Annotated in this window: 43 protein-coding genes and 1 tRNA gene; 27 read left to right on the plus strand and 17 right to left on the minus strand. The window is 59.5% G+C overall.

Annotated features, from left to right (window positions below; translation table 11 throughout):
• From kdpB to PMI32_RS19860, 4 genes are all read left to right on the plus strand, one after another.
• On the plus strand, window positions 1–1,316 hold a 1,316-nt coding region (kdpB, locus tag PMI32_RS19875), incomplete at its 5' end, for a potassium-transporting ATPase subunit KdpB (protein WP_008027286.1).
• Window positions 1,317–1,466: 150 nt separating this feature from the next.
• On the plus strand, window positions 1,467–2,012 hold the full coding sequence (kdpC, locus tag PMI32_RS19870) for a potassium-transporting ATPase subunit KdpC (RefSeq protein WP_008027289.1): 546 nt from the start codon (window positions 1,467–1,469) through the stop codon (window positions 2,010–2,012).
• A 131-nt stretch (window positions 2,013–2,143) separates the two neighbouring features.
• Entirely contained in the window at window positions 2,144–4,801 is a 2,658-nt protein-coding gene (locus tag PMI32_RS19865) for a DUF4118 domain-containing protein (protein WP_008027291.1), read from the plus strand.
• Window positions 4,802–4,857: 56 nt separating this feature from the next.
• Window positions 4,858–5,556 carry a response regulator gene (locus tag PMI32_RS19860; protein ID WP_032828669.1) on the plus strand — a complete coding sequence of 233 codons (699 nt, stop codon included), beginning with the start codon at window positions 4,858–4,860 and terminating at the stop codon, window positions 5,554–5,556.
• 144 nt (window positions 5,557–5,700) lie between these two features.
• On the opposite strand, the gene PMI32_RS19855 is transcribed toward PMI32_RS19860, so the two are convergent.
• Entirely contained in the window at window positions 5,701–6,741 is a 1,041-nt protein-coding gene (locus tag PMI32_RS19855; RefSeq protein ID WP_008027297.1) for a patatin-like phospholipase family protein, read from the minus strand.
• A gap of 222 nt (window positions 6,742–6,963) precedes the next feature.
• On the opposite strand from PMI32_RS19855, the gene PMI32_RS19850 reads away from it, so the two are divergent.
• From PMI32_RS19850 to PMI32_RS19840, 3 genes are all read left to right on the plus strand, one after another.
• Window positions 6,964–7,242 (plus strand): hypothetical protein, encoded by a 279-nt coding sequence (locus PMI32_RS19850; protein ID WP_008027298.1) that lies wholly within the window; start codon window positions 6,964–6,966, stop codon window positions 7,240–7,242.
• 95 nt (window positions 7,243–7,337) lie between these two features.
• Window positions 7,338–8,096 carry a CHAD domain-containing protein gene (locus PMI32_RS19845; protein WP_008027300.1) on the plus strand — a complete coding sequence of 253 codons (759 nt, stop codon included), beginning with the start codon at window positions 7,338–7,340 and terminating at the stop codon, window positions 8,094–8,096.
• Between the two features lie 237 nt (window positions 8,097–8,333).
• Complete coding sequence (locus PMI32_RS19840; protein ID WP_008027301.1) at window positions 8,334–9,131, plus strand: acyl-CoA thioesterase; 798 nt, start codon at window positions 8,334–8,336, stop codon at window positions 9,129–9,131.
• Here PMI32_RS19840 and PMI32_RS19835 read toward each other — a convergent pair whose 3' ends face one another.
• Both PMI32_RS19835 and PMI32_RS19830 read right to left on the minus strand, forming a co-directional pair.
• Window positions 9,132–9,497: an Mpo1-like protein gene (locus tag PMI32_RS19835; RefSeq protein WP_008027303.1), complete on the minus strand. Its 366-nt coding sequence runs from the start codon at window positions 9,495–9,497 to the stop codon at window positions 9,132–9,134. It lies immediately after the preceding gene.
• Between the two features lie 202 nt (window positions 9,498–9,699).
• Window positions 9,700–11,181 (minus strand): methyl-accepting chemotaxis protein, encoded by a 1,482-nt coding sequence (locus tag PMI32_RS19830; protein WP_008027306.1) that lies wholly within the window; start codon window positions 11,179–11,181, stop codon window positions 9,700–9,702.
• Window positions 11,182–11,360: 179 nt separating this feature from the next.
• Here PMI32_RS19830 and PMI32_RS19825 point away from each other — a divergent pair, with 179 nt between their 5' ends.
• The 8 genes from PMI32_RS19825 to PMI32_RS19795 all read left to right on the plus strand — a co-directional run bounded on the left by PMI32_RS19825 (window position 11,361) and on the right by PMI32_RS19795 (window position 18,021).
• The gene (locus PMI32_RS19825; RefSeq protein WP_008027307.1) at window positions 11,361–11,891 is read left to right on the plus strand and encodes a hypothetical protein; all 531 of its coding nucleotides are present in this window, start codon (window positions 11,361–11,363) and stop codon (window positions 11,889–11,891) included.
• Between the two features lie 67 nt (window positions 11,892–11,958).
• Complete coding sequence (locus PMI32_RS19820; RefSeq protein WP_008027309.1) at window positions 11,959–12,150, plus strand: PLDc N-terminal domain-containing protein; 192 nt, start codon at window positions 11,959–11,961, stop codon at window positions 12,148–12,150.
• A gap of 256 nt (window positions 12,151–12,406) precedes the next feature.
• Window positions 12,407–13,282 carry a polyamine aminopropyltransferase gene (gene speE / locus PMI32_RS19815; protein ID WP_008027310.1) on the plus strand — a complete coding sequence of 292 codons (876 nt, stop codon included), beginning with the start codon at window positions 12,407–12,409 and terminating at the stop codon, window positions 13,280–13,282.
• 218 nt (window positions 13,283–13,500) lie between these two features.
• Window positions 13,501–13,734 (plus strand): hypothetical protein, encoded by a 234-nt coding sequence (locus PMI32_RS0128745; RefSeq protein ID WP_008042188.1) that lies wholly within the window; start codon window positions 13,501–13,503, stop codon window positions 13,732–13,734.
• A gap of 219 nt (window positions 13,735–13,953) precedes the next feature.
• A complete protein-coding gene (locus PMI32_RS19810; RefSeq protein WP_008027314.1) occupies window positions 13,954–14,295 on the plus strand; it encodes a ribonuclease E inhibitor RraB in 342 nt (113 codons plus the stop codon).
• 553 nt (window positions 14,296–14,848) lie between these two features.
• Entirely contained in the window at window positions 14,849–16,258 is a 1,410-nt protein-coding gene (locus tag PMI32_RS19805; RefSeq protein WP_008027316.1) for a circularly permuted type 2 ATP-grasp protein, read from the plus strand.
• 12 nt (window positions 16,259–16,270) lie between these two features.
• Window positions 16,271–17,221, plus strand: a complete 951-nt coding sequence (locus PMI32_RS19800) for an alpha-E domain-containing protein (protein WP_008027318.1) — start codon at window positions 16,271–16,273, stop codon at window positions 17,219–17,221.
• Window positions 17,218–18,021 (plus strand): transglutaminase family protein, encoded by an 804-nt coding sequence (locus PMI32_RS19795; RefSeq protein ID WP_008027320.1) that lies wholly within the window; start codon window positions 17,218–17,220, stop codon window positions 18,019–18,021. The genes PMI32_RS19800 and PMI32_RS19795 overlap by 4 nt, the downstream gene beginning before the upstream one ends.
• A gap of 130 nt (window positions 18,022–18,151) precedes the next feature.
• Here PMI32_RS19795 and PMI32_RS19790 read toward each other — a convergent pair whose 3' ends face one another.
• Window positions 18,152–18,973 carry a c-type cytochrome gene (locus PMI32_RS19790; protein ID WP_008027321.1) on the minus strand — a complete coding sequence of 274 codons (822 nt, stop codon included), beginning with the start codon at window positions 18,971–18,973 and terminating at the stop codon, window positions 18,152–18,154.
• Window positions 18,974–19,565: 592 nt separating this feature from the next.
• Between PMI32_RS19790 and PMI32_RS19785 the strand changes: the two genes are divergently transcribed.
• The 3 genes from PMI32_RS19785 (at window position 19,566) to PMI32_RS19775 (ending at window position 23,759) form a co-directional block, all read left to right on the plus strand.
• Window positions 19,566–20,771, plus strand: coding sequence for an acetyl-CoA C-acetyltransferase (locus tag PMI32_RS19785; RefSeq protein ID WP_008027322.1), 1,206 nt, complete (start codon window positions 19,566–19,568; stop codon window positions 20,769–20,771).
• Between the two features lie 25 nt (window positions 20,772–20,796).
• On the plus strand, window positions 20,797–22,941 hold the full coding sequence (locus PMI32_RS19780) for a 3-hydroxyacyl-CoA dehydrogenase NAD-binding domain-containing protein (RefSeq protein ID WP_008027323.1): 2,145 nt from the start codon (window positions 20,797–20,799) through the stop codon (window positions 22,939–22,941).
• Between the two features lie 95 nt (window positions 22,942–23,036).
• Complete coding sequence (locus PMI32_RS19775) at window positions 23,037–23,759, plus strand: amidotransferase (RefSeq protein WP_008027324.1); 723 nt, start codon at window positions 23,037–23,039, stop codon at window positions 23,757–23,759.
• Window positions 23,760–23,843: 84 nt separating this feature from the next.
• Here PMI32_RS19775 and PMI32_RS19770 read toward each other — a convergent pair whose 3' ends face one another.
• The 3 genes from PMI32_RS19770 to PMI32_RS19760 all read right to left on the minus strand — a co-directional run bounded on the left by PMI32_RS19770 (window position 23,844) and on the right by PMI32_RS19760 (window position 26,578).
• Window positions 23,844–24,815, minus strand: coding sequence for a magnesium and cobalt transport protein CorA (locus PMI32_RS19770; protein WP_008027325.1), 972 nt, complete (start codon window positions 24,813–24,815; stop codon window positions 23,844–23,846).
• A gap of 137 nt (window positions 24,816–24,952) precedes the next feature.
• Window positions 24,953–25,675 (minus strand): 1-acylglycerol-3-phosphate O-acyltransferase, encoded by a 723-nt coding sequence (locus PMI32_RS19765; RefSeq protein WP_008027326.1) that lies wholly within the window; start codon window positions 25,673–25,675, stop codon window positions 24,953–24,955.
• Between the two features lie 213 nt (window positions 25,676–25,888).
• Window positions 25,889–26,578: a crotonase/enoyl-CoA hydratase family protein gene (locus PMI32_RS19760; RefSeq protein WP_008027327.1), complete on the minus strand. Its 690-nt coding sequence runs from the start codon at window positions 26,576–26,578 to the stop codon at window positions 25,889–25,891.
• A 309-nt stretch (window positions 26,579–26,887) separates the two neighbouring features.
• Between PMI32_RS19760 and PMI32_RS19755 the strand changes: the two genes are divergently transcribed.
• The 6 genes from PMI32_RS19755 (at window position 26,888) to PMI32_RS19735 (ending at window position 29,987) form a co-directional block, all read left to right on the plus strand.
• Window positions 26,888–26,977, plus strand: a tRNA-Ser gene (locus PMI32_RS19755).
• Between the two features lie 353 nt (window positions 26,978–27,330).
• Window positions 27,331–27,813, plus strand: coding sequence for a zinc ribbon domain-containing protein (locus tag PMI32_RS19750; RefSeq protein WP_008027328.1), 483 nt, complete (start codon window positions 27,331–27,333; stop codon window positions 27,811–27,813).
• Between the two features lie 189 nt (window positions 27,814–28,002).
• The gene (locus PMI32_RS19745; RefSeq protein ID WP_008027329.1) at window positions 28,003–28,323 is read left to right on the plus strand and encodes a YbjQ family protein; all 321 of its coding nucleotides are present in this window, start codon (window positions 28,003–28,005) and stop codon (window positions 28,321–28,323) included.
• Window positions 28,324–28,501: 178 nt separating this feature from the next.
• Window positions 28,502–28,690, plus strand: a complete 189-nt coding sequence (locus PMI32_RS0128755; RefSeq protein WP_032828671.1) for a hypothetical protein — start codon at window positions 28,502–28,504, stop codon at window positions 28,688–28,690.
• Window positions 28,691–29,002: 312 nt separating this feature from the next.
• Window positions 29,003–29,374 carry a hypothetical protein gene (locus PMI32_RS19740; RefSeq protein ID WP_008027331.1) on the plus strand — a complete coding sequence of 124 codons (372 nt, stop codon included), beginning with the start codon at window positions 29,003–29,005 and terminating at the stop codon, window positions 29,372–29,374.
• 190 nt (window positions 29,375–29,564) lie between these two features.
• A complete protein-coding gene (locus tag PMI32_RS19735) occupies window positions 29,565–29,987 on the plus strand; it encodes a glycine zipper domain-containing protein (protein ID WP_008027332.1) in 423 nt (140 codons plus the stop codon).
• Between the two features lie 362 nt (window positions 29,988–30,349).
• Here the strand turns inward: PMI32_RS19735 and PMI32_RS19730 are convergent, their stop codons facing one another.
• On the minus strand, window positions 30,350–30,742 hold the full coding sequence (locus tag PMI32_RS19730; RefSeq protein ID WP_008027333.1) for a hypothetical protein: 393 nt from the start codon (window positions 30,740–30,742) through the stop codon (window positions 30,350–30,352).
• The gene (locus PMI32_RS19725; RefSeq protein ID WP_008027334.1) at window positions 30,739–35,610 is read right to left on the minus strand and encodes an RHS repeat-associated core domain-containing protein; all 4,872 of its coding nucleotides are present in this window, start codon (window positions 35,608–35,610) and stop codon (window positions 30,739–30,741) included. Before PMI32_RS19725 ends, PMI32_RS19730 begins: the two co-directional genes overlap by 4 nt.
• A gap of 261 nt (window positions 35,611–35,871) precedes the next feature.
• Between PMI32_RS19725 and PMI32_RS19720 the strand changes: the two genes are divergently transcribed.
• Window positions 35,872–36,567 (plus strand): HAD-IA family hydrolase, encoded by a 696-nt coding sequence (locus PMI32_RS19720; RefSeq protein ID WP_008027335.1) that lies wholly within the window; start codon window positions 35,872–35,874, stop codon window positions 36,565–36,567.
• A gap of 144 nt (window positions 36,568–36,711) precedes the next feature.
• Here the strand turns inward: PMI32_RS19720 and PMI32_RS19715 are convergent, their stop codons facing one another.
• The gene (locus PMI32_RS19715) at window positions 36,712–37,458 is read right to left on the minus strand and encodes a 3-oxoacyl-ACP reductase family protein (protein WP_008027336.1); all 747 of its coding nucleotides are present in this window, start codon (window positions 37,456–37,458) and stop codon (window positions 36,712–36,714) included.
• A 126-nt stretch (window positions 37,459–37,584) separates the two neighbouring features.
• Between PMI32_RS19715 and PMI32_RS19710 the strand changes: the two genes are divergently transcribed.
• Window positions 37,585–38,508 (plus strand): LysR family transcriptional regulator, encoded by a 924-nt coding sequence (locus PMI32_RS19710; RefSeq protein ID WP_008027337.1) that lies wholly within the window; start codon window positions 37,585–37,587, stop codon window positions 38,506–38,508.
• Window positions 38,509–38,615: 107 nt separating this feature from the next.
• On the opposite strand, the gene PMI32_RS19705 is transcribed toward PMI32_RS19710, so the two are convergent.
• From PMI32_RS19705 to PMI32_RS19695, 3 genes are all read right to left on the minus strand, one after another.
• The gene (locus tag PMI32_RS19705; RefSeq protein ID WP_008027338.1) at window positions 38,616–39,344 is read right to left on the minus strand and encodes an aspartate/glutamate racemase family protein; all 729 of its coding nucleotides are present in this window, start codon (window positions 39,342–39,344) and stop codon (window positions 38,616–38,618) included.
• 57 nt (window positions 39,345–39,401) lie between these two features.
• Window positions 39,402–40,928 carry an NCS1 family nucleobase:cation symporter-1 gene (locus PMI32_RS19700; RefSeq protein WP_008027339.1) on the minus strand — a complete coding sequence of 509 codons (1,527 nt, stop codon included), beginning with the start codon at window positions 40,926–40,928 and terminating at the stop codon, window positions 39,402–39,404.
• Window positions 40,929–41,502: 574 nt separating this feature from the next.
• Entirely contained in the window at window positions 41,503–42,243 is a 741-nt protein-coding gene (locus PMI32_RS19695) for a phosphoadenylyl-sulfate reductase (protein WP_008027340.1), read from the minus strand.
• 173 nt (window positions 42,244–42,416) lie between these two features.
• On the opposite strand from PMI32_RS19695, the gene thrH reads away from it, so the two are divergent.
• Window positions 42,417–43,034 carry a bifunctional phosphoserine phosphatase/homoserine phosphotransferase ThrH gene (gene thrH / locus PMI32_RS19690; protein ID WP_008027341.1) on the plus strand — a complete coding sequence of 206 codons (618 nt, stop codon included), beginning with the start codon at window positions 42,417–42,419 and terminating at the stop codon, window positions 43,032–43,034.
• Between the two features lie 105 nt (window positions 43,035–43,139).
• Here thrH and pabB read toward each other — a convergent pair whose 3' ends face one another.
• From pabB to rloA, 4 genes are all read right to left on the minus strand, one after another.
• Window positions 43,140–44,477: an aminodeoxychorismate synthase component I gene (gene pabB, locus PMI32_RS19685; RefSeq protein WP_008027342.1), complete on the minus strand. Its 1,338-nt coding sequence runs from the start codon at window positions 44,475–44,477 to the stop codon at window positions 43,140–43,142.
• 191 nt (window positions 44,478–44,668) lie between these two features.
• The gene (locus PMI32_RS19680; protein ID WP_008027343.1) at window positions 44,669–45,655 is read right to left on the minus strand and encodes an alpha-L-glutamate ligase-like protein; all 987 of its coding nucleotides are present in this window, start codon (window positions 45,653–45,655) and stop codon (window positions 44,669–44,671) included.
• Window positions 45,655–47,190, minus strand: coding sequence for an osmotic stress tolerance membrane protein RloB (gene rloB, locus PMI32_RS19675; protein ID WP_008027344.1), 1,536 nt, complete (start codon window positions 47,188–47,190; stop codon window positions 45,655–45,657). The genes PMI32_RS19680 and rloB overlap by 1 nt, the downstream gene beginning before the upstream one ends.
• A gap of 5 nt (window positions 47,191–47,195) precedes the next feature.
• Entirely contained in the window at window positions 47,196–47,732 is a 537-nt protein-coding gene (gene rloA / locus PMI32_RS19670; RefSeq protein WP_008027345.1) for a retropepsin-like aspartic peptidase RloA, read from the minus strand.
• Window positions 47,733–48,026 lie beyond the last annotated feature (294 nt).

Below are 48,026 nucleotides of genomic sequence, written 5' to 3' on the forward strand. Positions count from 1 at the left end.
CCCACTTCGCCAACGGCAGCCTGCCGCTGGTGTTCCTGGTGGCGTTATTGGTCACGCTGATTCCGACCACCATCGGCGGTTTGCTCTCGGCCATCGGTATTGCCGGTATGGACCGTCTGGTACGCCTGAACGTGATCGCCAAGTCCGGGCGCGCCGTGGAAGCGGCGGGGGACGTGCACGTGTTGCTGCTGGACAAGACCGGCACCATCACTTTCGGTAATCGTCGTTGCACCGCGGTGTATGCCGCACCGGGTGTCAGCGCCAAGGAGCTGGCCGAGGGCGCGCTGTTCGCTTCGCTGGCCGATGACACCGCGGAAGGCAAGTCCATCGTCGAGTACCTGCGCGGCGTTCATCCACAACCCGAGCCTGCCACCGAAGTGCTGACGGCGGTGCCGTTCAGCGCCGAGACTCGCTTGTCCGGTGTCGACTATCAGGGCCGTGTGTATCGCAAGGGCGCGGTGGATTCGCTGCTGGCGTTCGTCGGCCTGAAACGCGCCGATCTCGCCCCGGCACTGTCTCGGGAAATCGACAAGATCGCCCAGAGCGGCGGCACACCTTTGCTGGTGTGCGCCGACGGTAAATTGCTCGGCGCGATTCACCTCAAGGACGTGGTCAAGCCAGGCATCCGCGAGCGTTTCGCCGAGCTGCGCAAGCTAGGGATTCGCACCGTCATGGTGACCGGCGACAACCCGCTGACCGCCGCGGCGATTGCGGCCGAAGCCGGTGTGGACGACGTGCTGGCTGAAGCTACGCCGGAGAAAAAACTGGCGCGTATTCGTCATGAACAGAACGACGGTCGTCTGGTTGCCATGTGCGGCGACGGCGCCAACGACGCCCCGGCACTGGCCCAGGCCGACGTCGGCATGGCGATGAACGACGGCACGCAAGCGGCGCGCGAAGCGGCCAACATGGTCGACCTCGACAGCGACCCGACCAAGCTGCTGGACGTGGTGCAGATCGGCAAGGAATTGCTGGTGACTCGCGGTGCGCTGACGACCTTTTCCATCGCCAACGACGTGGCCAAGTATTTCGCGATTCTGCCGGCGCTGTTCGCCTCGATCTACCCGCAACTGGGTGTGCTCAACGTCATGCAACTGAGCAGTCCGCAGAGCGCGATTCTGTCGGCAATCGTGTTCAACGCCTTGATCATTGTCGTACTGATTCCACTGGCCTTGCGTGGCGTGCGTGTGCAGGCGGCGAGTGCGGCGGCGTTGTTGCGCCGCAACCTGTTGATCTACGGACTGGGCGGGATTCTGGTGCCGTTCGTGGGCATCAAGGCGATCGACATGCTGTTGACGGCGTTGCATCTGGTTTGACCCTTGGCGAGCGCTTCGCGCTCGATCGCCGGCAAGCCGGCTCCTACAGGTGTGACACCGCCCTGTAGGAGCGAAGCTTGCTCGCGAAGAATGCACCACGGTTCATCTATATGAACACCGAATCTGTTCACCGAATTCGAGGATTTTGAAATGTCCACAATGATACGTCCGGCCCTGAGCCTGCTGGTCCTGATGACCCTGATCACCGGCGTCGCTTACCCGTTGGTGGTCACTGGCGTCGCGCAGGTCGCGTTCCCTGACCAGGCCAATGGCAGCCTCGTGCGTGACGCCGACGGCAAAGTCCGCGGCTCTTCGCTGATTGCCCAGGATTTCACCGGTGACGCGTGGTTCCATCCACGCCCGTCGGCCGGTGCTTTCGCCACGGTATCGAGCAGCGCCAGCAACCTGTCGCCAAGCAACCCGGCCCTGGCCACTCGGGTGATCGACGATGCCAATAAACTGCTGGTGCCAGGCCAGGGGCCGGTGCCGTTGGCGCTGCTGACCACTTCTGGCAGCGGGCTTGATCCGCACTTGCCACCAGCGGCGATTGCCTATCAACTGGCGCGTGTTGCGGCGACGCGGAATCTGCCGGTGTCTACGCTTCAGAATCTGCTGGCCGCGCACATCGAACAGCCGTTGGTAGGCCCGCCGGTGGTGAATGTGTTGGCGCTGAATATGGCGTTGGAAAAGTTGTAAATCGGTGGCGCCGCCAATCGCTAGCAGGCTAGCTCCCACATGAGAATGCGTACCCCTTGTGGGAGCTAGCCTGCTAGCGATGGCGATAGAACAATCACCACATCAACACCTGAAAAAAGAGAGCTTCAAACATGAGTGACTCCGGCCGCGCCGACGCGCTGTTAGCAGACCTGCCCCGCGATGGCCGTGGCCGGCTCAAGGTTTTTCTCGGTGCCGCGCCCGGTGTCGGCAAGACCTACGCCATGCTGCAAGCGGCCCACACTCAACTGCGCCAGGGCGTAAAAGTCATCGCCGGCGTGGTCGAAACCCACGGCCGTGCCGAAACCGAAGCGCTGCTCGGCGGCTTGCCGCAGCAACCGCTGGTGCGCTCGGAATACCGTGGCGTGATGCTCGAAGAAATGGACCTCGACGGCCTGCTCGCGGCCAAACCGAAACTGGTGCTGGTCGACGAACTGGCCCACAGCAACGCACCCGGCAGTCGTCACGCCAAGCGCTGGCAAGACATTCAGGAACTGCTCGCCGCCGGCATCGACGTGTTCACCACGGTCAACGTCCAGCACCTGGAAAGCCTCAACGACCAGGTGCGCGGCATCACCGGCGTGCAGGTCCGCGAAACCTTGCCGGACTGGGTGCTGCAAGAAGCCTATGAACTGCTGCTGATCGACTTGCCGCCACGCGAGCTGCTCGAACGACTGCGCGACGGCAAGGTCTACGTGCCGGAGCAGGCGCGGGCGGCCATCGATGCGTTTTTCACCCAGACCAACCTCACCGCCCTGCGCGAATTGGCGATGCAGACGGCGGCGGCCCAGGTCGATAACGATCTGGCGCAAGGGTATCGCCAGCTCGGCCAGGCGGCACCTGCGGTACGCGGTCGGCTGCTGGTTGGTGTCGATGGCGATGCCCAGGCCGAACGCCTGGTGCGTCACGCCAGTCGTGTCGCCCAGCGCCGGCATTTGCCGTGGAGCCTGGTGCACGTGGATAACGGCAGCGTGCGCGACGAGCAATCGCGCCTGCGTCTGCAAAGTGCCCAGCAACTGGCTGAACGTCTCGGTGGCGAAGTGGTGTTGTTGCGTGCCGGCGAAGTTGCGAAAACCCTGATCCAGCACGCCGCCGAACGCCGCGCCAGCCTGGTGTTGGTCGGTCAGTCCCGGCAGCGTTTGCGTCGGCGCTTGTTCGGCGGTGGTCTGGCCTCACGCTTGCTGCGCGATGCACGTGGACTGGAAATCAACGTCCTCGACAGCGATCACGAACAGCATCAGCCGCGCCAGCGTTCGGCGCAGTCACTGGTGTGGTTCGACTATGCGCTGGCGCTGGTTGCAACTGTGCTCGCCAGCGCACTGGCCTGGGCCGTGGCGAGTGTCTTGCCGCTGCCGAACATCTCGCTGGTGTTCCTCGCCGCCGTGTTGCTGGTGGCGGTGCGCAGCAGCCTCGGCCCGGCGCTGGCCTGTGCGGCGCTGTCGTTTCTGACCTACGATTTTCTGTTCATTCCGCCGAATTTTTCCTTCAGCATCCAGCGCGAAGAAGACGTACTGACGCTGCTGTTTTTCCTGCTGATGGCTGCGCTCACCGGCAACCTCGCCGCGCGCCAGCGCCGGCAATTGCAGGCGTTGCGCGATACGCAGGAAGAGACCACCGAACTGCTCGACCTGTCGCGCAAACTCACCGCCGCCACCGACCGCCAGGCCGTGGTCAGCGCCGCCGCGCAGCACCTCAACGGCTGGAAAGACGTGCAGCTGTGCCTGCTCAATCGCGATGGTCAGGCAGGCTGGAAAGTCGAAACCGGTGGCCCCCTGGAATTCACCGAAGCCGAACGCGCCGCCGCCGATTGGGCCTGGCAACACGATCAACCGGCGGGCGCGGGCACCGGCACGTTGCCGTTCGGGCGTTGGTGGTGGTGGCCGCTTTCGGTGGAAGACGGGCCGCTGGCGTTGCTCGGCGTCTGTGCCAAAGAAGGGCAGACCTTGAGCGGTCAGCGTCGTCGCTTGTTGACCGCGCTCAGTCAGCCGCTGGCCCAGGCGCTGGCACGCGCACAACTGGCCGAAGACCTGGAAGCGGCGCGGCTGCACGGCGAAACCGAGCAACTGCGCAGTGCCTTGCTGGCCTCGGTGTCCCACGATCTGCGCACGCCGCTGACCTCCATGCGCGGCAGCATCGACAGCCTGTTGGCGCTCGGCGAAGCCATCCCGCTGGAGGATCGCCGTGAACTGCTCGAAGGCACGCGCGATGAAGCCGAGCGCCTCGATCGCTACATTCAAAACCTGCTGGACATGACCCGCCTCGGTCACGGCGCGCTGAAGCTCGCGCGGGACTGGGTGTCACCGGCCGACATCGTTGGCAGTTCGCTCAATCGCCTGCGCGCGGTGTTGGCGCCGTTGCAGGTCAGCACCGATGTGCCCGCGCAACTGCCGCTGCTGTTCGTCCACGCCGCGCTGATCGAGCAGGCGCTGGTCAACGTGCTGGAAAACGCCGCACGGTTTTCACCGGTGCATGGGCGTTTGCAATTGCGCGCTGGCGTGGATGAAAGCGAACTGTTCTTCTCGGTCAGCGATGAAGGCCCGGGCATTCCGGAGGAGGAGCGGGCGAAGATTTTCGACATGTTCTACACCGCCGCACGCGGTGATCGTGGCGGGCAGGGGACCGGGCTGGGGCTGGCGATCTGTCAGGGCATGGTCGGCGCGCACGGCGGGCGCATCAGTGTCGGTGATGGCATCGACGGGCGCGGCACCTGCATCACCCTTCACTTGCCCTTGCAGGAACAACCTTCCTTTGAAATCGAGAGCGGACAGTGAGTACTGAAAGTGAAGCCTGATACCCTTTGGACATCTCCATGCCGCGACCGGAAACCATGAGCCAGACCGCGACCATTTTGGTCATCGACGACGAACCGCAGATCCGCAAGTTCCTGCGCATCAGCCTCGCCTCCCAAGGCTACAAGGTGCTGGAGGCCGGCACCGGCACCGAAGGCCTGGCGCAAGCCGCATTGAACAAACCCGATTTGCTGGTGCTCGACCTCGGCCTGCCGGACATGGACGGCCAGCAAGTGCTGCGCGAGTTTCGTGAGTGGTCGACGGTGCCGGTGCTGGTGCTGTCGGTGCGCGCCGGTGAAGGGCAGAAGGTCGAAGCGCTGGATGGCGGCGCCAATGACTACGTGACCAAGCCGTTCGGCATCCAGGAGTTTCTGGCGCGGGTGCGTGCCCTGTTGCGTCAGGCGCCGGTGGGCGAGGCGCAACAAGCGGCGTTGACGTTCGGCCCGTTGACCGTGGATCTGGCGTATCGCCGGGTGCTGCTCGAAGGCGTCGAAGTGGCGTTGACCCGCAAGGAATACGCAGTCCTGGCGCAACTGGCGCGGCATCCGGGAAGGGTCATCACTCAGCAGCAATTGCTCAAGGATATCTGGGGGCCGACCCATACCGAAGACAGTCACTATCTGCGGATTGTGGTGGGGCATTTGCGGCAGAAGCTGGCGGATGATCCGACGCAGCCACGGTTTATCGTGACCGAGGCGGGGGTTGGGTATCGGTTGTTGAGTGAGGGTGGGCTCTGATTTTTGCGCTGGATTTTCAGGCCCCATCGCGAGCAGGCTCGCTCCCACATTTGATTTTCAGTGGACGCAAAATCTGTGGTTCACCTCAATCCACTGTGGGAGCGAGCCTGCTCGCGATGAGGCCCTCGCATTCACCCGAGCCCCTCAGGAATCCCGCTCATTCTCATACCGATCCAAGGTGTCCCGCGCAATCTCGCGCCCCAGCGCGATCAACTCCGGCGCCTTGTAAAACTCGAAGAACCGGCACACCCGCTTCGGCACGTTGATCAGAATATCCGGCGGATAGCCGGCGATCTTGTACTGCGCCAACGACGTCTGCATCACCTCGAAACTCTGGTTGATCAAATCCAGCAAGGACGCCGGTCCCACGTTGTCGATGATGAATGAACCGGTGGCCGACTTCGGCGCGCCGTCGCGTTCAGGGGCGGCCGCCGGTTGCTGGGCTTCGGGCTCGGCGGACTCGACCCAGGGATTGATCTCGGCCGCCTCGGCCATCAACGCTTCCTTTTCCAGCAACAGCAATTGTTCTGCCTGTTTGCGGCGGAACGGCATTTTCGAACCCAGCGAGTTGATCAGGCTGTCGAACCGGGTCCTGAACGCGGCAGGGCGCTGGATCACCGGCAATTGATAGTGACGCTGGTTGGTGGAGTTGAGGTTGACCGCAATGATCAGGTCGCAATGGCTCGACACCACGGGCACGATCGGCAAAGGGTTGAGGATGCCGCCGTCCACCAGCATGCGATTGCCCTGCATCACCGGGGTGAACAGGCTCGGGATGGCCGCCGAGGCGCGCATCGCCTGGTGCAGGCAACCTTCCTGAAACCAGATTTCCTGCTGGTTGGTCAGGTCGGTGGCCACCGCCGTGTAGGGGATGCGCAAGTCTTCGATATTGATTTCGCCGACGATCTTGCGGATCTGCCCGAAGACCTTCTCGCCGCGAATCGCCCCCAGCCGAAAACTGACGTCCACCAGGCGCAACACGTCGAGGTAATCCAGGCTTTCGATCCAGTTGCGGTAATCATCCAGTTTGCCGGCGGCATAAATCCCGCCGACCACTGCACCCATCGAGCAGCCGGCAATGCAGGAGATGTCGTAGCCACGCCGTTCGATCTCTTCAATGACCCCGATATGGGCATATCCTCGGGCCCCACCTGAGCCCAGCACCAGTGCGACGCGCTTTTTCATGAATCGCCCTCGTCTGACAAGGTTCAACAATGCACCCATCGAGGGGCGCGCTTCAATCGTCAAGGTCGCTTGGCAGGGTGAAGGCGTCGTTTTTTCGACACTCCATGGCGGCAGATGGTTATTCTCCCGAGCGCTATAGTTTCGGCGGCGGGAGCAAGGCACTTTTCACGCGCCGGACCGTCTTACCTGCACGACTGTTTTCCTATTGTTGAGGTGTGAGTGATGAAAGCCTGGATCTGTGTGCCCTTGATTGCGCTGGCACTCGCCGGTTGTGCCGGCAAAACCGCTTACCGTGACAGCTGCGGCAACGGGCTCGATGCGGCGTGGCGTGAGCTGGACCTGGCCAAGGCCGAAGGTTTTGCCGGTACCGTCAGCTACTCCAAGGCCCTGTCGTTGCTGACCGGCGCCAAGACCCAGCAGCAATTCGAAGCGTTCGAAGGCTGCGCCAGGAAAGCCGAGAAGGCGCGCTTTTATATTCGTGAGTCACGCGCTGGCCGTTAAACAAGGCGCTAATCTGTAGGAGCCGGCTTGCTGGTGAAGGCGTCATCACGGCCGCCATCGCCAGCAAGCCGGCTCCTACAATTGGAGTCAATCACATGATTAATCGGTTGGTGGCTCAAGTTCTGGGCCTGGAAGTCCGTTTGCTGGCCTGTCAGGCCCGGTTGAATGCCCGCACCGACCCGGAAGCGTTGCACGATCTGCGCACCACGGTTCGCCGTTTGCGCAGCCTGCTGCGACCATTGCGTGGCTTGCCCGGTGTCGAGCAACTGGAAGCGGCAGCGTCGGCCGTGGGGCAGTTGACCACGCCGTTGCGCGATCGCGAAGTGCTGGCGGCGTACTTGCTCGAGCACGATCAACCCGAGGCGGCGCAACGGCGCATGGCGCAGATGGCCGAGGCTTACCCGGCGGTTGCGGCGAGCCCTGAGCTGTTGCAGTTGCTGATGATCCTTGACGCCTTTCCGCGCTTTTTACGCGCCTCGCAGCGTCAGGGTTTGCTCAAGGGCTTGCGTCAACGCATCGAGAAACGCCTGGCCAAACAATGGAAGAAACTCGATCAGGCGCTGCACGATCCCGCCCATGATCGCCATCGTCTGCGCTTGCTGATCAAGCGCGTGCGTTATGGCATCGAGGCGTATCCCGAGCTGGATCGCTTGCCGAAACCGGCGCTGCCCAGATTGAAGTCGGCCCAAGCTGCGTTGGGCGATTGGCACGACTGCTGGCAATGGCTGGCCCGGGCTGAGGAAGAAGCCGATTTGCAACCTTGCGTGGCGGTCTGGAAAACCACCATGGCCGAGGCCGAAGGCCGTGCGGACCGTGTGCTCGACAAACTCAGCGCCACCTGTTTCAAATCCTGAAACCCCTGTAGGAGCGAGCCTGCTCGCGATGGACTTAAAGGCGATGCATGTCTCCAGACGGCATGCGTTATCGTTCACGCCCATCGCGAGCAGGCTCGCTCCTACAGGGGATCACTGTTGAATCTGGAATCGATGTGCACACGGCCTATCTGTCAGTCTCTTTGGCCAGAATAGGCGCTGTGCCATCCTCGCAGGCTGGTTAACATCCCTTCATCCTTTTCTGCCCTTGAGGTTTCCATGCGCTTTTCCGATCTGCTCGACGCCGTCCGCAGCCAGCCGCTGGAGCTGTCTATTCCGGCCGAATGGGCGCAGGGTCGCGCCAGTTTTGGTGGCCTGGTGGCCGCCTTGCAATACGAAGCCATGCGCGCGAAGGTGCCGGCGGATCGTCCTGTGCGTTCGCTGGCGATCACCTTTGTCGGGCCGGTCGAGCCTGAAGTGCCGGTCAGTTTTGAAGTTGACGTCCTGCGCGAAGGCAAGGCGGTCAGCCAGGTACTGGGTCGGGCGATGCAGAAGGGCCAGGTGGTGACACTCATCCAGGGCAGCTTTGGCGCCTCGCGACCGTCCGAAGTGGCAGTAACCGCCACGCCTGCCCCCGAAATGAAGCACTGGGACGATTGTCAGGAGCTGCCATTTATCAAAGGCGTACTGCCGGAATTCATGCGCCATCTGGCGATGCGCTGGAGTGTTGGCGGCCTGCCGTTCACCGGCAATAAATCCCGCGAGATGGGCGGTTGGGTGCGCTTGCGTGGGGATGTGAAGGAAGAGGCGGTCAGTGAGGCGCATATTCTGGCGCTGGTGGACGCCTGGCCCCCATCCTTGATGCCGCACCTGACGAAACCGGCGATGGGCAGCACGCTGACTTGGACCATCGAATTCGTCCAGCCGGTGCTGGAATTGAGCACGCTGGACTGGTGCAAGTACCTCGTTGAAATCGAACATGCCGCTGACGGCTACGGTCACGCGGCGGCGCAGCTGTGGAACGCAGAAAATCAGTTGATTGCCATGAGCCGGCAGACGGTGACGGTTTTCGCCTGATCAGTGACGACGGTGGCGCTCACGCCAGGCGCGCCACCAACCGCCGCTGAGGAAAAACCGTGGAAAGGTCAGGAACTGCTCGACCAGCAGGCGCGACACCGCGTCTTTGCGATCACTGAACGGCTCGGAGGCTTGCGCCTCCAGGCTGTGACCGTGGCGTTGCAGGCCCAATGCCGCGAGCAGGCCGATGACGCCAATCGCGAAGTTCGCAAAGCTCAGGCTGAACACCCCGCAAACCAGCAGCAGAAACGCCACGATGAACAGCGGCACGGCAATCAGGTGCAACACCAGATTGGCCGGGTGCTGGTGATTGTCCGGGTAAGCGCGCCATTGCCAGGCGGGAAGGTTGGGGTGACGTTTGCCCATGATGCTGATCCTCGATCCATGTTGAACACATGATTGAAGAATAGGCGCGGCATGGGCGGGCGGCGAATCAAGGATGGCTATCGGAGTGATAGGTGTCATGGTCGAAATTGATATTGATTGAGCTGACGCCTTCGCGGGCAAGCCTCGCTCCTACGGGTCTGCGCCGACCTTGTAGGAGCGAGGCTTGCCCGCGAAGAGGCCCTTAAAGTTTCAACTGACCTATAGCCTTACTCAGTTCCCCGGCCAGCGCCGCCAACTCATTACTGGTCGTCGCCGAGTCCACGGTCTGCTTCACGGTGTTCTCGGTCACATCGCGAATACTCACCACCGCCCGATTCATCTCTTCCGCCACTTGGCTTTGCTGTTCCGCCGCCACGGCGATCTGGGTATTGCTTTCGCGCATCTGCGCCACTGCGCTGGTGATTTCGGCCAGTGCGGCGCCAGCCTCTTGCGCCTGCTGCACGCAGTCGTCCGCCTTGAACGAGCTTTCCTGCATGAAATCCACCGCGTCCCGCGTTCCGGCCTGCAACGCCGAAACCATGAGGGTGATCTCGTCGGTCGAGGTCTGCACGCTTTTGGCCAGGTTGCGTACTTCATCGGCGACCACGGCAAAACCACGACCCATTTCCCCGGCCCGTGCTGCTTCAATCGCCGCATTCAGCGCCAGCAGATTGGTTTGCTCGGCGATGCTGTGGATCACATTGACCACGCCGTTGATCTTCTGGCTGTCTTCGGCCAGACGCTGAATCATCTCGGCCGTCTGCTGGACGCCAGTGGACAACCCGGCAATCGACTTCTGCACGCGGCTGACCACTTCCTGGCCGCTGCCAGCCAGGGTGTCGGCGGTTTTCGAAAGGTCGCGGGTGGCACCGGCGTGCTGGGCGATGTGGTAGACGGTGGCGGTCATTTCGTTGATCGCCGTGGCGGCCTGATCGGTCTCGCTTTGCTGACCGAGCATGCCGTGGCGCACTTCGTTCATGCTCGATGCCAGCCGAGCGGCACCGTCATCCAGTTGTCGTGCGGTGCTGGCGACGGTGTTGACCACCCGCTGGTAACCGGCCTGCATCGCGTTGAACGCGCCGGCCATCTGCCCGACTTCGTCCGTGCAGGCCAGCGGCACACGGGCCGAGAGGTCGCCGGTTTTTTCGACGTGGAGCATGACGTCTTTCAACGTATTGAGCTGGCTGAGCAGAAAGCGGATCAACAATTGCGACGCACCGAGCATCGCCAGCATCAGGATGAACACCGCCACGGCGTAGTTGGCGAAACGTTCTTCGAACACCTGGCTCAGGCTCGGGCCATAGGCAATCACAGCGATGTGTTGGCCGTCGGCACGCGCGAACACTTCGGCGCCCATCAACGGGTTTTCGCCGAACAGCGGCATCGAGTTGATCTCGACCCAGCCGTTGCTGTCCGTCAGTTCCAGCACGGGTTGATCGTTGAGCAGCGGCGCGTGCCCGCGACTGAATGTCAGCAGGTTATCGGCCTTGGGCAGCGCTTGCCCGGCCGGCCAGGCGCCGAGCAGGCGTGCCTGTGCCTGGGCGGACACTTTGGATGCGTGACTGCGGGCCTGTTGTTCGAGCTGTACGGCATACAGCACCAACAACAGGGTCGTGACGAAGGCGACAGCATTGACCGCCCAGAATTTATATTTCAGCGAGATGTTGCTAAGCCAGGCACCCATGGAGGTCTTCTCTGATAGCGGAAACAGTATTGGCAAGGTGCCAGCATTGTGCCGCGGCCCCGTGCGCCGGATCTTGATATGGGTCAACATTCCCGGTCACGCTCGCGCACAGGAACTGCGGGACGTAATGCGCTATCCTTCGCGCCTTCAAAATTCCCTCGCTACAGGATTCCGCCCCCATGAAAGCCGCACTCGTCGAACTCATCAGCAAAATCAGCTCCGGGTGCATGAGCGAAGACGAAATCCTCAAAGTCGCCGACGAAGCGGCCCAGGCCTACGCCGATCCAGAGGCTTTTCTGACAGCCAATCCAGACATTAACTACGACGACACCTTCCCGATTCCGTTGGGCGAGTGGGTCGTCGTCGGCAGCCTGCCGGAAACCGTGCTGTTCCAGGCTGACACCTATGTGGACCTGTTCGCGCAGATTGTCGCTTCGTTTGGTCCGGGCGTGGATTTCAACATCAAACCCAAGCAACTGGCCAAGACCGAAGCGCTGACCGCGCTCAATCGCATCCAGGTGCAAATGGGCAGCATGAACAAGGAAAACGGCGGTTATACGCTGATGAATTTCAGCCAGTTACTCGACGACGAGCTGCAAGTGGTGCTGGTCTACGGCAACGACGTACCACGTGTGCTCGAGCTGTGCGCCGAGGTCGGCATTGCTGCCGCGCCTTCCCTGGAAGCCCTGAAAGTCGCCATCCACGTTTGATGGCATGAAACGAAACCCCTGGGGCCGACTATCCTGAGAGGGCACACAACGCTTAGGGAGCGACACCATGGGTTCCACGTTTAACGGCCTGGTGGGCCTGATCATCCTTGTCCTGGACATCTGGGCAATCATCAACGTGCTGAAAAGTGGCGCCGACACCGTGATGAAAATCATCTGGGTCCTGCTGATCCTGCTGCTGCCGGTCCTGGGCCTGATCATCTGGGCCATCGCCGGGCCACGGGGCAACGTGCGTATCTGACCCGTTTCCCGAAAACGACACAAAACCTGTAGGAGCGAGGCTTGCCCGCGAAGAACGATTACACGGTTTAACTGAATGACCGCGTTATCGTTCTTCGCGGGCAAGCCTCGCTCCTACAGGTATGTGGAGTCAGAAGGTTCGACCTGTCATCTTCCGCGACGTAGAATGCGCGCCTTTCCCGGGCAATCGAGCTGATCGATTGGCCATCATGGGCGGGTAACCGTCCGTTGCCACCGCATTCATCGGAGCACTTCCCATGAGCAACACTCCAACCAGCGATTACCTGGAAACCCTCTACGAAGGCTACGGCCAGCGTTTTCGCATGGAAAAACTGCTGCACGAAGTGCGCACCGAACACCAGCACCTGGTGATTTTCGAGAACCCGCGCATGGGCCGCGTCATGGCGCTGGACGGCGTGATCCAGACCACCGAAGCCGACGAATTCATCTACCACGAGATGCTCACCCACGTGCCGATCCTGGCGCACGGCAGCGCCAAGCGCGTGCTGATCATCGGCGGTGGCGACGGCGGCATGCTGCGTGAAGTGGCCAAACACCGTAACGTCGAGCACATCACCATGGTCGAGATCGACGGCACCGTGGTCGACATGTGCAAGGAGTTCCTGCCGAACCACTCCAAGGGTGCATTCGATGATCCGCGCCTGAACCTGGTGATCGACGACGGCATGCGTTTCGTCGCCACCACCACTGAAAAGTTCGACGTGATCATTTCCGACTCCACCGACCCGATCGGTCCGGGCGAAGTGTTGTTCTCGGAGAACTTCTACCAGGCCTGCCGTCGTTGCCTCAACGAAGGCGGCATCCTGGTGACCCAGAACGGCACGCCGTTCATGCAGATTGAAGAAGTCAAAACCACCGCCGGCCGCCTGCGCAGCCTGTTCCCGGACTGGCACTTCTACCAGGCCGCCGTGCCGACCTACATCGGTGGTTCGATGACCTTTGCCTGGGGCGCGACCAACACCGCTTATCGCAAATTGTCCCGCGAAACCCTGCAACAGCGCTTTGCCGGTAGCGGCATCGTCACCCGCTACTACAATCCGGAAATCCACATCGGCGCGTTCGCCTTGCCGCAATACGTGTTGCAGGCCGTGAACAAGCCAAGCAACGACTGAAGAAATACGCAAAACCCCTGTAGGAGCGAAGCTTGCTCGCGAAAGCGGTGTTTCAGTCGACATTTTTATTGACTGATATGCCGCCTTCGCGAGCAAGCTTCGCTCCTACAGGGACCGTGTTTTTCATGCTTGCACGGCGTAATCTGTTTGAACGATCGGTCTGGGTAAAAGTCCAGATGGATGTAAGCCCATTTACGGGTTTGTTCGAGGAGGCAGTGATGCAAAAGTGGAAAATCACTTTCGTGGATGATCACGGTGAAACAGCCAACGAAGTTTTTGAGTGCGACGAATGCCCGGACAACGAGCACGCCGCCAAACTGATCAAGGAACGTCTCCTTCCTGTCGTCGCCGAACTGGATCTGAACGATCTGGAAGGGCGAACTGCTGATGCAAGCGTCAAGAATCTTAAAGCCCAGAACAGCATCCAGATCCTCGGCATTACTCCCGTCTGATACCCCCTCTGGAACACTCGTGAAATAACCAGGCCTTGGCAGCGGCTCCGACTTGGGGCTACTCTGCAAGCGAGATCAGCGAATGGATCGCTAAGGTCTGGTCTTGTCAGCTACATGCTTGTTTCCCATCGGCAATTTGCTTGCCGCAGCGCTCGCACCCTTCGGTTGCCGGCGTCGGGAGTACGGAAAGTCTATCCATCGGTATCAGGAGGACGTTTCATGAGCACAGCCTATCAAGAAGACATCAGCAGCTCGGTTCTGCGCCGCATGAAAGAAGGCGGTTTCGACTTTTCACGTTTCCATCCCATCGAGTTCTACGCCATTTTCCCGGACGAGGAGCGGGCACGCAGGGCGGCAGGGCATTACTGCGGTGAATCCATGAATGCACAAATCAGCGTGCGCGACGACGGCGCCTGGTCCCTGGAACTGAGCAAAGTGATGTACGCCACCTATGACGGCATCGGCGACTTTGAGCAGGACTTCGAGGCGGTGGTCGAGCCTTTGGGTGGCATCATCGAAGGATGGGGCGTCAAGCAGGAGGTACGAGGGCTACTCGCATAACACTATGAACAGCGACAACATCCACTAACGGCTGACCTTCGGGTTGGCCGTTTTCGTTTGTGGCGATCAAGCCCCCTGTAGGAGCCAGCTTGCTGGCGATGGCGCCCTGCGAATCACCGCAGAATTTCAGGCCCCATCGCCGGCAAGCCGGCTCCTACAGAAAACCGGTATGCCGTATATCACCGCCGACCTGTAGGAGCCAGCTTGCTGGCGATGACGTCCTCCCCATCACCGCCAAACCATCGCCCACAAATCCCGAAACAAAAAAAGCCGCCTGAACAAGGCGGCTAAAAGGGAAGTTCGGTGAGCATTTCCAGCGAATGCGCGAATTATCCGCATCCCCCTCCGGGCAGTGAAATCAACTCTGACTATGCTGGTGATAGGCGACAGCATTGCTTCGCAATGAAGCGGGGGCGATCAGGTTGGGGCATTTGCCGCACAGGATTGGTGCGGTGTTAATCATGTGATTATCCAACCGATTGATATCAAAGCGTTTCTGCCGATGGCACGGGCCTTGCGAAGGCCTGGATGTCCGGGTGACAAGGAGTACGGCATGATCCGCACCTATTTTGATGAGATGTACGATGCCGGCGGCCAGGTCCGCCCGCATTATCGGGAGTTTGCCCGTTGGCTGGCCGAAACGCCTGACGAGCTTTTGGCACAACGGCGACGCGAGGCCGATCTGCTGTTTCATCGCGCCGGGATTACTTTCACGCTCTACGGGGACGAGCAGGGGACAGAGCGCCTGATTCCCTTCGACACCATTCCGCGCAGCATCCCCGCCAGTGAATGGCGGATCGTCGAGCGCGGCTGCATCCAGCGGGTCAAGGCGCTGAACATGTTCCTCGCCGACCTCTATCACGAGCAGCGCATCATCAAGGCCGGCATCATCCCGGCCGAACAAGTGCTGGCCAACGAGCAATACCAGTTGGCGATGCAGGGGCTGGATCTGCACCGGGATATCTATTCCCACATTTCCGGTGTCGACCTGGTGCGCGATGGCGACGGCACGTACTACGTGCTCGAAGACAACCTGCGTACACCCAGCGGCGTGAGCTACATGCTCGAAGACCGCAAGATGATGATGCGCCTGTTCCCCGAGTTGTTCTCGGCCCAGCGCATCGCCCCGATCGATCACTATCCGAACCTGTTGCTCGACACCCTGAAAAGCTCCAGCCACCTCGATAACCCGAGCGTGGTGGTACTGACGCCGGGTCGCTTCAACAGCGCGTTTTTCGAGCATGCGTTTCTCGCTCGGGAAATGGGCGTGGAGTTGGTGGAGGGCGCGGACCTGTTCGTACGTGACGACAAGGTGTTCATGCGCACCACGGACGGGCCGAAAGCCGTCGACGTGATCTACCGCCGTCTCGACGATGCATTCCTCGATCCGCTGGCGTTCAATCCGGACTCGATGCTTGGCGTTCCGGGGCTGCTGTCGTCGTACCGCTCGGGCAATGTGGTGCTGGCGAATGCCATCGGCACCGGGGTGGCGGACGATAAGTCGGTGTATCCGTTTGTCACCGACATGATCCGTTTCTACCTCGACGAAGAGCCGATCCTGAAGAACGTTCCGACGTTCCAGTGTCGTAATCCCTCCGAACTGTCCCACGTGCTGGCCAATCTTCCAGAACTGGTGGTCAAGGAAACCCAAGGCTCCGGCGGTTATGGAATGCTGGTGGGACCGGCGGCGACGGCGGCGGAAATCGAATCCTTCCGCGAGCGAATCAAGGCCAAGCCCCACGCGTATATCGCGCAACCGACGTTGTCCCTGTCGACCTGTCCGACCTTTGTCGAAAACGGCATCGCCCCACGCCATATCGACCTGCGTCCGTTTGTATTGTCTGGCCGCGAAACCCGGGTTGTGCCCGGCGGTTTGACCCGTGTCGCCCTGCGTGAAGGCTCCCTAGTGGTGAATTCCTCCCAGGGCGGCGGAACCAAGGACACCTGGGTGGTCGAGGATTGAAGGAAGCCTGCCATGTTAAGTAGAACTGCCTCGGATTTGTATTGGATGTCGCGTTACCTGGAGCGGGCGGAAAACCTCGCACGGATGCTCGACATCAGTTATTCGCTGTCGCTGATGCCGCAGGATGGCCGCGGTGACGGTCTGCACGAACTCGCCATGCCGCTGCTGATAACCGGCACCCTGGACGATTACCTCGAACGCCACGGCGAGTTGCATGCCGAACGGCTGCTGCACTTTTTTGCCCTGGACGCGGCCAACCCGGCGAGCATCTACAGCTGCCTCGGTTCGGCGCGGGCCAGCGCGCATGCCGTGCGGGGGCGAATCACCGCGGACATGTGGGAGAACATCAACGCCACCTGGCTGGAAATTCGCGGCATCGCCGATCAGGGCTTGAGTCGCTACGGCATGAGCCGTTTCTGCGAGTGGATCAAGGAACGTTCCCACCTGTTTCGTGGCGCGTCCTACGGCACGATCATGCGTAACGATGCGTTCCGGTTTATTCGTCTGGGCACTTTCATCGAAAGGGCGGACAACACCTTGCGCCTGCTCGATGCTCGCTACGAAATGGCGGGCGATCAGGCCGACGCGGTCAGCGACGGTACGGCTCACGCCTATTACCAGTGGAGTGCCTTGTTGCGGGCGTTGTCGTCGTTCGAGGCCTACACCGAGATCTACCGTGACGCGCCCGGCGCGCGGCATGTGGCCGAGTTGCTGTTGCTGCGCGCCGATGTCCCGCGATCCTTGCGCGCGTGCACCGAAGAAATCGACCAGATCCTCGCTCAACTGCCGGGGGCCAATGGTCGTCCTGCGCAACGTCTGGCCGCCGAGATGGACGCACGCCTGCGCTACACCGGCATCAACGAAATTCTCGACGAAGGCCTGCACGCCTGGCTGACCGAGTTCATCCCGCTGGTGCGCCAGTTGGGTAACGCCATACACAGTTCCTACCTGGAGGCTGCATGAGACTTTCCATTAGCCACGAGACCACCTATCACTACGAAGATCAGGTGCGGGCGAGCATCCAGTACCTGCGACTGACCCCTCACGACAGCGAGCGCCAGCACGTGCTCAGCTGGCAGCTCGACCTGCCGCGCCCGGTGCGCGCGCAACTCGATCCGTTTGGCAACATCCTGCACGTGCTGACCATGGACGAGCCGCATGAAGCGATCATCATCGGCGCCCGTGGCCAGGTCGACATCGACGAACTGCGTGAAGCCGAGCACGAGAGCCAGTCGGCGCTGCCGTTCCTGCGCTTCACGCGCCTGACCGAGGCCGACGAAGCCTTGCGTGAGTTCGCCGAGAAGGCGTGCAAAAAGCGCCGGGACCGCGCGGCATTGATCGACTTGATGCATGGCCTGAATTCGCACATGACCTACACGCCGGGCTCCACCGAAGTGGACACCAGCGCTGCGCAAGCCTTCGCCGGGCGTTCGGGTGTCTGTCAGGACCACACCCACGCGTTTCTCGCTTGCGCCCGCAGCCTGGGCATTGCGTCGCGTTATGTGTCGGGCTATTTGTACAGCGAGAACAGCGAGCATCTGGCCAGCCACGCGTGGGCGGAAGCCTGGCTGGATGACGCGTGGTACAGCTTTGACGTGACCAATGAACTGGCGCGACCGGAGCGCCATTTGAAACTGGCGGTGGGCCTGGATTACCTGGATGCCTGCCCGGTACGCGGGATGCGTCGGGGCGGCGGGTGCGAGCAGATGCACGCGAAGGTGTTTGTGTCGCCGACGCCGGTGATCTCAGTGCAGCAACAGTAATCCGCAACACCACGTCCCCCTGTAGGAGCTGGCTTGCCAGCGATGGAGTGTCAGTCAACATTGTTTTAGCTGACACTCCATCGCCGGCAAGCCAGCTCCTACAAGGGATCGCGTCAGGCTGGAAATAGCGTCAGGGTTTAACCTTGCGCCCGGCCATATGCTTCAAATACCCCACCAACATCTCCAAATCCCCATCCGGCAAAACCGCCGCCGAAAACCCCGGCATCTTCGCCTGCGGCCACTGCCGCAAACTCTGCGGATCACGGATGTAGCGCTTCAAAAAGTCCGCCCCGAAATACTCGGTCGGGTTAAACGGAATGTTCAGATCCGGCCCGAATTGCGCATCCCCGGCACCGTTCAATCGATGACACGCCAGACAGTTCTTCTGGAACAGCGCAAACCCCACATTCACCGGGTCGTCCGCCTTCAGCGCCGGATCCGGCAGCAGGGCAGGGAAGCGTTCGGCCACCGGCGCCATGCGTTTGATGTCAGCCACTTGAAAGGGCCATTGCTCGGGACTGATATTGCCCGCCTGCGGGTCCGTCCACACCAGATAAAACGGCCCGGCACTGGGCTTGTCTGCCGACAGCGCCGGCCACGGTTTTGTCGGGTCTTCAATCGCCAGCCACGCTCGCGCACCTTTGCTGTTGAGCAACGGCGCGGCAGCCAGTTCGGCGGCGAAACCATCCAGTGCCACAGCTTGCAGGTGATCGTCAGGCTTGATGCCGGTCAACAACGCCGCCAGGGGCACGGCGCGATAGCTCATGTCCCGTTTGTAGGAAACGTCGTTGGTAATGGTGATGGTCTGAACCAGAGGATGCTTGAGCAACTCCTCGGTCTGCCAGGTGCGGCTGTGTGCGCCCAGCTCCAGGTTCAGCTGTGCGGCATAAAGGGGCGAGCCGAACAGCAAGGCCCCGAGCAGAATGAGCGTTTTCAACAGATCGCCGTCCATGTCGTGGAAGTGCCGCAAAGGTTGGCACACCCACGCCGGCCCGGGTAGCGAGCCAGTCACATTTTTAAGAGGCGATGGAAACCTTGCGCCGATTTTTCTATTAAAGACTCAGCCGATCACCTTCGTCAGGTTCGGCAAAATCAACAGCAACGTAGTAGCGAAAAGAATGAGCCCGGCTTGACGTACTTTCGAATGTTTGAACATGGCTTGACCGCCTTTTTTGTTATTTCCTGATGCCTGCCTGCATATCTCCATGACGGCAGAGCGTTGCACTTCCTGTAAGGCGAGCGCCTCGGCAAAACCCGACGACAACTTCGCATATGTTCACCTTAGGGCCCGCGTCACTCGCGACTTAGATCCCTTTCGTATGGAGCGCGCACTTGTTGCTTTAAAAAAGGCATGAGGCCTATTGCCAGCTTCTTTGCCGCCCTTTTGCTAGACATCTCGGTGTCCTGAAACGATCAATCCGGTAGCACACTACCGTCCGTCTGAGCGTGTCCGTCAACGTCAGTGAGCATTGCGGTCATTGAATCGGCGGTGGCTCGGCATAAGGTGAGGGCTCAGTATTTTCACCGCCAGGTTCGAGGACGTCATGACCCAAGCTTTGATTTTCGACGCGTTACGCACGCCCCGTGGCAAGGGCAAGTCCGATGGTGCCTTGCACAGTGTCAAACCGGTGAACCTGGTGGCGGGGTTGCTCAAGGCGCTGCAACAGCGCACGGCGCTGGACACCAGTCAGGTCGACGACGTGGTGTTGGGCTGTGTGACGCCGGTCGGCGATCAAGGTGCGGACATCGCCAAAACGGCCGCACAGGTGGCCGATTGGGACGTCAGCGTCGCGGGCGTGCAGATCAACCGCTTCTGCGCATCAGGGCTGGAGGCCGTCAATCTCGGGGCGATGAAAGTGCGTTCCGGCTTCGAAGACCTGGTGGTGGTCGGTGGCGTCGAGTCGATGTCCCGGGTGCCGATGGGCAGCGATGGCGGCGCCTGGGCGCTGGACCCGGAAACCAATTTGCACAGCCATTTCACCCCGCAAGGCGTCGGCGCCGATCTGATCGCCACCCTCGAAGGCTTCAGCCGCCAGGACGTCGATGCCTACGCGCTGCACTCCCAGCAAAAAGCGGCGCGTGCCAGGGCCGACGGTTCGTTCAGCAAATCGCTGGTGCCGGTACAGGATCAGAACGGCATCATTCTGCTCGATCACGATGAGTTCATCCGCGCCGACTCCACCCTGGAAGGCCTGGGCAAACTCAAGCCGAGCTTCGAGATGATGGGGCAAATGGGCTTCGACGCCACGGCATTGCGGGTCTACAGCCACGTGGAGCGGATCAGCCACGTGCACACGCCGGGCAACAGTTCCGGGATCGTCGATGGTGCGGCGTTGATGCTGATCGGCTCCGAAGCCAAGGGGCGTGCGCTCGGCTTGCAGCCACGGGCGCGAATCGTCGCCACGGCGGTCACCAGCACCGACCCGACGATCATGCTCACCGGCCCGGCACCGGCCACCCGCAAAGCGCTGGCCAAGGCCGGGCTGCGGGTCGAAGACATCGACCTGTTCGAGGTCAACGAGGCGTTTGCCTCCGTCGTGTTGAAATTCATCAAGGACATGGCCATCGACCCGGACAAGGTCAACGTCAATGGCGGCTCCATCGCCATGGGCCATCCGCTGGGCGCTACAGGCTGCGCAATCCTCGGCACGCTGCTCGATGAACTGGAAACCCGGCGCCTGCGCTTTGGCCTCGCGACCCTGTGCGTCGGCGGCGGCATGGGCATTGCCACCATCATCGAACGCCTCTGAGCCACGATTTCAAGGAATTCACTTCATGACTGAAGCCATTCGTTACGAAAAAGGGCAGGACCAGATCGTCGTCCTGACCATCGACATGCCGGGCCAGAGCGCCAACACCATGAACGCGGTCTACCGCGAGGCCATGGCCGCTTGCGTCGCCCGACTGGTTGCCGAGAAAGACGGCATCGTCGGCGTGATCATCACCTCGGCGAAGAAGACCTTCTTCGCCGGCGGCGACCTCAATGAACTGATCAAGGTCGGCAAGCCTGAAGCCAAAGCGTTCTACGACATGGTGCTGACGCTGAAGGGCCAATTACGCACCCTGGAAACCCTGGGTAAACCGGTGGTCGCCGCAATCAACGGCGCGGCGCTGGGGGGTGGTTGGGAAATCTGCCTGGCCTGTCATCACCGCGTGGCGCTGGACAATTCATCGGTGCAGCTCGGCTTGCCGGAAGTCACCCTCGGCCTGTTGCCGGGCGGTGGCGGGGTAGTGCGCATGGTGCGCATGCTCGGTCTGGAGAAGGCGCTGCCGTATCTGCTTGAAGGCAAGAAAGTCCGTGCGCAACAAGCCTTGCAGGCGGGCTTGATCGATGAGTTGGCGGTGGATCACGATGAACTGCTGAGCAAGGCGCGCGCCTGGATTCTAGCCAATCCGACGGCAGTGCAGCGTTGGGATGTGAAGGGCTATCAGATTCCGGGCGGTACGCCGTCGCATCCGAAAGTCGCACAGATGCTGGCCATTGCGCCGTCGATCCTGCGCACTAAAACCCAGGGCTGCATGCCCGCACCAGAGAAGATTCTTTGCGCCGCTGTGGAAGGCGCTCAGGTGGATTTCGACACGGCGCACCTGATCGAAACCCGCTACTTCACTGAGCTGACCACCGGCCAGATCTCGAAGAACCTGATCGGCACCTTCTGGTTCCAGCTCAACGAAATCAATGCCGGCGGTTCGCGACCTCAAGGGTTTGCACCTTACGTGACGCGTCGCGTGGGGGTTCTGGGCGCGGGGATGATGGGAGCCGGTATCGCTTTTGTTAGCGCTTCGGCCGGTATCGAGGTGGTGCTCAAGGACATCAACCTCGCTGCGGCGGAAAAGGGCAAGGCTCATTCGGCGGCGTTGCTGGACAAGAAGATTGCCCGGGGACAGTTGAGCATCGAACAGCGGGACGCAGTGCTGGCGCGGATCAAAACCACTGAAAGTGACGCCGATATGGCCGGTTGCGACCTGATCATTGAAGCCGTGTTTGAAGACCGTGAGTTGAAAGCCAGGGTCTCTTCAGCCGCACAGCAGGTCGTCGGCCCGGACGCGGTAATCGCTTCCAACACCTCGACCTTGCCGATCAGCGGGCTCGCTACCGCCGTACCGGACCAAAGCAAATTCATCGGCCTGCATTTCTTCAGCCCCGTGGAAAAAATGCCGCTGGTGGAAATCATCAAGGGCGCCCACACCAGCGACGAAACCCTGGCTCGCGGTTTCGATTTTGTCCTGCAAATCAAGAAGACCCCGATTGTGGTCAACGACAGCCGTGGCTTCTTCACGTCACGGGTGTTCGGCACCTTCACCAACGAAGGCATTGCCATGCTCGGCGAAGGCGTGAGCGCAGCGATGATCGAGACCGAAGCGCGCAAGGCGGGCATGCCCATCGGGCCTCTGGCGATCTCCGACGAAGTTTCCCTCAGCCTCATGAGCCATATCCGCCAGCAAACGGCCAAAGACCTGCAAGCGGAAGGGAAACCACTGATTGAGCACCCGGCGTTTGCCGTGATTGACTTGCTGCTCAACGAATACAAGCGTCCGGGCAAAGCGGCAGGCGGTGGTTTCTACGAATACCCGGCCGGTGGCCAGAAGCACTTGTGGCCAGGGCTGAAAAGCCGTTTCGAGAAGGCTGACGGGCAGATTTCACCGAAGGACGTGCGTGATCGCCTGCTGTTCGTGCAAGCCATCGAAACCGTGCGTTGCGTGGAGGAGGGCGTGCTGACCTCGACTGCGGATGCCAACGTCGGCTCGATCTTCGGCATTGGTTTCGCGGCCTGGACCGGCGGCGCGCTGCAGTTCATCAACCAGTACGGCGTGAAGGACTTCGTCGCGCGTGCGCAATACCTGGCTGATCAGTATGGCGAACGGTTCGCGCCACCCGCGCTGCTGCTGGAGAAAGCGGCAAAAGGGGAGGTGTTTTAAGGGACCGGTGACAACTCGTGGGGCTTGCCTTGGAACGGTGTTTCGAGGCAGGCTCTGGGGTGTGCATTATTCCCATCACGTGTCAGGTATTTTTTATGTCGTTACGCATCTGCATTCTGGAAACCGACATCCTGCGTCCGGAACTGGTCGATCAATATCAGGGTTACGGGCAGATGTTCCAGCGTCTGTTTTCGCAACAACCCATCGCGGCCGAGTTCACTGTCTACAACGTGATGCAGGGCGAATACCCCAGCGATGATGAGGCCTTCGACGCCTATCTCGTCACCGGCAGCAAGGCCGATTCCTTCGGCACCGACCCGTGGATTCAAACCCTCAAGGCTTACCTGCTGACCCGCTACGAACGCGGCGACAAACTGCTGGGCGTGTGCTTCGGCCATCAGTTGCTGGCGCTGCTGCTGGGTGGCAAGAGCGAGCGTGCGACCCAGGGCTGGGGCGTCGGCACCCACAGTTACAAACTCGCCGCCAAGGCACCGTGGATGAGCCCGGTGCGCGAAGAATTGACGTTATTGATCAGCCACCAGGACCAGGTGACGTCGTTGCCGGAAAACGCCACGGTCATCGCTTCCAGCGATTTCTGCCCGTTTGCCGCGTACCACATCAACGACCAAGTGTTGTGCTTCCAGGGGCACCCTGAATTCATTCACGATTACTCGCGAGCCTTGCTGGATATTCGTCAGGAAGCCTTGGGCGAGCAGGTGTATACCAAGGGCATGGCGAGCCTTGAGCATGAGCATCATGGCGCGACCGTTGCGGAGTGGATGATGCGGTTTGTGGCGCATAAACCAGAAACTGTTTGAAGCTGAAAAGCATCGCTGGCAAGCCAGCTCCCACAAGGGGTACACGGATCCCTGTAGGAGCTGGCTTGCCAGCGATTGTGTTGTTTACAACCACCCCGACTTCTTGAAACTCGCCCACAAACTCACACACCCCACCGCAATAAACCCCAGCACCGCGAAATACCCGTAATGCCAGGTCAGCTCGGGCATGTTCTGGAAGTTCATCCCATAGATCCCGGCCACTGCCGTCGGGAACGCCAGAATCGCCGCCCATGCCGCAAACTTGCGCTGCACCACGCTCTGCCGTGACGCCTCCAGCAACACCCCGACTTCAATGGTCTGGCTGGCAATGTCCGCCAGCGTCGTCAGGTCTTCCATCTGCCGGGTCACATGGATCTGCACATCGCGGAAGTACGGGCGCATGTTCTTGTCGATGAACGGAAAACTCAGCTTCTGCAGCTCCTCACCGATTTCCACCATCGGCGCCGCATACCGCCGCAAACGCAATACATCGCGGCGCAGGCTGTGGAGTTTTTGAATGTCGCGCTCGTTCAGGGAGCTGCACATGACGTTACGTTCCAGCTCATCGATCTCTGCATGGATCGCTTCGCCCATCGGCTGATAGTTTTCAATCACAAAGTCGAGGATGGCATAGAGTACGAAATCTTCCCCGTGCTCCAGCAACAGTGGACGCGCCTCACAACGCTGGCGGACATAAGCGTAGGACGCCGAATGGCCGTTACGCGCAGTAATGATGTAACCGTTGCCGGCAAAGATATGAGTCTCGATGAACTCAAGCTTTCCTTCATGGCGGATCGGCGAATACGTGACGATAAACAGCGCATCGCCAAAGGTTTCCAACTTCGGTCGACTGTGTTTTTCCAGGGCGTCTTCAATGGCCAGTTCGTGCAGGTTGAACTGGCGTTGCAGATTGAACAGCTCCTGGGCATTCGGCTCTTCGAGGCCGATCCAGACAAAGTGACCAGGCTTGGCGGCCCAGGCAGCGCCTTCGTCGAGGGTGATATTGGTGACCTTCTTACCAGCGCTGTAAACCGCAGCAGCAACAACTCTACCCATGATTCAGCTTCACTTCTTATTAGTAGCAGGCAGTGTTCAGCTTATCCTTCTATACCGCTTGAGAGTCAGTGAAATCTGCAGAGTTCGAAGGCAAAAATTCGCAGGCAAAAGAAAACCCGCGCAGGGCGGGTTTCGTTTCACGCGGCTTGCAGTTGCCGATCCATCGAGGCGATGCACTCGCGCATCTGCTCGCGGCACTGGGCGATCAGCAGCGGCATGTCGTCCAGGCTCAGTCCGGCGGTTGGAATGGCCGGCAAAGAACGGATCAGAATTTTCCCACTGCGCCAGCGGTTCAATCGCATGTGTTTGACGTAACTGCTGACACACACCGGGACGATCGGCACGCCCGCCGCGATCGCCATCTGGAACGCGCCTTTCTTGAAGGGCAGCAGGTCTTCGCCCAGATTGCGCGTGCCTTCCGGGAACACCCAGATCGAGGTGTCTTCATGCTGCAAGGTGTGCGTGGTGGTCAGCATCGACTGACGCGCCTTGTGCGCATTGCCACGGTCGATCAACACATTACCGGCCAACCAGAACAGCTGACCGAACAACGGCACCCACTTCAGGCTCTTCTTGCCGATGCACACGGTGCGGCGGGGCACCACGTTGCCGAAAACAAACAAGTCGTAGTTGGACTGGTGGTTGGCGATGATCACGCAGCTCTCGGGCTTGTCCATCAATGGCCCGACGTCGGCCTTCACTCGCAAACGCAAAATGCACATTGCCGGCCACGCATAGAGGCGCGCGCACAAACGGCTGTTGTCCGGGTTGAACGGGCGAAACAGCCCCAGAATCACCCCCAGCACACCAGCGAGAATAAAGTGCAGGCCCATCAATAACATACGAAACACGAACAGCATTTACAGGCCCCACCGGGACAAAAGGTGGCGCAGTGTACGGATGTGCACTGTTTTCGGCAATTGCCTCTATAGAGGTAGGAGATAGCCGATGTTTGAGCGCATGTTTCCGACTAGTTGGTCAGATCTGTTCTAGAGGGGTTGTAGACTTTTCCACAGAGCGTGTATGAAAAAGCCCGACACGACGGTCGGGCTTTTCGGTGCAGCATCTTTGGGTTAACCCAAATGCTCCTGATCCTGGATGATTGCATTGTCCAGGGTGTCCAGCAGTGCCTTGCGCACTTTCAGCTTGGTGTTCTTGTGCGCGGTCATGTTGATCTTCTTCAACTGACGAGCCGCTGCCAGCGCCGCGCCTTGCAGCTCTTCGGGCGACACCACCAAGTCGAGGAAACCAGCATCCACGGCACTCTTCGGGTTAAACATCTCACCGTTGATCACCGAACGATGCAGCGCTGCCTTGCTCAGGCGATCACGGGCAATCTCAATGCCGGCGTGGTGCATGGTCATGCCGATCTGCACTTCGTTCAGGCCAATGCTGAACGGGCCGTCGACACCAATGCGGTAATCCGCCGACAACAACAGGAACGCACCCTTGGCCACTGCATGCCCAGGGCACGCGACAATCACTGGAAACGGGTGCGACAACAGACGACGGGACAATGTCGAGCCAGCCGTCACCAGCGATACGGCTTCTTTAGGGCCTGCTGTCATCACCTTCAAGTCATAACCGCCCGACAGAATCCCGGGCGTGCCAGTGATGATCACCACTGCACGATCAGTCACGGCTTGATCCAGCGCAGCATTAAACGCAGCAATCACGTCCGGAGAGATGGCATTGACCTTGCCGTTGCTCAAGGTCAGGGTCGCGATACCGTCTTCGAGGTGGTAGGAAATCAACTCACTCATGACGCTATTCCTTGTATGAAAGTTGGGGCAGACGTTACCCACCGCCGCAGGCCAGGTAAAGCGCCGTGACTGACCCGCCAGTCACCCTTTCCCCGCTCGGCAAGCGTAGCCCGCCGCTCCCGTCGTGCATTCCCCTCTCTATATAGGAGAGCGCGAAGCCAGAGATTGGCAGGTTTGCCATGGCCCGGAATGCTCCCGGAACCTCCAAACCGCTAAGCACATGAAAATTCTGCAAAAAAAGTTTGCCATCAGAAAAGCTTTCGACTACATTAGCGCGCCTCGACAGACAGAACATGTTTGAAGAGATACGGTGAAGTGTCCGAGTGGCTTAAGGAGCACGCCTGGAAAGTGTGTATACAAGAAATTGTATCGAGAGTTCGAATCTCTCCTTCACCGCCAAATTAAGTAAGCACAAACCCCCGATTTTCCTAGAGAAAGTCGGGGGTTTGTGGTTTTTGGCGTCTGAAAAAGGGCGATATGGGAATGATATGGGAGCGCAGATGGGGAGGATCGCCTCTCTTCAGCCTCTATAGATCGACAAATATCATCTCCATTTTAGCCGACAGTATCAGCACGTCAGCGAGGCAGACCGTGATGTGCTGTTTCGTATGGCTTGGGCTTTCGCAAAGGCAGAAGGCTCAAACTGGGCGAAGGGAAGTAACTGAACTGATCAGTCAATGCTCAGATAAGTGGATGCAGTATGCCGGCCATGATTGCCGGTTTTTTCATGGATATAAAAAGGAGTGGTTCGAGTGGCGTTAAAGCCCTGTAAGTCTTGCAAGCACAGCATTTCTACTTCAGCTAAGACTTGCCCCAATTGCGGCGTTGCCAATCCCGGTGTCACTGAGTGGCAACGGATTGGCCGATGGATAATTCTGGCGGCCATCGTCGGTGTGGTGGTTTCGATTTACATGGGCGCAAGCAAGAACGTGTCGGTGGGGGAGGTCGCGCAGAGCACCACAAGGCCTATGTATAAGATCACCGAGGACGAATACAGCGAAGGTCGGCCGCGTAGGGTGCAGGTGCTTCTTAACCAACGGCTGACCGAAGATCAGCTAGCCCAAGTCGCCAACATTATTCATTCCAATAGTAAATCCAATGCAGAAACGACCTTCATCGGATTCCGTGTTGAAGGGCAAAGCGATAAGTCGTCCTGGGCGCAGGTCAAATTTAATCCTGATTACCAAAGCACGCTCTATGGTCTCAGCGTCGAGGAGTATCAGCCTGCACTCTAAGACTTGGTGCAATTAGTACTTACATTTCAAAGAGTGGCGCACCGCCTCGGGAGTGATCGCCTGGGCCGCATCGAGCTGAATGCGTTCAGCAACTCGGCTAATGATCCTGTTACGTTGCCTGCTTTTGATGCGTTGGCAAACTATCTGTCCAGCCAGCCTTGAATGACTATTTATGAAGAAGGAATGCCTATGATCACCACCACCACTCACGCCATCGAAGGTCGCCAAATCACCGCTTACCTCGACATCGTCAGCGCCGAGTCGGTGCAGGGCGTCAACGTTATCCGCGACATGTTCGCCGGGATGCGGGATTTTTTCGGCGGGCGCTCTCAAACATTGGAGCGTGCATTGAAGGAGGCGCGGATTCAGGCCACCGACGAGATCAAGGAGCGGGCGCGGGCACTGCAGGCCGATGCGGTGGTGGGGCTCGATTATGAGATCAGCATGCCGGCCGGCAAGGGCGGCATGGTGGTGGTATTTGTGACCGGGACGGCCGTCAAACTGAGGTAAGTCAGGTAACGGTTTGTGTGTTTGTTTTGTAGGAAGCCGTGCGGGCCATTCGTCGGGTGTTGGGGAATCTGAATTACAAGTCCGGTAATGACCGGCTAGTCTCAAAAGCTTGGTGGTCGATATGTTTCAGGCAAAAGGGCTTGCCGGTATCGATCCCGCTTTTGAAAGGGGCGAAAAGATGGCTGATCCGTATATCGAAGACGACGGTGCTGAATTTCCAATCAACAATAGCGTGCGGTGTGGCCAGACAGACTATGTGGTGGCTTACGGTGACGATCAGGTCAAGCTTGGCAAAATGAAATCCCAGGTGCCCCAAGGGCCGAAGGCGAAGTTTTTACCCAAGGTTGCGGCACCCGTCAGGAAGTAATCCATCCTCTCCAGACCCCGTCATTGAGCGGGGTTTTTTATGCCTGCAACCTTTTTTGCGGCATGTGTTTTTCGGCTTGGGTTTTCACAAAGTTTTCACAAGGCCTTACGTAATCTCAACTCATCCGTTAGAAAGCAACACCTGGCCCGTCTCCCCAGCGGGCTTTTTTTTGTCTGTCATAAAACCTTTTCCATAAAAGCTGTCCAACCGTCGCCGATGGTGAGGTTGGGGCTGTGTGTCTGGACTTTCTCGCCGCTAAAGCATTCAATCTCGACCCTTTTTGATTTCCCCCTATTTTTTGAGGTTCTTGTCATGCGTTTAACACTGCCCGCTCTGGTTCTGGGGCTTTTGGTTGCTCAAGGTGCAATGGCTGCTGGCGACGGCACTGCCGCACTGGGTGGCGGTCTGGGTGGCGCGCTGGGTAATGTGGTCGGCCAAAGCATGGGCGGCAGCACTGGCGCTGCGATTGGTGCTGGTGTCGCGGGCGCCGCCGGCAGTGCTGTTGGAGCACGCAAAGGCAGCCGCACCAAAGCGGCCATCGGCGGCGGCGTGGGTGCTGCGGGCGGCTCGATAATCGGCAACAGCCTGGGCGGCAAGACCGGTTCGACCATCGGCGCAGGCCTGGGCGGTGCTTTGGGCGGCGGCGTGGGCAGCAACCTGGGCAAGGGCCACAAGGGCCACTGATCCTGATCGATCCGCTCAAAAAGCCCGGCTTGATGCCGGGCTTTTTGTATCTGGCTGTTTCTCTTTCGCAGCTTTTGCATCTTTAGCGGTCCAACGGTCATCGCTGGCCGGATTCAGTGGGGGCAGGTGCTAGACTCCGCCCATCCGCAGCGAATTCTTTTCTCCCGATGCGGAATTAGAGGTTCATATCATGCGTTTGACATTGTCCACATTGTTTCTGGGTCTTTTGGTTGCTCAAGGTGCGATGGCTGCCGGTGATGGCACCGCTGCTGTTGGCGGTGGTATCGGCGGTGCATTGGGTAACGTTGTGGGTCAGCAAATGGGCGGCAGCACCGGTGCCGCGATTGGCGCAGGTGTAGGCGGCGCGGCGGGTAGCGCTGTTGGTGCACCTAAAGGCAGTCGCACTGAAGCAGCGATCGGTGGTGGTTTGGGCTCGGCGGGCGGCTCGGTGATTGGTAACAGCATTGGCGGCAAGACCGGTTCGACCATTGGCGCAGGCCTCGGCGGCGCAGCGGGTGGTGCGCTGGGCAACAACCTGGGTACTGACAGCGGCGATTCCCATTCCGGCAACGGTCACAAACACAAGCATAAGCACAAGAACAAACACCACTGATTCGACGATCAGTGACAGCAAAACCCGGCCTGGTGCCGGGTTTTTCATTTTTGCGAGCGTGACATCGGAACGTTGCCGCTCAACGATACCAATAACACGGGTGACGTGGGGCTGACTGAGTTTGAAGACGAGGATGAGGACGAAGACTTGCAGTGATCGGCAGATTGTTATCTGCTCGACCGATCATCCCTTCAATCGAACGGTTTTTGTGGCGGTGTCGTCGAAATTTCAGGGGGGGGTCAATACCCCTGAGAGGTGGTTTATGAACACTGACCGGAAAGATACTGACGTCGATGACACCCCAGCACCCCATGCTAGTACGCGAGTCAAACTGGTAGAACCTGTAAAGGCGCGCCAGGAGTTTACCCAGCAAAAGACTCAAGCCAGCGCTTGTAAAAATCACGTTGTTGTTCAATGTCATTTGTAATGTCGGCTACTTCATAATCAAAAATATTGACCAGTTCGTCAGGCCCGGCTGGTTTACCCAATTGAAGTTCATACGCTACTACTCCCGCAGACATTTGCGAGGACATGCTGGATGGGTGCACGTTGAGTTTGGCCCCCTTACATAAAAATTTTGTTTCTGGGTAGTCCGCTCGCAACATCCCAAAGCAAACATACAGATCGGAGCCTGAGTATGTTTTTCTTACGCCGCTTTCCAAAACTAAAGTTAATGAGCGAATTCGTCGGTCGCATTCAATCACTACCTTATCAATGGTGCCCTGAGTATCCGTGGTTATTTCTACTATTTTCATGGCAGCTTTCTGTTTGGGTTGGGAGTTGAGTAACCTTTGTAGGTACCATCGGCGTGCACGGGGGTAACTCCGAGGATGTATTTGCTATCGACTCCACCAGGCATGGCAATTTCAGCCTCACCTTTATGAGGCGAGAGTAAACCTAGCTTTTTGTTCACATCTATCCCTTTAATGTTTTTTATTACGTACACAAAACCGTCTTCAAATCCGTAGCCAGTGGCAAATTTTATAGCCTCCGTTTCAGAGGTAGTGGTGCTGACAAAAAAACTGGGAGGGCTTCGGTTGTCGCGTGCGTGTAAGTAAAGATCAATACTGTCTCCCAAAGGCTCAAATCCAGTCTCAAAAATTTCCGAGGATTCCCTCGAGTCTCCTCGGTACAAGTAACGTTTATTAGTTTTTGGGGTTGGGGTGGCAGGCTCTCCTGCATCACGTTTCACTTTCCCCGCCGGATCCTCAACCCCCTCAACCGACCCACACCGACCCATCCCCGGACAATCACTCAACCCCAACGGATCAACCCATCCCGTGGGGCTCAACACATACCGATACCCGTTCAGTCCACCCGCCAATCCGACCGGGTCCGGCGTCAGATACCGTCCCACATCCGGCTGGTAATACCGATGCCGGTTGTAGTGCAAACCTGTTTCCGGGTCGAAGTACTGGCCCTGAAACCGCAGCGGCTGGTCGAGGATCTGGTGGGTGTCGCGGTTGAGGCGGGTGAGGCGGCCGTAGGCGGTGTATTGAACGGACCAGACGATTTCGCCGCTGTAATCGGTGAGTTCTTGCGGTGTGCCGAGGTGGTCGAGTTGGTAGTAAAACGGGCAGGCGTTGCGCGGGCCTTTGCCGTCGAGCATGGCCAACGGGCGAAAGCTGCCGGGTTCGTAGACGTAGCTGCGGTAGTGCTCGCGACTGCTTTCGGCGACGAGGTTGTCGCCCTGCCAAAAAAACTCGGTGGTGTTGCCATCGACGTTTTTGCTGATACGGCGGCCGAAGGCATCGTAGCGGTAGGTCGCCTGGCTGCCGTTGGGCAGGGTGACGCCGATCAGGTGATGCTGGCAGTCGTAACGGTACTCGGTGACCAGTTTTTGTGCAGTGCCGCGGCGTTCGCGGATCAGGTTGCCGAAGGCGTCGTAATCGTAGTGGCGGTCGCCTTGCATCAGCAGGCGATTGCCTTTGACCATGGCCGGACCGGGGCGGTCCTGCATCAGCAGGTTGCCGGTCGGGTCGTGGGCGAAGTTTTCTGGTTGGTGATCTCGGGAGTGGCGGACGCGGATCAGGCGATCAAGCGAATCGTAAAGGTAGCTGCGTTGGCCGTGCCGCGTGTCGGCAATGTGGTCGAGGTTGCCGTTGGCGCTGTAGGCATAGTCGCGGCGATACAGAGGTTGCAGGTTTTGGCGGACAGCGTGGGCGTTCAGTCGACCTTGATTGTCATACTGATAATCGCTGAGCAGCAGGCCCTGTTGACGGTTCTGTTCGCGGCCGGCGAAAAAGGTGTGAGCGGTCAGTCGGGCGCCATTGAGGTCAATGGCCGTCAGCGCGCCGCCCTTGGCATGGTGGTAATCGAGTTTGCTGTTGTCGGGCAGGCGCAAGTGGTTGAGCTGGCCACAGGCATCGTAGCCATAACGCAGTGTGCCCCAGCCTTGGTGTTCGGTGACTAGCCGACCCTGTTTGTCGTATTCGAACTCCAGCGGGTGATCGTGACCGTCATCGACGCTGACCAGTCGGCCAAGGCTGTCGTAGCGATATTCGACATTGACACCGTCGGGCAGCGTCTTGACCAGTAGCCGTCCCGTCGAATCCCGTTGATAAGCCGTGACCCATTGCGAGCCATCGTCGCCGAATTCGGTTTTTTTCAGCAACTGTCCATTAAGGTCGTAGGCATACGCGGTGCGTTGGCCATCGAATCCGGTTTCCTGTCGGATCAATCCATTGAGCGTGTAGTCCAGCAGATATTTCCCGCCGGACTCATTCTCGATTTCGGTCAGCAACAACCGTGCGTTGTCGTACCGATAAAGCAGTTGTGTGCCATCGGGATTGATCCGACGGCTGACCAGATGCAGATCATCGGCATATTCAAAGCGCGTGGTGCGCCCCAGTTCATCCCGTTCGGCGGTGACCTTGCCGTAGGCGTTGTAGCTGAAGGTGCGACTGGCACCTGTAGGAAGCGTCGTCTGAATCAGTCGTCCAACGGCATCCCATGAGTTACGGGTGACGGCACCGTGTTCGTCCTGGCGGGTAACCTGCCGGCCCAACGCATCGTAGGAAAAACGCCGCTGACCGCCACCCGGCAAGGTCTCTTCGATCAGTTGACCCAAGGCATTCCGGACGAAGACATGCCGACTGTTGTCCGGAAAGCGGATCGACAGCAGCTGGCCTTTTTCGTCGTGGTGGTAGTGGGTGACATGCCCCTCGGGGTCGGTCGCCTCGATGACCTCACCCTGAGCATTGCGCTGATACCTCCAAACGGCGTTGCCGCGATACCGCGCATGCAGGAAACCATTGCGGTACTCGTAGGATGTTGGCTCACCTTCGGGTGGAATCAGGGCAATCAGCCGTCCGACATCGTCATAGCGGTAGCGAGTAATTGCCCCGAGCGGATTCTTTTCGGCAATCAACCGCCCCTGGCCGTCATAGACATTGAGGTGTTCCGCCCCGTCGGGTTCGACCCTCCGCACCAGGCGTGCCCGGTCGTCGTGCTGGTAAAACGCTTCGCTGCCATCAACGTTTTTAACCTGCACGCCGCCGTTGTCATCCCAGACATAGCGCGTGTCCATCTGCGAAAACGACGCCCAATGTCGGACGCATCGCGCAGACTTGCCGGACCTTTCCCACTCCCAGAAGAAGCTCGCGCCACCAGCCAATTGCCGCTGCAGGATGACGTGCTGGTCGTCATAGTCGTAACGTTCGCTTTCGCCGGCGGCGTTGGTCGCTTCGATCAAGCGATGACAGGCGTCGTAGCGGTAGGTCACCAATGTCTGTTCGGTGCGCCAGGTATCTTCCAGGGTGTCGGCGGGATGAAAGCGCTGATACTCGACGGCGGCGAGGTGTCGGCGGTCGTAGCGCAATCGCAGCGAGCGTCCGGCGCCGTTGTCGAGGCGCATGATTCTGTCGGCGTTGTCCCGTTGCACTGTCAGACGGTTGCCATAGGCATCGCTGATTGCTGTCAGTCGACCTGTACGAAAGTGGTAAAAACGCGTTGCTTCGCCTGCCATTGCGAGGATCAGTTCCTCCGGCTCATCCCCCAGGAAAATCGCCGCCCGCGACAGGCTGTTGTGAATGCTCGGGCGTTCAACCTTGGGCAGAGGGAAGGTCGTACGACGGTTTTCGTGGTCGATCCAGCTAACCTGTTCGCCGTCGATTTCCAGCCGATGTGCAAGGGCATGACTCCAGCCAAATCCGAGCCCGCAGTCGATGCCGACAGCACTGGTGCGATACGCGCGGATGAACTCGAACGGCAATCGCCCATCCAGCGAACCATCGATCAGGGTCAGCAGTTCTTCGCCGGTTACCATCGATACCGGGCAGCCGTTGGTTGTGGTTCTATCCGCTGAATCGACGTTGTCGCCGTTTGGGTTTTGCGCGGGAACAGGGGCGTCGTCGCGGTGTTCCTGGCGGCTCAGGCGGGTCTTGGCTTCGGACTTGTCACGGGCAAGGGCGACCGGATTGTTCACCTGTACGATTGGTGATTCACCGGTGGTGATGTGCAACGGAGTTGCCGGCGCGGGTTTGAGCGGCACGTTCCGCGCCTTGACCATCAGCGGTTTGAGGGCGCCGGCGTGGCTGGTCAGATCCGATCTGTTCGCAAGCTCAGCCAGGCGCAAACTCGCGGCGGCCAGCCATTGTCGGGCTCGCTCGGACTTGACCTTGCCCAGCACCTTGGCGTTGATGCCGAGTTTCAGGCCTGTAGGACCTGTGAGGCGCACCAGCAGGAAAGCGATGAGTATTTCTGTACGAATTTCCGCGACCACTTCGGCGATGTACTGCGGCGGCAACATCCGCAGCCAACTGGTGAAAGCCGCGAGATGAATGAACATCAGCGGCTCATCACTCAACACCAGCATCACATTGGCGATGGCTTCGGCCGAAGCGTTCAGCAGTGTCTCGAGCTCAACCTCGGTCAGGTATTCAAGAAGCTTTTCACTATTGGCCTGCAGGTCCGCGATCAGGGCGTAGATCTGCTTCACGTCATCCCACAAACCGTGCAGCGACTTCTCGAATCCGCGCCAGTCGGCCCGTTGCAGCATGCCGTAGCGTTCAGGGAAACCGGCCTCGGAAAACCCCGCCCATAACGGCTGGAATTCACTCGTCCACTCGTTGCGCAACCAGCCTTCAAGCTCATCGATCACGCTGTGATAGGAGGCGTGAAGCGCCTTGACATGAGCGGTGGAAATATTGGGAAAGAACGTGATGCGGTAACGATGACCACGCCAACACTCAGGGATTTCGAGGATGCCGCTGGGGCCGATGGTGTGATGTACCGGTTCTCCAAAGGTCATCTCGCCGTTGCTCTTTTCAATGATCGGTTCGAGCATCACCGGCGTATCACCAATGGGCACAAAGCGAGCCGTGTCGAACATATGCACGAGGGTCAACGGACCGCTGGCCGGGCATCTGGCGATCGTCGAACTGACGGGGGCGGTGGAATCCCTCGGTGTGCTCAAATGAACGTCGTTGCCGACCTTGAACACTTGCTCGACATCCAGCGCCCATCCTGTCCAGAAGCTTTCCGCCCAGGCCTCGTAGTCGTTGAGGCACAGGCGAAAATCGCCGAGCAATGCTTCAACGTCCGGGTGCTCGGGGTTCATGGCTGCCACCACCAACAGGCCGATGGCGTTGTTCAAGGCCAGGACCTTGTCAGGGTTGAACATTCGCAGTCCCTCGCGCGGATAAATTGGGGTCGCGAGACTTTGCGGGGGATCAACGAGGAAAGAAGTCGGGAAAGGAGGTGTTTGGTGTAGGGCGAATCGCTAAATCATGCTCAGCGATTCGGCGAAGGTTTTGTCACCGTCGGGAGATTGCCCGTTGCTCTCTGCCGGCCGCGCTCGCTATGCTGCTGAACCCTTTAATCAAATCCCGGAATCAGCTATGCCTGAGCCAACCGGGGTGTCATTAAAAACGGATCAGATGCGATGAATGCACCGCTGAAAGAGTTCGGCCCGATCAAAGCCGTGATTTTCGACATGGACGGCTTGCTGCTGGACACCGAGGGCATTTACACCGAAGTCACGTCGATGATCGCCGAGCGATATGGCCGGACCTTCGATTGGAGCGTCAAACAGAACATCATCGGCCGTGGTGCGGGTGATCTGGCGCGTTATGTGGTTGAAGCGCTGGATCTGCCGATTACCGCCGAGGAATTCCTGGTGATCCGCGAGCCGCTGATGCGCGAGCGTTTTCCCACCGCGCTGGCGATGCCAGGTGCCGAGGAACTGGTGCGGCACTTGAAGGCCAACAACATTCCGATCGCGGTGGGCACCAGTTCGTCGCGTCTGTCGTTCGGCCAGAAAACCACGTTGCACCGTGACTGGTTTGCGCTGTTCGACTTCGTCGTGACAGCCGATGACCCGGAAGTCGGTGCGGCCAAACCGGCGCCGGACATCTTCCTCACCGCAGCGCGCCGACTGGGCGTGGCGCCCGGGGATTGTCTGGTGTTCGAAGATTCGCCGTTTGGCGTGACTGCGGCGAAAGCGGCGGGGATGACGGCGATTGCGATTCCCGACGCCGCGATGGCCGACGAAAAATACGCACACGCCGATGGCATTCTTCGTACGTTGAAAGCGTTCAAGCCGAGTGCGTGCGGTTTGCCGGCGCTTGAGTGGGCTTAATGCGGTAGGCGCAAAGACGCAGACCAATGTGGGAGCGAGCCTGCTCGCGATGACGGTGTGTCAGCCGACGTTAATGTTGCCTGACGCACTGCTTTCGCGAGCAGGCTCGCTCCCACATTTTATTTTGCGTTTGACTGGGCCGTATCAGGCGCCGAAACCACCGTCGATAGTCAGGCTGGCACCGGTGATGTAACCGGCTTCCGGGCCTGCAAGATAAGCGACGAAGCTGGCGATTTCTTCAGCTTTACCATAACGACCCACAGCCATCAGCGGGATCAGGCTTTCGGCGAAGTCGCCGCTGGCCGGGTTCATGTCGGTGTCGACCGGGCCCGGTTGCACGTTGTTGATGGTGATGCCCCGTGGCCCAAGGTCGCGTGCCAGGCCTTTGGTCAGACCGACCAGCGCCGCTTTGCTCATCGCGTACGGGCCACCGCCGGCGAAGGGCATGCGGTCGGCGTTGGTGCTGCCGATGTTGATGATGCGACCGCCTTCGGTCATGTGTTTCGCGGCGGCCTGGGTGGCGATGAACACGCTGCGTACGTTGATCGCCAATGTCTGGTCGAAGTCTTCGAGTTTGAAGTCTTCCAGCGGGGCAACGGCCAGCACGCCAGCGTTGTTGACCAGGATGTCCAGGCGACCGAAGGCTTTGACGGTGGCGCTCACGGCGTTGCGAATCGCCTCGGCGTCGGCACTGTCAGCCTTGATGGCCAGCGCTTTGCCGCCGTTGGCGGTGAGGCTGTTTTGCAGTTCTTCGGCCTTGGCCGTGGAGCTTACGTAGGTGAAGGCAACCGTCGCGCCTTCAGCGGCCAGGCGTTTGACGATGGCAGCGCCGATGCCGCGGGACCCGCCTTGAATCAAAGCCACTTTGCCGCTGAGGTTCTGAGTAGTCATGTCGATCTCCAAAGTCGCCGTGGCGAGATGCCGCGGTTGATGGAGCCTAGTATTGATTCAGGATTACAGGCTGTGTAGACGGTAATTGCGATAGTCTGTGTAAACCAAAAGTTTATAGTGGCGCTTATGGAAACCTTCAGCAGTATCGAATGCTTCGTGCGCAGCGCCGAAGTCGGCAGCTTTGCCGAGGCCGCGCGACGCCTGAGCCTGACCCCGGCGGCGGTGGGCAAGAGTGTGGCAAAGCTTGAGGCGCGGCTCGGTGTGCGGCTGTTTCAGCGCAGCACCCGTAGCCTGACGCTGACCGAGGCCGGCCATCTGTTTCTCGGCGAAGTCAGTTCCAGCCTGCACACGATCCAGAATGCCGTGGCCAATCTCGCGAGCGCCGAAGGACGTCCGGCGGGAACGCTGAAAGTCAGCATGGGCACGGTGTTCGGGCGGTTGTATGTGGTGCCGTTGCTGGGCGAGTTTCTAAGGCGGTTTCCGGCAATCAATCCGGACTGGCATTTTGATAACCGCCAGGTCGATCTGATTGCACAAGGGTTCGATGCCGCGATTGGCGGTGGATTCGAGCTGCCGCAGGGCGTGGTCGCGCGCAAGCTGACGCCGGCGCATCGGGTGTTGGTTGCGTCAGCCGAATATCTGGCGGGGCGCGAAATGGTCGTTGAACCGGATGATCTCAAGCATCACGACGGGATTCTGATTCGGTCGCCGCAGACGGGGCGAGTGCGCTCCTGGCAATTGACCAGCCGCACCCAGCAACACAGCCCTTTGACGCTAAAGGCGCGGATGACCATGAGCGATTCTGAAGCAGCGTGTGCGACGGCGGTTCAGGGGTTGGGCATTGCATTGGTGAGCATGCCGTTCGCTTCGGGTTATCTGGAAGCCGGGACGTTGCAGCGGGTATTGCCGGACTGGTTTGTCGACGATGGCAACATTTCCATTTACTACGCTGAGCACAAATTGTTGCCGGGCAAGACGCGGGCGTTTGTGGATTTCATTATTGAGCAGTTTGCGGAGCAGGGGTTGGCATCGCGGTTTAGTGCGGTTTGAGCCAGGATTGAAACCGAGTCGGCCCTTTCGCGGGCAAGCCTCGCTCCTACAGGGATCACACGTATTCTGTAGGAGCGAGGCTTGCCCACGAAAAACGATAACGCGGTCTACCGCCCAAACCGCCCCGGCCAGCCAATGATGTGTTTCGGCCGAGGCGTCGCATACGTCCTGACCTTCGACGTCGACAACCCCAATCGCACCAGCGACTCGGCAATCGTCACCGCCGCCGTCACGCCATCTACGACCGGCACCCCGGTGCGCTGACGAATCTGCTCGTCCAGCCCGGCCATCCCGCCGCAACCGAGGCAAATCACTTCGGCTTTGTCTTCCAGTACTGCCAATTCCGCCTGACGAACAATCGCCTCAAGCGCCCGTTGCGGGTCGGATTCCAGTTCCAGCACCGCCAGGCCACTGGCCCGCACGGATGCACAACGGTCCCACAACCCTGAGAGTTTCAGCCGATCCTCGATCAACGGCACGGTACGGTCCAGCGTGGTGACCACCGAATAGGCATGACCGAGGAACATCGCCGTGCTGGCGGCAGCGTCGGTGATGTCCACCACCGGTACGTTGAGCAGTTCCTGCAACCCTTCGCGACCGTGCTCGCCGTAACCGGCCTGAATCACCGCATCGAAGGGTTGATCGTAGGACATCACTCGATCCATCACGGCGATGGCAGCCAGGTAGCTTTCGAAATTGCCTTCGATGGAATCGGCGCCGAAGTGCGGTGTCAGGCCGATGATTTCGGTGCCTGGCGCGGCCACGGCTTGAGCCGAACGGGCGATGGCCTGGGTAATGGATTCGGTGGTGTTGACGTTGACCACGAGAATTCGCATGGAAAGTCCTTATAGCGGGGTGGTTCTGCGGCCCGACGGTGCCGGGCCGTCATGGGGTTAATGGCTGACGTTATCGACCGCGATGGCTTCGCCGCTGACATCCGCGTAGTGCGGCTGCCGCTTGGCGATGATCAGGTACAGCATTCCGGCAATCCCGGCACCGATCAGCCAGGAGAACGGCGATACGAGATGGAAACCCGGCACCAGCGCCAGGACGATTGCGATCAGTGCTGCAGGAATGAACGCCGCGACCGCACGTAAATTGACGCCACGGCTGTAGTAATAAGCGCCGTCGGGATCTTCGCTGTACAACTGCGGCACGTTGATCTGACCTTTTCGTACAAGCCAGTAGTCGACCATGATCACTCCGTACAACGGGCCGAGCAGGGCGCCGAGGCCGGACAGGAAATACACGATCACCAACGGGCTGTTGTAGAGGTTCCACGGCAGGATCAGCACGGCGATGGTCGCGCTGATCAGCCCGGCGCGGCGGAAGGTCAGGTATTTCGGTGCCAGGTTGCTCAGCACGAAGGCCGGAGCGACGAAGTTGGCCATGATGTTCACTGCCACGGTGACGATCAGGAAGGCCAGGCAACCGAGGACCAGGAAGAAAGTATTGGGGATCGACGCGATGATTTCCGTCGGGCTTTCGATGATCCGGCCATTGATCTGAAATTGCGCACCGCAGAGCAGGACAGTGATGGCGGCGAACACCAGAATGTTCACCGGCAGGCCCCAGAAATTTCCGACCTTGATCGTCTTGCGGCACGGCGAAGAGCGGGCGAAATCGCAGAAGTTGAGGATCAGCGTGCCGTAGATCGCCAGCCACAACGCGCCACCGGCAAAAATGTTGCGCCACATCTCGCCGCCAGTCTGCGGCTCACGGATCGACCACGCGATGGTCGCGTTGGCCTGGGTGTACATCCACGCAGCCAGGGCGGCGACGGTCAGCAGAATCACCGGACCGGCAAACGCTTCATAGCGCCGCACCATCTCCATCCCGTAGGCAAGAATCGCCAGTTGTACCAGCCAGATCGCGACGAAACACACCCAGCCCAGGCTCGACAGACCGAGGATCGAGTTGTGGTCGTAGTCGGCGAATCCCGGATGCACCGCCGTCAGCAGCACGCGAAACACCACCGAGGCGAGGTACGTCTGAATGCCGAACCAGGCGATGGCGATAACGGCGCGGATCAATGCAGGAATTTGCGCCCCATGGATACCGAAACTGATCCGGCTGATGACCGGAAACGGCACACCGGTTTTCTGGCCCATGTAGCCGGAGAGGTTCATGAAGCAATACACCAGCGCCGCGCCGATCCCGAGCGACAACAGAATCTGCCAGCCTCCCAGACCTAACGCATACAGTCCGATGGCGAAGGAGTAGTTGGCGATGTTGTGAACGTCGTTGGTCCACAGGGCAAAAATGCTGTAACGGCCCCAGCGTCGGCCTTCGGCTTTGGTCGGTGCCAGGTCTTTGTTGTGCAGGCGCGGGCTGAGCACCACGGGGTCTTGAAACGTTTGAACGGGGGAAGAGGAGGGCAGATCCAGCGCGATGTTGTTATTGGAGAGGCTAGTACGCATTCCGGCAGGCTCCGAGCTTGGCGTCGCGATGACTGTGCATGAGCGTGGGCTCGACAAATCTTCGTCGCGGACAACAAGCATCATTGGTTACGGGGCATCTGCAGCCTGTACGGGATAGGGCGCTTCAGGCTTGCGGATCTAAAGTGTGTGTATGTTTTGAGATGATTGTATACAAAACATGTATGCACTTAAGCCAGATCCATGCCAGTCAGCGATCTATAAAATTCACCGGTAATTTCGTTTTGTTATCTGTAATTGGTAAGTGACTGAAATAAAGACGATATAAATTGACCGATTGAACAGGTATTTATTTTTCGGCGGGATTCGCGGAGGTGTGAACGAGGGAGTGTCAGGCGGGATGAATGTAACTTTTCAGGGCGCAGAAACGAAAAGTGCACACATAAATGGCACCTAAGGTGACATTCGTGTGTACACATTTATTCAGATCAGTCACGAAACCTGTAGGAGCCGGCTTGCTGGCGATAGCGGTGTGTCAGTCGATGGAGGTTTTGACTGGTACGCCGCCATCGCCAGCAAGCCGGCTCCTACAAGGGAATTTTGTCAGGCCCGGGGATCAGGCTTTTGACTTGCTGATGATATTCCCCGCATGCAACCCGCATTCTTTCTGCGTCGCTTCTTCCCACCACCAGCGACCTTCACGCTCGTGCTGGTTCGGCAGCACCGGGCGGGTGCACGGTTCGCAGCCGATGCTGATGAAGCCGCGTTCATGCAGGCTGTTGTACGGCAGCTCGAGCATGCGGATGTAGCCCCAGATCTCTTCGCTGGTCATTTGCGCCAGCGGATTGAATTTGTACAGGGTGCGTTCCGGGGTGGAGAAGGCGGTGTCGATTTCCAGCACCGCAACGGCGCTGCGGGTGCCAGGGCTCTGGTCCCGGCGCTGGCCGGTGGCCCAGGCGGTCACGCCCGAGAGCTTGCGGCGCAGCGGCTCGATCTTGCGGATACCGCAGCACTCGCCATGGCCGTCCTTGTAGAAACTGAACAGGCCTTTTTCCTTCACGAACGGTTCGAGTTTCGTGTAGTCCGGCGACACCAGCTCGATGTCGATCTTGTAGTGCTCGCGCACTTGATCGATGAAGCGGTAGGTCTCGGGGTGCAGGCGGCCGGTGTCGAGGCTGAACACTTTGACGTTCTTGTTCAGCTTCCAGGCCATGTCTACCAGCACCACGTCTTCGGCGCCGCTGAAAGATATCCACAGGTCATCGCCGAACTCGGCAAACGCGAGTTTCAGGATGTCCTGGGCGGATTTGTTGGCATAGGTCGTGGCGAGTTCCACGACGTCGAACGTTGGGCTCATCAGGGCGGCTTCCTACAGGTCGGTGGCGCTGGGCGCTCTATATGGCCTTGATGGTAACAAAATCCTGCAACCACTGGCGCGCCCTCTGCGTTGCGCAGGTCAGTGCGAGTCGCTAGAGTTCGGCAGTCCTTTTGCTCGCTCGACTCAATAATCAATACAAATGGGAGTGTCTTGTGGAAATTGCCTGTCTGGATCTTGAAGGTGTGCTGGTCCCGGAAATCTGGATCGCCTTCGCCGAAAAAACCGGAATCGAATCCCTCAGGGCCACCACTCGGGATATTCCCGACTACGACGTGCTGATGAAGCAGCGCCTGCGGATTCTCGATGAGCATGGCCTGAAACTCACCGACATCCAGGAAGTGATCGCCACGTTGAAGCCGCTGGACGGCGCCATCGAGTTCGTCAACTGGCTGCGTGAGCGCTTTCAGGTGGTGATTCTGTCGGACACGTTCTACGAGTTCTCCCAACCGCTGATGCGCCAATTGGGTTTCCCGACCTTGCTCTGCCATCGCCTGATCACCGACGATGCCGGGCGGGTGACGAGCTATCAGTTGCGTCAGAAAGATCCGAAACGTCAGTCGGTTCTGGCGTTCAAGAGTCTTTACTACCGGGTGATTGCGGCGGGGGATTCCTACAACGACACCACGATGCTGGGCGAGGCGGATGCGGGGATTCTGTTCCATGCGCCGGATAACGTGATTCGCGAGTTTCCGCAATTCCCGGCGGTGCATACGTTTGAGGACTTGAAGCAGGAGTTCATCAAGGCTTCGAATCGGGCGTTGAGCCTGTAAATCCACACCCTGTAGGAGCGAGCCTGCTCGCGAAAAACCCGAGAACACCGCGGAGTGTCAGGCGTTTCAAGTCATCGTTGACGTACTTCGCGAGCAGGCTCGCTCCTACAGGTTTTGCAGGGTATCGAGCAACACCTTCACCTTGGTGATCGACTCCTGATACTCGGCCTGCCACTGCGAATCCGCAACGATCCCGCCACCGCCCCAGCAACACACCTGCCCATCCTTGACCAGCAAGCTGCGAATCGCGATTGAACTGTCCATCTCGCCGCGCACATCCAGATACAGCAACGAACCGCAGTACAAACCACGTCGGGTCGGCTCCAGTTCATCAATGATCTGCATCGCGCGAATCTTCGGCGCCCCGGTAATCGAACCGCCAGGGAAGCTGCCAGCGATCAGGTCCAGCGCATCCCGGTCATCCGCCAGTTCGCCGGTCACGCTGCTCACCAAGTGATGCACATTCGGATAGCTTTCGAGACTGAACAACTCCGGCACCCGCACCGAGCCAATGCGGCACGTACGGCCAAGGTCATTGCGCAGCAGGTCGACGATCATCAGGTTTTCCGCGCGATCCTTGGGGCTGGCCAGGAGTTCGGCGGCGTTCGCCGCATCTTCCGCTGCGTTTTGGCCTCGAGGGCGAGTGCCCTTGATCGGGCGGGTCTCCACGTGGCGGTCGCTGACTTTGACGAAGCGCTCCGGCGACAGGCTCAGCACTGCGCCACCGTCGGGCAGGCGCTGGAAACCGGAGAATGGCGTCGGGCACGCCGCGCGTAACGCGCAGTACGCGGCCCACGGATCACCTTGGCACTCGGCGCGGAAGCGCTGGGCAAAATTGACCTGGTAGCAGTCACCGGCCTGAATGTATTGCTGGATACGTTCTATTGCCTGGCGATAGTCATCAGCGCTCAGGTCGGCGCTCATCGGTGCCTTGAGCTTGAACGATTCGATCGTTTCAGCCACAGGATGACTGAACAGCGTGATCAGGCGTTGACGTTCGCTGTCGATCAACGAAGGGTGGAACACCAGCTGACTGGTCATCCGTTGGTGATCGGTGATCAGTGCCCAGTCGTAGAGCCCGAAACGCGCATCCGGCAAATGCAGATCGTCCTGTGCCTGGCTCGGCAGGTTTTCCAGGTGACGGCCGAAATCGTAGCTCAGGTAGCCGATCAGGCCGCCGGCGAAGGGCAGATCAGGCGCCAGCGTCGCTTCACCGAGTCGTGTCAGATTGTCGCGAAGGCGTTGCAGGAAATCGCCACCGCTTTCGTCAGGCATTACCGCCAGTTGTTCCAGTGGCCAGGCACTGAGCAGGTCATAACGCCCGCGATCAGCCGTTGGCCGGCCACTGTCGAGCAGCACGGCGCCGGGGGCATGACGGATCGCCGCGAAGTACTCGGCGGGGTTGGCGCGATAGGGGAGCGGATGTACGGAACAGGTCAGCATGGGCGGGGCAGATCAGCCATCGAGGCGGGGGTGGCGATTGTAGTCCCCTCGGGGAATTGCTCCTAGAGGGGATTGGTTACCTGTAGGAGCGAGCTTGCTCGCGATGGTCGTCAACGATGGCGATGGAAACGACACCCCGCGGGGTTCTCAGGTTCTTCGCGAGCAAGCTCGCTCCTACAGGAGAAGGGGATTTACCCCTCAACCGCAGGAATATGCCCGAACATCTCCTGCACAAACGCCATGCGTTCCTCGACGGTCTCGGTAATCCCGCGTGCTTTCAACTCTTCCAGCCGCGCCTCGACCGCATGGGTGCGCAACGTCAGGCCGCAATCATTGGCGATCTGGATGTTCAACCCCGGCCGGGCATTCAGCTCAAGAATCAGCGGCCCTTTCTCCTGGTCCAGCACCATGTCGACCCCGATGTAACCCAGTCCGCACAGCTCGTAACAGCCGGCCGCGAGTTTCATGAAGCCGTCCCAGTAGGGCAGTTGCACACCGTCCACCGCGTTGGTGGTGTCCGGGTGCTTGGCGATGATGTTGTTCAGCCAGGTGCCGCGCAGGGTCAGGCCGGTGGCGAGGTCGACACCGACGCCGATGGCGCCCTGGTGAAGGTTGGCCTTGCCGCCGGACTGGCGCGTCGGCAAGCGCAACATCGCCATGACCGGATAGCCCATCAACACGATGATGCGAATGTCCGGCACGCCTTCGTAGCTGATGCTTTTGAAGATCTGGTCGGGGATCACGCGGTATTCGATCAGTGCACGGTCACGGTGGCCGCCCAGCGAGTACAGGCCGGTGAGGATGCTGGAGACATGGTGCTCGATTTCCTCATGACTGATGATCTTGCCGGACACCGTGCGATAGCGCCCCTCGAAGCGGTCGGCAATGACAATGATGCCGTCGCCACCGGCGCCCTGGGCCGGTTTGATCACGAAATCGCTGCGCCCGCCGATGATTTCGTCGAGGTTGTCGATTTCCTTCTCGGTGGAAATCACGCCATACAGTTCCGGCACATGGATGCCGGCGGCGATGGCGCGCTCCTTGGTGATGATCTTGTCATCGACAATCGGGTACAGGCTGCGCTTGTTGTACTTGAGCACGTAGTCCGCGTTGCGCCGATTGATCCCCATGATGCCCCGGGCTTCCAGGGCTTTCCAGGTCTTCCAGAAGCCGAACATCAGGCGTCAGCCTTCTTCAGGAAAGCCTTGAAACGTACCAGTTCGGTCAGACGGTAGCCGCGATAACGGCCCATCGCCAGCATGAAGCCCACCAGGATCAGCAGGATTGCCGGGAAGGTGAACACGAAGTAAACCAGCTCCGGCACGCTCATGATCAGGTGCGCCAGGGATGCGGCGAACAACGTGCCGATGGCCACTTTCATCGCATGCCCGGAGCCGCGTTCTTCCCAGGTGATCGACAGGCGTTCGATGGTCATGGTCAGAATCACCATCGGGAACAGCGCCACGGACAACCCGCGTTCCAGGCCCAGCTTGTGGCTGAACAGGCTGATCGCCGCGATCAGCACAACCACGAAGGTCAGCACCACCGACAACCTCGGCAGCATTTGCAGCTTCAGGTGTTCAAGGTAGGAGCGCAGCGACAGCCCCAGCGCCGTGATGATGGTGAACAGCACAATGCCGAACCCGAGCTGGGTTTCGCGGAAGGCGAGGGCGATCAGCACCGGGGTAAAGGTGCCGAGGGTCTGCAGGCCGATCAGGTTGCGCAGGATCAGGATCACCAGCACGCCGATCGGGATCATCACCATGATCATGAAAGTCTGCTGGGTTTGCAGCGGCAGGCCGTACAGCGAGTATTCGAGGAAATTGGCGTCGGTGTTTTCGTCGGTCAGCTTGGCCAGGCGAATGGCGTTCATTTCGCTGTTGTTCATGCTGAAGGTGACGGTGGCTTTCTTGCCGCCATCGACGGTGATCAGGTTTTCGTCACCGGTCCACCACAACAGGCGGTCGGTCGGCAGGCCTTGTTCGCCGGTTTCCGGGTTGAAGTACAGCCAGTCGGTGCCGTTGAAGCTGCGCAGCCAGAGTTCCGGGGTTTGCGGCTGGTCGGCCACGAGGCGGATGGTGTGGACCTTTTCCACTGGCACGTGGGCGATGGACAGGACCAGTTCAACGATTCTGGCCTTGTGCCCGCTGGACGGATCGCCGCCCAGCAACAGTTTCACGTTGTCGTCGTTGACGTTGTTGACCCGCTTGATCGCTTCGCCGATGAAGGTTTCGACGTCGGCCGAGTGCTGGCGGATCGGCGCGAGCAAGGCTTCAGCGGCAACTTTTTCCGCGCCTTCGACGGCGATGCTGTCGCGGAAGGTCGGGCCTTTGACCTTGGATTTTTCCCCGGTGTAGCGCTTGGTCAGCACCAGGCGGTAATAAAGGGTCTGGTTGCCTTTGGCCCGACGTGCCGACCAGGTCACCTTGCGGTTACCGTCGATACGGTTCACGGCCACGCCATAATTATTGGAGATGAAGCTTTCGTTGAGGCTGACGAAATCACGGCTCAGCGGTGGCACGAACATCTGGATCTTGACCGGGTCTTTGGCACTGGCGACGAACTCGACCTTGGCGTCGATGTTCCACAAGTCGTCGGTGGCGTCTTCGGTCACGGGAATGCCGAGCACGAAGATCTGATAGGCCGTAACTGAAATGCCCAGCACCACCAGGATGGCGATCAGCATTTTCAGATGGAGGGTAAGAGAGCGCATTGGAATTACTCTGCGGTATGAGCGTCGGTGGCGCAGGCGGGTTTGCCAGCAGCGTATTTAAGACTGGGGTCGACCAGCGCATCAAAGCGCTTGAGCGCTTCGGAGCCGATCAGGAGCGGGTATTGGAAAGCGCTGCGGTCGGTAAGGTTCACTTCGATACTGCGTAACGCCGAGCCCATGCAGATATCCAGCTCGATCACCGGACGGGCGGTGTACTTCTTGCCTTCTTCCGGATCGTAGTCGCCGGCACGGCGCTTGATCTTGCTGACGCGGGCCAGTGGTCGTTCGATCGGGTGCGAGTGCGCGGCGTCGATCGCCAGATAGAAGCGCACCCAGGACTCGCCATTACGTTTGAAGCGTTTGATGTCGCGGGCGCTCAGGGAGGCGGTTTTCGCCCCGGTGTCGAGTTTGGCCGCGACTTCCAGATTGATGCCGTCCAGCGAGGCGTACTCGTTGAGGCCGTACACGGTTTTTTCCCCCGCCACGGCGACACCGGGCAGGCAAAGCAGATAAAGGAAGGTGGGGAAGGGCTTGAGTCTCATAAATCCTGGTGCGCAGCGGTCCGTGTTCGATTCAAGGCCCTGGCATTGCTGCGCAAGCTCCCTCGTATGCCTATCAACTATTTGTGACAGTTCGTGCAGATGTCACAAACAAATGCGGGCGGCATTCTAGCACGGTGGTTTTATGGCGCCAGCGCTGGGCTCTTGGGTTTGGTGTTTGGGTGATGGGGGGTATATCCGTTATTTGGGTGATGGCGGGGATTGGTTTCGCCCTTACGGCGAGTCACTTTGGAAAAGCCCCAAAGTAACCAAAGGGCTCTTGCCCCTTTCGTTCGG

Origin of the sequence: Pseudomonas sp. GM60 (assembly GCF_000282415.1) — a bacterium.
Taxonomy (GTDB): domain Bacteria; phylum Pseudomonadota; class Gammaproteobacteria; order Pseudomonadales; family Pseudomonadaceae; genus Aquipseudomonas; species Aquipseudomonas migulae.

What these genes read in the sequence shown, in the direction of transcription:
- kdpC (WP_008027289.1), top strand. Translation starts at nt 1,467, where the DNA reads ATGTCCACAATGATACGTCCGGCCCTGAGCCTGCTGGTCCTGATGACC.
- PMI32_RS19865 (WP_008027291.1), top strand. Translation starts at nt 2,144, where the DNA reads ATGAGTGACTCCGGCCGCGCCGACGCGCTGTTAGCAGACCTGCCCCGC.
- PMI32_RS19860 (WP_032828669.1), top strand. Translation starts at nt 4,858, where the DNA reads ATGAGCCAGACCGCGACCATTTTGGTCATCGACGACGAACCGCAGATC.
- PMI32_RS19855 (WP_008027297.1), bottom strand. Translation starts at nt 6,741, where the DNA reads ATGAAAAAGCGCGTCGCACTGGTGCTGGGCTCAGGTGGGGCCCGAGGA.
- PMI32_RS19850 (WP_008027298.1), top strand. Translation starts at nt 6,964, where the DNA reads ATGAAAGCCTGGATCTGTGTGCCCTTGATTGCGCTGGCACTCGCCGGT.
- PMI32_RS19845 (WP_008027300.1), top strand. Translation starts at nt 7,338, where the DNA reads ATGATTAATCGGTTGGTGGCTCAAGTTCTGGGCCTGGAAGTCCGTTTG.
- PMI32_RS19840 (WP_008027301.1), top strand. Translation starts at nt 8,334, where the DNA reads ATGCGCTTTTCCGATCTGCTCGACGCCGTCCGCAGCCAGCCGCTGGAG.
- PMI32_RS19835 (WP_008027303.1), bottom strand. Translation starts at nt 9,497, where the DNA reads ATGGGCAAACGTCACCCCAACCTTCCCGCCTGGCAATGGCGCGCTTAC.
- PMI32_RS19830 (WP_008027306.1), bottom strand. Translation starts at nt 11,181, where the DNA reads ATGGGTGCCTGGCTTAGCAACATCTCGCTGAAATATAAATTCTGGGCG.
- PMI32_RS19825 (WP_008027307.1), top strand. Translation starts at nt 11,361, where the DNA reads ATGAAAGCCGCACTCGTCGAACTCATCAGCAAAATCAGCTCCGGGTGC.
- PMI32_RS19820 (WP_008027309.1), top strand. Translation starts at nt 11,959, where the DNA reads ATGGGTTCCACGTTTAACGGCCTGGTGGGCCTGATCATCCTTGTCCTG.
- speE (WP_008027310.1), top strand. Translation starts at nt 12,407, where the DNA reads ATGAGCAACACTCCAACCAGCGATTACCTGGAAACCCTCTACGAAGGC.
- PMI32_RS0128745 (WP_008042188.1), top strand. Translation starts at nt 13,501, where the DNA reads ATGCAAAAGTGGAAAATCACTTTCGTGGATGATCACGGTGAAACAGCC.
- PMI32_RS19810 (WP_008027314.1), top strand. Translation starts at nt 13,954, where the DNA reads ATGAGCACAGCCTATCAAGAAGACATCAGCAGCTCGGTTCTGCGCCGC.
- PMI32_RS19805 (WP_008027316.1), top strand. Translation starts at nt 14,849, where the DNA reads ATGATCCGCACCTATTTTGATGAGATGTACGATGCCGGCGGCCAGGTC.
- PMI32_RS19800 (WP_008027318.1), top strand. Translation starts at nt 16,271, where the DNA reads ATGTTAAGTAGAACTGCCTCGGATTTGTATTGGATGTCGCGTTACCTG.
- PMI32_RS19795 (WP_008027320.1), top strand. Translation starts at nt 17,218, where the DNA reads ATGAGACTTTCCATTAGCCACGAGACCACCTATCACTACGAAGATCAG.
- PMI32_RS19790 (WP_008027321.1), bottom strand. Translation starts at nt 18,973, where the DNA reads ATGGACGGCGATCTGTTGAAAACGCTCATTCTGCTCGGGGCCTTGCTG.
- PMI32_RS19785 (WP_008027322.1), top strand. Translation starts at nt 19,566, where the DNA reads ATGACCCAAGCTTTGATTTTCGACGCGTTACGCACGCCCCGTGGCAAG.
- PMI32_RS19780 (WP_008027323.1), top strand. Translation starts at nt 20,797, where the DNA reads ATGACTGAAGCCATTCGTTACGAAAAAGGGCAGGACCAGATCGTCGTC.
- PMI32_RS19775 (WP_008027324.1), top strand. Translation starts at nt 23,037, where the DNA reads ATGTCGTTACGCATCTGCATTCTGGAAACCGACATCCTGCGTCCGGAA.
- PMI32_RS19770 (WP_008027325.1), bottom strand. Translation starts at nt 24,815, where the DNA reads ATGGGTAGAGTTGTTGCTGCTGCGGTTTACAGCGCTGGTAAGAAGGTC.
- PMI32_RS19765 (WP_008027326.1), bottom strand. Translation starts at nt 25,675, where the DNA reads ATGCTGTTCGTGTTTCGTATGTTATTGATGGGCCTGCACTTTATTCTC.
- PMI32_RS19760 (WP_008027327.1), bottom strand. Translation starts at nt 26,578, where the DNA reads ATGAGTGAGTTGATTTCCTACCACCTCGAAGACGGTATCGCGACCCTG.
- PMI32_RS19745 (WP_008027329.1), top strand. Translation starts at nt 28,003, where the DNA reads ATGATCACCACCACCACTCACGCCATCGAAGGTCGCCAAATCACCGCT.
- PMI32_RS0128755 (WP_032828671.1), top strand. Translation starts at nt 28,502, where the DNA reads ATGGCTGATCCGTATATCGAAGACGACGGTGCTGAATTTCCAATCAAC.
- PMI32_RS19740 (WP_008027331.1), top strand. Translation starts at nt 29,003, where the DNA reads ATGCGTTTAACACTGCCCGCTCTGGTTCTGGGGCTTTTGGTTGCTCAA.
- PMI32_RS19735 (WP_008027332.1), top strand. Translation starts at nt 29,565, where the DNA reads ATGCGTTTGACATTGTCCACATTGTTTCTGGGTCTTTTGGTTGCTCAA.
- PMI32_RS19730 (WP_008027333.1), bottom strand. Translation starts at nt 30,742, where the DNA reads ATGAAAATAGTAGAAATAACCACGGATACTCAGGGCACCATTGATAAG.
- PMI32_RS19725 (WP_008027334.1), bottom strand. Translation starts at nt 35,610, where the DNA reads ATGTTCAACCCTGACAAGGTCCTGGCCTTGAACAACGCCATCGGCCTG.
- PMI32_RS19720 (WP_008027335.1), top strand. Translation starts at nt 35,872, where the DNA reads ATGAATGCACCGCTGAAAGAGTTCGGCCCGATCAAAGCCGTGATTTTC.
- PMI32_RS19715 (WP_008027336.1), bottom strand. Translation starts at nt 37,458, where the DNA reads ATGACTACTCAGAACCTCAGCGGCAAAGTGGCTTTGATTCAAGGCGGG.
- PMI32_RS19710 (WP_008027337.1), top strand. Translation starts at nt 37,585, where the DNA reads ATGGAAACCTTCAGCAGTATCGAATGCTTCGTGCGCAGCGCCGAAGTC.
- PMI32_RS19705 (WP_008027338.1), bottom strand. Translation starts at nt 39,344, where the DNA reads ATGCGAATTCTCGTGGTCAACGTCAACACCACCGAATCCATTACCCAG.
- PMI32_RS19700 (WP_008027339.1), bottom strand. Translation starts at nt 40,928, where the DNA reads ATGCGTACTAGCCTCTCCAATAACAACATCGCGCTGGATCTGCCCTCC.
- PMI32_RS19695 (WP_008027340.1), bottom strand. Translation starts at nt 42,243, where the DNA reads ATGAGCCCAACGTTCGACGTCGTGGAACTCGCCACGACCTATGCCAAC.
- pabB (WP_008027342.1), bottom strand. Translation starts at nt 44,477, where the DNA reads ATGCTGACCTGTTCCGTACATCCGCTCCCCTATCGCGCCAACCCCGCC.
- PMI32_RS19680 (WP_008027343.1), bottom strand. Translation starts at nt 45,655, where the DNA reads ATGTTCGGCTTCTGGAAGACCTGGAAAGCCCTGGAAGCCCGGGGCATC.
- rloB (WP_008027344.1), bottom strand. Translation starts at nt 47,190, where the DNA reads ATGCGCTCTCTTACCCTCCATCTGAAAATGCTGATCGCCATCCTGGTG.
- rloA (WP_008027345.1), bottom strand. Translation starts at nt 47,732, where the DNA reads ATGAGACTCAAGCCCTTCCCCACCTTCCTTTATCTGCTTTGCCTGCCC.